The 56,123-nt window shown below is 43.9% G+C and carries 59 protein-coding genes and 4 pseudogenes (1 of these 63 running past the window's edge); 50 read left to right on the top strand and 13 right to left on the bottom strand.

Annotated features, from left to right (window positions below; all coding sequences use genetic code 11):
* The 5 genes from dnaJ to D8793_RS08910 form a co-directional block, all read left to right on the top strand.
* A protein-coding gene (dnaJ, locus tag D8793_RS08930) for a molecular chaperone DnaJ (protein ID WP_125371601.1) crosses the window boundary here: on the top strand, positions 1 to 791 show its 3' portion. The gene continues 340 nt to the left of window position 1, outside the view; only the last 791 of its 1,131 coding nucleotides appear in the window; its start codon lies off the left edge, out of view; it ends in the stop codon at positions 789 to 791.
* A gap of 49 nt (positions 792 to 840) precedes the next feature.
* Positions 841 to 1,245, top strand: coding sequence for a GNAT family N-acetyltransferase (locus tag D8793_RS08925; protein ID WP_125371600.1), 405 nt, complete (start codon positions 841 to 843; stop codon positions 1,243 to 1,245).
* A 102-nt stretch (positions 1,246 to 1,347) separates the two neighbouring features.
* Positions 1,348 to 1,767 carry a VOC family protein gene (locus D8793_RS08920; RefSeq protein WP_125371599.1) on the top strand — a complete coding sequence of 140 codons (420 nt, stop codon included), beginning with the start codon at positions 1,348 to 1,350 and terminating at the stop codon, positions 1,765 to 1,767.
* A complete protein-coding gene (locus D8793_RS08915) occupies positions 1,760 to 2,347 on the top strand; it encodes a TetR/AcrR family transcriptional regulator (protein WP_125371598.1) in 588 nt (195 codons plus the stop codon). Before D8793_RS08920 ends, D8793_RS08915 begins: the two co-directional genes overlap by 8 nt.
* Positions 2,331 to 3,077, top strand: coding sequence for a DNA alkylation repair protein (locus D8793_RS08910; protein ID WP_125371597.1), 747 nt, complete (start codon positions 2,331 to 2,333; stop codon positions 3,075 to 3,077). Before D8793_RS08915 ends, D8793_RS08910 begins: the two co-directional genes overlap by 17 nt.
* A 29-nt stretch (positions 3,078 to 3,106) precedes the next feature.
* Here D8793_RS08910 and rnjA read toward each other — a convergent pair whose 3' ends face one another.
* Both rnjA and rpoY read right to left on the bottom strand, forming a co-directional pair.
* Positions 3,107 to 4,789 carry a ribonuclease J1 gene (gene rnjA / locus D8793_RS08905; RefSeq protein ID WP_125371596.1) on the bottom strand — a complete coding sequence of 561 codons (1,683 nt, stop codon included), beginning with the start codon at positions 4,787 to 4,789 and terminating at the stop codon, positions 3,107 to 3,109.
* 3 nt (positions 4,790 to 4,792) lie between these two features.
* Positions 4,793 to 5,023 (bottom strand): DNA-directed RNA polymerase subunit epsilon, encoded by a 231-nt coding sequence (gene rpoY / locus D8793_RS08900; RefSeq protein WP_045497905.1) that lies wholly within the window; start codon positions 5,021 to 5,023, stop codon positions 4,793 to 4,795.
* Positions 5,024 to 5,310: 287 nt separating this feature from the next.
* Here rpoY and tsaB point away from each other — a divergent pair, with 287 nt between their 5' ends.
* From tsaB to D8793_RS12345, 13 genes and pseudogenes are all read left to right on the top strand, one after another.
* Positions 5,311 to 5,997: a tRNA (adenosine(37)-N6)-threonylcarbamoyltransferase complex dimerization subunit type 1 TsaB gene (tsaB, locus tag D8793_RS08895; RefSeq protein ID WP_125371630.1), complete on the top strand. Its 687-nt coding sequence runs from the start codon at positions 5,311 to 5,313 to the stop codon at positions 5,995 to 5,997.
* Positions 5,994 to 6,446, top strand: a complete 453-nt coding sequence (gene rimI, locus D8793_RS08890) for a ribosomal protein S18-alanine N-acetyltransferase (RefSeq protein ID WP_125371595.1) — start codon at positions 5,994 to 5,996, stop codon at positions 6,444 to 6,446. Before tsaB ends, rimI begins: the two co-directional genes overlap by 4 nt.
* Complete coding sequence (gene tsaD, locus D8793_RS08885; RefSeq protein WP_125371594.1) at positions 6,436 to 7,446, top strand: tRNA (adenosine(37)-N6)-threonylcarbamoyltransferase complex transferase subunit TsaD; 1,011 nt, start codon at positions 6,436 to 6,438, stop codon at positions 7,444 to 7,446. Before rimI ends, tsaD begins: the two co-directional genes overlap by 11 nt.
* Before the next feature lie 9 nt (positions 7,447 to 7,455).
* A complete protein-coding gene (locus tag D8793_RS08880) occupies positions 7,456 to 8,151 on the top strand; it encodes an AzlC family ABC transporter permease (RefSeq protein ID WP_125371593.1) in 696 nt (231 codons plus the stop codon).
* Positions 8,141 to 8,479: a branched-chain amino acid transport AzlD family protein gene (locus tag D8793_RS08875; protein ID WP_125371592.1), complete on the top strand. Its 339-nt coding sequence runs from the start codon at positions 8,141 to 8,143 to the stop codon at positions 8,477 to 8,479. The genes D8793_RS08880 and D8793_RS08875 overlap by 11 nt, the downstream gene beginning before the upstream one ends.
* A gap of 121 nt (positions 8,480 to 8,600) precedes the next feature.
* Complete coding sequence (locus tag D8793_RS08870; RefSeq protein WP_125371591.1) at positions 8,601 to 9,347, top strand: class I SAM-dependent methyltransferase; 747 nt, start codon at positions 8,601 to 8,603, stop codon at positions 9,345 to 9,347.
* Positions 9,348 to 9,451: 104 nt separating this feature from the next.
* Entirely contained in the window at positions 9,452 to 10,192 is a 741-nt protein-coding gene (locus D8793_RS08865) for a MerR family transcriptional regulator (protein WP_125371590.1), read from the top strand.
* A gap of 193 nt (positions 10,193 to 10,385) precedes the next feature.
* Positions 10,386 to 10,829: a hypothetical protein gene (locus D8793_RS08860; RefSeq protein WP_125371589.1), complete on the top strand. Its 444-nt coding sequence runs from the start codon at positions 10,386 to 10,388 to the stop codon at positions 10,827 to 10,829.
* Between the two features lie 396 nt (positions 10,830 to 11,225).
* Complete coding sequence (locus D8793_RS08855) at positions 11,226 to 12,539, top strand: hypothetical protein (protein ID WP_260471124.1); 1,314 nt, start codon at positions 11,226 to 11,228, stop codon at positions 12,537 to 12,539.
* Positions 12,540 to 12,577: 38 nt separating this feature from the next.
* A complete protein-coding gene (locus D8793_RS08850) occupies positions 12,578 to 12,859 on the top strand; it encodes a hypothetical protein (protein WP_125371588.1) in 282 nt (93 codons plus the stop codon).
* Positions 12,860 to 12,874: 15 nt separating this feature from the next.
* On the top strand, positions 12,875 to 13,204 hold the full coding sequence (locus tag D8793_RS08845) for a hypothetical protein (RefSeq protein WP_125371587.1): 330 nt from the start codon (positions 12,875 to 12,877) through the stop codon (positions 13,202 to 13,204).
* A gap of 20 nt (positions 13,205 to 13,224) precedes the next feature.
* Positions 13,225 to 13,484 (top strand): annotated as a pseudogene (locus tag D8793_RS12350) (helix-turn-helix domain-containing protein); the annotation flags it as partial.
* Positions 13,479 to 13,790: pseudogene (locus D8793_RS12345) on the top strand (TipAS antibiotic-recognition domain-containing protein); the annotation flags it as partial. The pseudogenes D8793_RS12350 and D8793_RS12345, both read left to right, overlap by 6 nt.
* 29 nt (positions 13,791 to 13,819) lie before the next feature.
* Here the strand turns inward: D8793_RS12345 and D8793_RS08835 are convergent.
* The 4 genes from D8793_RS08835 to D8793_RS08820 all read right to left on the bottom strand — a co-directional run bounded on the left by D8793_RS08835 (position 13,820) and on the right by D8793_RS08820 (position 17,092).
* Positions 13,820 to 14,275, bottom strand: coding sequence for an 8-oxo-dGTP diphosphatase (locus D8793_RS08835; RefSeq protein ID WP_125371586.1), 456 nt, complete (start codon positions 14,273 to 14,275; stop codon positions 13,820 to 13,822).
* Between the two features lie 9 nt (positions 14,276 to 14,284).
* The gene (locus D8793_RS08830) at positions 14,285 to 14,806 is read right to left on the bottom strand and encodes a DUF1697 domain-containing protein (RefSeq protein ID WP_125371585.1); all 522 of its coding nucleotides are present in this window, start codon (positions 14,804 to 14,806) and stop codon (positions 14,285 to 14,287) included.
* Positions 14,807 to 14,819: 13 nt separating this feature from the next.
* Positions 14,820 to 16,001, bottom strand: a complete 1,182-nt coding sequence (aao, locus tag D8793_RS08825) for an aminoacetone oxidase (protein WP_125371584.1) — start codon at positions 15,999 to 16,001, stop codon at positions 14,820 to 14,822.
* A gap of 164 nt (positions 16,002 to 16,165) precedes the next feature.
* Complete coding sequence (locus tag D8793_RS08820) at positions 16,166 to 17,092, bottom strand: aldo/keto reductase (RefSeq protein WP_125371583.1); 927 nt, start codon at positions 17,090 to 17,092, stop codon at positions 16,166 to 16,168.
* A gap of 274 nt (positions 17,093 to 17,366) precedes the next feature.
* On the opposite strand from D8793_RS08820, the gene rpsO reads away from it, so the two are divergent.
* From rpsO to D8793_RS08760, 10 genes are all read left to right on the top strand, one after another.
* The gene (rpsO, locus tag D8793_RS08810; RefSeq protein WP_004193424.1) at positions 17,367 to 17,636 is read left to right on the top strand and encodes a 30S ribosomal protein S15; all 270 of its coding nucleotides are present in this window, start codon (positions 17,367 to 17,369) and stop codon (positions 17,634 to 17,636) included.
* Between the two features lie 477 nt (positions 17,637 to 18,113).
* Positions 18,114 to 18,527, top strand: a complete 414-nt coding sequence (locus D8793_RS08805) for a YjdF family protein (protein WP_061910944.1) — start codon at positions 18,114 to 18,116, stop codon at positions 18,525 to 18,527.
* Positions 18,528 to 18,747: 220 nt separating this feature from the next.
* Positions 18,748 to 20,559 (top strand): glutamine--fructose-6-phosphate transaminase (isomerizing), encoded by a 1,812-nt coding sequence (glmS, locus tag D8793_RS08800; RefSeq protein ID WP_125371581.1) that lies wholly within the window; start codon positions 18,748 to 18,750, stop codon positions 20,557 to 20,559.
* Between the two features lie 214 nt (positions 20,560 to 20,773).
* Positions 20,774 to 21,823 (top strand): LLM class flavin-dependent oxidoreductase, encoded by a 1,050-nt coding sequence (locus D8793_RS08795; protein ID WP_125371580.1) that lies wholly within the window; start codon positions 20,774 to 20,776, stop codon positions 21,821 to 21,823.
* 251 nt (positions 21,824 to 22,074) lie between these two features.
* Positions 22,075 to 23,073 carry a uroporphyrinogen decarboxylase family protein gene (locus D8793_RS08785; protein ID WP_125371578.1) on the top strand — a complete coding sequence of 333 codons (999 nt, stop codon included), beginning with the start codon at positions 22,075 to 22,077 and terminating at the stop codon, positions 23,071 to 23,073.
* A 15-nt stretch (positions 23,074 to 23,088) separates the two neighbouring features.
* Entirely contained in the window at positions 23,089 to 23,973 is an 885-nt protein-coding gene (locus D8793_RS08780) for a transporter substrate-binding domain-containing protein (protein ID WP_125371577.1), read from the top strand.
* Positions 23,974 to 23,994: 21 nt separating this feature from the next.
* Positions 23,995 to 24,687, top strand: coding sequence for an amino acid ABC transporter permease (locus tag D8793_RS08775; RefSeq protein WP_048765337.1), 693 nt, complete (start codon positions 23,995 to 23,997; stop codon positions 24,685 to 24,687).
* A 3-nt stretch (positions 24,688 to 24,690) separates the two neighbouring features.
* Entirely contained in the window at positions 24,691 to 25,377 is a 687-nt protein-coding gene (locus D8793_RS08770) for an amino acid ABC transporter permease (RefSeq protein ID WP_005591155.1), read from the top strand.
* A gap of 12 nt (positions 25,378 to 25,389) precedes the next feature.
* Complete coding sequence (locus D8793_RS08765) at positions 25,390 to 26,154, top strand: amino acid ABC transporter ATP-binding protein (protein ID WP_005591154.1); 765 nt, start codon at positions 25,390 to 25,392, stop codon at positions 26,152 to 26,154.
* A gap of 429 nt (positions 26,155 to 26,583) precedes the next feature.
* Positions 26,584 to 28,695: an ATP-dependent Clp protease ATP-binding subunit gene (locus tag D8793_RS08760; RefSeq protein WP_125371576.1), complete on the top strand. Its 2,112-nt coding sequence runs from the start codon at positions 26,584 to 26,586 to the stop codon at positions 28,693 to 28,695.
* A gap of 109 nt (positions 28,696 to 28,804) precedes the next feature.
* Here the strand turns inward: D8793_RS08760 and D8793_RS08755 are convergent, their stop codons facing one another.
* Both D8793_RS08755 and D8793_RS08750 read right to left on the bottom strand, forming a co-directional pair.
* Positions 28,805 to 29,677 (bottom strand): helix-turn-helix transcriptional regulator, encoded by an 873-nt coding sequence (locus D8793_RS08755; protein ID WP_125371575.1) that lies wholly within the window; start codon positions 29,675 to 29,677, stop codon positions 28,805 to 28,807.
* Positions 29,678 to 29,943: 266 nt separating this feature from the next.
* On the bottom strand, positions 29,944 to 30,294 hold the full coding sequence (locus D8793_RS08750; protein WP_125371574.1) for a hypothetical protein: 351 nt from the start codon (positions 30,292 to 30,294) through the stop codon (positions 29,944 to 29,946).
* A gap of 285 nt (positions 30,295 to 30,579) precedes the next feature.
* Between D8793_RS08750 and D8793_RS08745 the strand changes: the two genes are divergently transcribed.
* The 9 genes and pseudogenes from D8793_RS08745 to D8793_RS08700 all read left to right on the top strand — a co-directional run bounded on the left by D8793_RS08745 (position 30,580) and on the right by D8793_RS08700 (position 38,955).
* Positions 30,580 to 31,038 carry a CtsR family transcriptional regulator gene (locus tag D8793_RS08745; RefSeq protein ID WP_125371573.1) on the top strand — a complete coding sequence of 153 codons (459 nt, stop codon included), beginning with the start codon at positions 30,580 to 30,582 and terminating at the stop codon, positions 31,036 to 31,038.
* A 4-nt stretch (positions 31,039 to 31,042) separates the two neighbouring features.
* Positions 31,043 to 33,472, top strand: coding sequence for an ATP-dependent Clp protease ATP-binding subunit (locus D8793_RS08740; protein WP_125371572.1), 2,430 nt, complete (start codon positions 31,043 to 31,045; stop codon positions 33,470 to 33,472).
* Between the two features lie 14 nt (positions 33,473 to 33,486).
* Positions 33,487 to 33,927, top strand: coding sequence for a GNAT family N-acetyltransferase (locus D8793_RS08735; RefSeq protein ID WP_005591148.1), 441 nt, complete (start codon positions 33,487 to 33,489; stop codon positions 33,925 to 33,927).
* 84 nt (positions 33,928 to 34,011) lie between these two features.
* On the top strand, positions 34,012 to 34,494 hold the full coding sequence (locus D8793_RS08730; protein ID WP_125371571.1) for an ECF transporter S component: 483 nt from the start codon (positions 34,012 to 34,014) through the stop codon (positions 34,492 to 34,494).
* Positions 34,478 to 34,879, top strand: a complete 402-nt coding sequence (locus D8793_RS08725) for a DUF4430 domain-containing protein (protein ID WP_125371570.1) — start codon at positions 34,478 to 34,480, stop codon at positions 34,877 to 34,879. Before D8793_RS08730 ends, D8793_RS08725 begins: the two co-directional genes overlap by 17 nt.
* A 185-nt stretch (positions 34,880 to 35,064) precedes the next feature.
* Positions 35,065 to 36,123: an AAA family ATPase gene (locus D8793_RS08720; protein WP_125371569.1), complete on the top strand. Its 1,059-nt coding sequence runs from the start codon at positions 35,065 to 35,067 to the stop codon at positions 36,121 to 36,123.
* A 21-nt stretch (positions 36,124 to 36,144) separates the two neighbouring features.
* A pseudogene (gene pnuC, locus D8793_RS08715) lies at positions 36,145 to 36,960 on the top strand (nicotinamide riboside transporter PnuC).
* A 54-nt stretch (positions 36,961 to 37,014) separates the two neighbouring features.
* Positions 37,015 to 37,803, top strand: a complete 789-nt coding sequence (locus D8793_RS08710; protein WP_125371568.1) for an NUDIX domain-containing protein — start codon at positions 37,015 to 37,017, stop codon at positions 37,801 to 37,803.
* Positions 37,804 to 38,193: 390 nt separating this feature from the next.
* Positions 38,194 to 38,955 carry a hypothetical protein gene (locus D8793_RS08700; RefSeq protein WP_125371567.1) on the top strand — a complete coding sequence of 254 codons (762 nt, stop codon included), beginning with the start codon at positions 38,194 to 38,196 and terminating at the stop codon, positions 38,953 to 38,955.
* A 49-nt stretch (positions 38,956 to 39,004) separates the two neighbouring features.
* Here the strand turns inward: D8793_RS08700 and dusB are convergent, their stop codons facing one another.
* The gene (dusB, locus tag D8793_RS08695) at positions 39,005 to 39,982 is read right to left on the bottom strand and encodes a tRNA dihydrouridine synthase DusB (protein ID WP_125371566.1); all 978 of its coding nucleotides are present in this window, start codon (positions 39,980 to 39,982) and stop codon (positions 39,005 to 39,007) included.
* Entirely contained in the window at positions 39,969 to 40,841 is an 873-nt protein-coding gene (gene hslO / locus D8793_RS08690) for an Hsp33 family molecular chaperone HslO (protein ID WP_125371565.1), read from the bottom strand. Before hslO ends, dusB begins: the two co-directional genes overlap by 14 nt.
* A 236-nt stretch (positions 40,842 to 41,077) precedes the next feature.
* Between hslO and D8793_RS08685 the strand changes: the two genes are divergently transcribed.
* Both D8793_RS08685 and trxA read left to right on the top strand, forming a co-directional pair.
* Positions 41,078 to 41,299, top strand: coding sequence for a DUF4649 family protein (locus D8793_RS08685; protein ID WP_125371564.1), 222 nt, complete (start codon positions 41,078 to 41,080; stop codon positions 41,297 to 41,299).
* 14 nt (positions 41,300 to 41,313) lie between these two features.
* Complete coding sequence (trxA, locus tag D8793_RS08680; protein WP_125371563.1) at positions 41,314 to 41,628, top strand: thioredoxin; 315 nt, start codon at positions 41,314 to 41,316, stop codon at positions 41,626 to 41,628.
* Positions 41,629 to 41,723: 95 nt separating this feature from the next.
* Here trxA and D8793_RS08675 read toward each other — a convergent pair whose 3' ends face one another.
* Complete coding sequence (locus D8793_RS08675; protein WP_125371562.1) at positions 41,724 to 42,392, bottom strand: MIP/aquaporin family protein; 669 nt, start codon at positions 42,390 to 42,392, stop codon at positions 41,724 to 41,726.
* 220 nt (positions 42,393 to 42,612) lie between these two features.
* Here D8793_RS08675 and D8793_RS12245 point away from each other — a divergent pair, with 220 nt between their 5' ends.
* A complete protein-coding gene (locus tag D8793_RS12245; protein ID WP_045497799.1) occupies positions 42,613 to 42,957 on the top strand; it encodes a hypothetical protein in 345 nt (114 codons plus the stop codon).
* A gap of 86 nt (positions 42,958 to 43,043) precedes the next feature.
* On the opposite strand, the gene pepF is transcribed toward D8793_RS12245, so the two are convergent.
* Complete coding sequence (pepF, locus tag D8793_RS08665; protein ID WP_125371561.1) at positions 43,044 to 44,840, bottom strand: oligoendopeptidase F; 1,797 nt, start codon at positions 44,838 to 44,840, stop codon at positions 43,044 to 43,046.
* Between the two features lie 367 nt (positions 44,841 to 45,207).
* Here pepF and pnp point away from each other — a divergent pair, with 367 nt between their 5' ends.
* The 8 genes from pnp (at position 45,208) to kimA (ending at position 53,937) form a co-directional block, all read left to right on the top strand.
* Positions 45,208 to 47,406, top strand: a complete 2,199-nt coding sequence (pnp, locus tag D8793_RS08660; RefSeq protein ID WP_125371560.1) for a polyribonucleotide nucleotidyltransferase — start codon at positions 45,208 to 45,210, stop codon at positions 47,404 to 47,406.
* 88 nt (positions 47,407 to 47,494) lie between these two features.
* A complete protein-coding gene (gene cysE, locus D8793_RS08655) occupies positions 47,495 to 48,112 on the top strand; it encodes a serine O-acetyltransferase (protein ID WP_005591130.1) in 618 nt (205 codons plus the stop codon).
* 174 nt (positions 48,113 to 48,286) lie between these two features.
* Positions 48,287 to 49,051 (top strand): nucleoside phosphorylase, encoded by a 765-nt coding sequence (locus D8793_RS08650; protein ID WP_125371559.1) that lies wholly within the window; start codon positions 48,287 to 48,289, stop codon positions 49,049 to 49,051.
* 8 nt (positions 49,052 to 49,059) lie between these two features.
* The gene (locus D8793_RS08645; RefSeq protein ID WP_125371558.1) at positions 49,060 to 49,581 is read left to right on the top strand and encodes a dihydrofolate reductase family protein; all 522 of its coding nucleotides are present in this window, start codon (positions 49,060 to 49,062) and stop codon (positions 49,579 to 49,581) included.
* 17 nt (positions 49,582 to 49,598) lie between these two features.
* Positions 49,599 to 50,942, top strand: a complete 1,344-nt coding sequence (gene cysS, locus D8793_RS08640; protein WP_125371557.1) for a cysteine--tRNA ligase — start codon at positions 49,599 to 49,601, stop codon at positions 50,940 to 50,942.
* Positions 50,935 to 51,327: a Mini-ribonuclease 3 gene (locus tag D8793_RS08635; RefSeq protein ID WP_125371556.1), complete on the top strand. Its 393-nt coding sequence runs from the start codon at positions 50,935 to 50,937 to the stop codon at positions 51,325 to 51,327. The genes cysS and D8793_RS08635 overlap by 8 nt, the downstream gene beginning before the upstream one ends.
* Before the next feature lie 19 nt (positions 51,328 to 51,346).
* Positions 51,347 to 51,778, top strand: coding sequence for a DUF6892 domain-containing protein (locus D8793_RS08630; protein WP_125371555.1), 432 nt, complete (start codon positions 51,347 to 51,349; stop codon positions 51,776 to 51,778).
* Positions 51,779 to 52,089: 311 nt separating this feature from the next.
* Complete coding sequence (gene kimA / locus D8793_RS08625) at positions 52,090 to 53,937, top strand: potassium transporter KimA (RefSeq protein WP_125371554.1); 1,848 nt, start codon at positions 52,090 to 52,092, stop codon at positions 53,935 to 53,937.
* Between the two features lie 79 nt (positions 53,938 to 54,016).
* Here kimA and D8793_RS08620 read toward each other — a convergent pair whose 3' ends face one another.
* On the bottom strand, positions 54,017 to 54,982 hold the full coding sequence (locus D8793_RS08620) for an aromatic acid exporter family protein (RefSeq protein WP_125383872.1): 966 nt from the start codon (positions 54,980 to 54,982) through the stop codon (positions 54,017 to 54,019).
* A 259-nt stretch (positions 54,983 to 55,241) separates the two neighbouring features.
* On the opposite strand from D8793_RS08620, the gene rpoE reads away from it, so the two are divergent.
* Positions 55,242 to 55,832, top strand: coding sequence for a DNA-directed RNA polymerase subunit delta (gene rpoE / locus D8793_RS08615; RefSeq protein ID WP_015604416.1), 591 nt, complete (start codon positions 55,242 to 55,244; stop codon positions 55,830 to 55,832).
* 187 nt (positions 55,833 to 56,019) lie between these two features.
* A pseudogene (locus tag D8793_RS12240) lies at positions 56,020 to 56,123 on the top strand (sigma-70 family RNA polymerase sigma factor); the annotation flags it as partial.

The raw sequence follows: 56,123 nt of genomic DNA, 5'->3' as shown, positions 1-56,123 counted from the left end.
GGCAAGGAGATGATCTCCAGTATCGGGTAAATCTCCGCTTTGAAGAGGCTATTTTCGGGGCCGAAAAAGAAGTGAAATACAATCGTGAGGCGAGTTGCCATACTTGTCACGGTTCAGGTGCTAAGCCAGGAACTAGCCCGGTAACTTGTGGTCGCTGTCACGGTTCTGGTGTCATCAATGTTGATACTCAGACACCGCTGGGCATGATGCGTCGACAAGTGACTTGTGATGTCTGTCATGGTCGCGGACAAGAAATCAAAAGTCCATGTGAAACCTGCCATGGAACAGGACATGAAAAGCAAGCGCATAGCGTTCATGTAAAAATCCCCGCTGGTGTGGAAACAGGTCAACGAGTTCGCTTGGCTGGTCAAGGTGAGGCAGGCTTTAACGGTGGTCCTTACGGAGACTTGTATGTAGTGGTGAACGTTGAGCCAAGCGATAAGTTTGAGCGAGACGGTTCTACCATTTACTACAAGCTCAACCTCAACTTTGTGCAAGCAGCATTAGGTGATAGCGTGGAAATTCCGACTGTCCATGGAAATGTTGAATTGACAATCCCAGAAGGAACCCAGACTGGCAAACGGTTCCGTCTGCGTGGTAAGGGAGCTCCGAGTCTGCGTGGTGGCAGTGTAGGCGATCAGTATGTCACGGTCAATGTCGTGACACCAACTGGCCTCAACGACCGTCAAAAAGCAGCTCTCAAGGACTTTGCGGCAGCTGGAAATATCACAGTAAACCCTAAGAAAAAAGGCTTTTTCGATAAAATGAAAGACGCCTTTGAAGGAGAATAAAGAAGGAAAAGGCAGAGTCAGTATTCTGCTTTTTCGCTAGGAGCAAGAAATGACAGAATTTCATGACTTTATCGAGCAAGTTTTCAAGGAGCAATATGAGGCTTCTTTTGGGGCAGCTAGGCTTGAAGAACTTGAGCCTCAGGATGATTATCTGACACGGGAAGAGGAAGGTCGCCTGATTGCCTTGCTCCATGCCCAGCAAGTACTGGAAAATATCCATATCAAGGCCTTAGTGGTAGATAAGGAACATCAGAAAAAGGGCTTGGGAGCTAGTCTGCTGGCAGAATTAGAAGAAAAGGCTGAGAAAGCGGGAGTCAGCAGCATCACCTTGTCCACCAAATCTTATCAGGCCAAGGATTTTTACATCAAGCAAGGCTATGAAATCTACGCCAGTCTGGAAGATGTACCTCAAAAAGGTGTGACCAAATATCATTTCATCAAGCGACTGGGCTGAATTGTTTTTAGAAATAGAAGTCAAGTTGGCTTCTGTTTTTTAATATTCATTTGCATACATTCGGTATGTATGTTAAAATAAAGTTTAAGAAAAGGAGAACAAATGATTACTAGTTTATATACAGTTTTAATGAGTGAAGATGTCCATCAATCAGCACAATTCTTTATTGATTTTTTCCAATTTCAGGAAACCTTTCGTTCAGATTGGTATATTAGTTTAAAGAACGTCGAGAGTAGTTTTGAGCTTGCTTTTATTGATAGCAAGCATGGGACAGTGCCACAAGCCTACCAGTCTAATGCGAGTGGCCTAATCATCAATATTGAAGTTGACAATGTAGATTGTCTTTATGAAAAATTGCATCAGCAAGAAGAAATGGAGTTCCTTCTTCCCATTAAGAGTGAAGATTTTGGTCAGCGCCATTTCATTGTGAAAGCGCCGGGTTCTGTTTTGGTTGATGTCATTCAAGTTATTCCACCTAGTGCTGAGTTTGCGGCAAATTATTTGGAGAGTGAAGATGAATAAAAAGCAGCAGGCTTCTCTAGAGACAAGCAAGAAAATATTAGCTATCGCTCGGAAACATTTTTCTTTAAAGGGTTATGCAGAAACTTCCTTGGAAGAAATTGTAGATGAGTTGGGAATGACAAGAGGCGCACTTTATCATCATTTCGGGAATAAGAAAACTTTATTTACCGCCGTACTAGCACAAATTCAGTCCGAACTGGGGTCTTATGTAGAAAAAAGTGCCTTGGAAGCACAGGATTCTTGGGAGCAGTTGGTGGAAGGCTGTGTTGCTTTTGTTCGTTTTGCGACCTTGACCGAAAATAAACGTATTCTCCTGCTTGATGGTCCCAATGTCGTTGAGTGGAAAGAGTGGCGTCGTCAGGACGAGGCTAATTCTTTCTTTCATTTGAGAGAACAATTAGACATTTTATCTAAAGAAGGAAGACTTATCTCTATTGATTTGGATATGGCAGCTCATATGATTTCAGGCGCCTTGAACGAGTTGTCTCTTTTTCTGGCTGAGAAAGAGGAAGAAGCAGAAATCAGAGGAGCAGTGAGAAGTCTGTTAAGGGGATTTAAAAATCATGGCGAAAAAGGTTAAAGATTATTATGATTTGGTTTATGCGGAGGATTTGAGTCGTCGCTTGCAAGAAGTAACAGATAAATTTGATGCTCAGCACTTTATGTCTCTAGTTGAAAGCGACTTAGAGTCTTTGGAATTTACTCAGCGTCAAGAGCTGCTGGCAAAGAGTATCAAAGAATGCTTGCCGCTTTCTTATGCTGCCTCTCTGAAGGTTTTTGAGCAGATACTTGGTCCGGAGTTAGAGGGCGGCTTGGGCATGTTCTCAGAGGGGTACTGGTTGTGGCCGATTGGCAAATACGTAGAACTTTACGGAGGTCAGGAATTCGAGCTGAGTGCAGCCTTCATTAAGGAATTAACCAAGCGATTTACTGGAGAATTTTCTATGCGGCCCTTACTGGCCAATTTTCCTAAAGCTACGATGGATTTACTGTTAGAGTGGAGTAAAGACGAGAATATGCGCGTCCGTAGATTAGCCAGCGAGTGTATGCGAATCCGTCTGCCTTGGGCTAAGAAGCAGACTGTGGTCTTAGATTATTTTGATGAATTTACCGCTATTTTAAGGAATCTAAAGGATGATACAGATAAATCAATCCAAAAAAGTGTCGCTAATAATCTGAATGATTTATATAAAGAAGATCCTGAAAAGTTTGAGAGGGTGATTGGATCTTGGCAAGAGGAAGAACTGAGTCTGAGCTGCGCTTGGATTATCAAGCATGCCTCTCGAACAAAAAATAAAGCAGAAAAATAAGCTTTGCTAAATCTAGCAAAGCTTATTTTTTAGTTGTCTTCATCTGGTGTAAGCACCATCGGAATAATAATAGGTTCGCGCTCAGTGCTTTCGTAGAGGAAAGGACGCAAGGCGTTGACGATAGCGCCGCTGACAGATTGGACGCTGGCATCTTTATTCTTAAGGGCAATGCGAATGGCATTGAAGAGGATGCGCTGGCTTTGGCGAATGAGATCGCCTGATTCGCGCATGTAGATAAAGCCGCGGCTGAGAATATCTGGGCCAGCCAAAATCATCTGGGACTCGAAGTCAACCGTTGCAACAGCCAGAACAACGCCGTCTTCTGACAAATCTTTACGGTCGCGCAGGACAGCGGCTCCGATTTCACCAATGCGGTTCCCATCAACATAAATATCTTGAGCGTTGAAGCTGCCGGCAATACGAGCTGAGTCAGCTGTCAGAGCCAGCACGTCACCATTGCTCATGATGAAGATATTGTCTTTTGGTACTCCAGTATCAACGGCTAGACCTGCATGGACTTTTTGCATACGGTATTCACCATGGACTGGCATGAAATATTTAGGCTTAATCAAGCGAAGCATGAGTTTCTGCTCTTGTTGGCCACCGTGTCCAGAGGTGTGGATGTTATTAATCTTACCGTGGATCACTTCTACACCAGCTTCGGAAATGATGTTGATCAGCTTGTTGACGCTAGTGGTGTTTCCAGGGATTGGGCTAGATGAGAAGATGACCGTATCTCCAGGTTGCAGTTGCACCTGACGGTGGGTACCATTAGCAATCCGAGACAGTGCTGCCATGGGCTCACCCTGACTTCCGGTACACATAATCAGCACTTCACCAGCTGGATAGTCCTTGAGTTCATTTGGTTCGATGAAGGTATCTTTGGGAACCTTGATGTAGCCTAGCTCAATCCCATTGACAATGGCTTTTTCCATAGAACGGCCAAAGACCGCAATTTTGCGCCCTGTCTTGACAGCAGCTTCTGCTGCCTGCTGGAGGCGGAAGATGTTTGAAGCAAAGGAAGCGAAAATAATCCGTCCATGAATGCCTTCGATAATCTTCATAATAGACTGTCCGACCACTTTTTCGGAATTGGTAAAGGTCGGAACTTCAGCATTGGTCGAGTCAGACAGGAGGCAGAGCACGCCTTCCTCGCCCAGAGCGGCCATGCGGTGCAAGTCTGCTGGCTCACCGACTGGTGTAAAGTCAAACTTGAAGTCACCTGTACAGACAATCTTGCCTTGTGGCGTATGAATGACAATCCCCAAAGGTTCTGGAATAGAGTGGGTTGTGCGGAAGAAGGTCGCCTTCAGATTTTTAAAGGTCAGTTCTGTATTTTGATTGATTTCATAGAGCTTAGCGTCACGCAAAAGTCCATGCTCTTCTAGCTTGCCGCGAATGAGGGCCAGGGCCAGAGGGCCAGCATAGATAGGAACATTGGCTTGCTTGAGCAGGAAAGGAATGCCGCCGATATGGTCCTCGTGCCCGTGGGTGATGAGGACAGCTTTTACGCGGTCGATATTTTCTACAATATAAGAGTAGTCAGGGATAACATAGTCGATACCCAAGAGGTCGTCTTCGGGAAATTTAATCCCAGCATCGACAATGATAATCTCATCTTGATACTCAATTCCGTAGGTGTTTTTACCGATTTCGCCCAGACCGCCGATGGCGAAAACACCAACTTCTTCTTTCTTTAAGTTATATGCCATAGGTTACAACTCCGTCAATTCGAAGGCGCCTGACTCTTTTTCGTATTCCAAATGTTTGTCAGACAAGAGTTCGATAAATTCGATATTGTAAGGAGTCTTTTCTTCAACCAATTTGCGGGCTTTGATGCGGCCTTCTAATTCATCAGTTGCTTCTATATCTAAGTAGAGGGCACGTGTTTGTTCGCGGCGTGGACTGCGTTCTTTTGTTTCTTGATAAAAAACTTTGTAAATCATTTTATTTCCTTCCATTTTTCACGATCAAGCTACAGAAAACGACAGCTAATCAGCTGTTTTCTTTTATTCAGTTTTATGAGTAGTAGATTGACCTTGATTCGATATAATTCTAACCAATTATATCATAAAACCAGCTTTTAGTAAAAGACATAGCCGAGAAAATCTTGTGGAGATTTTCAGAAAAGCTTTTGAGGACAATCTGGGTCATCAAATGACTGCCTCTCTCTATCCTTGTCGCTGCTTTTGTAGTATAATAAGAAGCAAACACTCGATTAAGGAAGAAAATGATGAACATTTTAGCGATGGATACGTCAAATAAGGCTCTATCTCTAGCGATTTTAGAGAATAAGGAGCTCTTGGGGCAGGTGACGCTCAATATCAAGAAAAATCATAGCATTACCCTTATGCCGGCTATTGATTTTCTGATGAATAGTCTGGATATGAAACCGACAGATTTGGATCGGATCGTGGTGGCGCAGGGGCCAGGCAGCTACACAGGTTTGAGAATTGCGGTGGCGACAGCCAAGACTCTGGCTCATACCCTCAAGATTGAGCTGGTCGGTGTATCTAGTCTGCTGGCTTTAGTACCAGAGCAGGTGGAAGGTTTGGTCATTCCCATCATGGATGCCCGCCGCAATAATGTCTATGCTGGCTTTTACCAGTCTGGTCAGGCTGTACGACCAGAAGCTCATCTGCCTTTGGCAGAGGTGTTGGAAATGGCTGGCGCCGCTAACCAATCAGTCACCTTTGTCGGAGAAACGACGGCTTTTGCGGAGCAGATTGAAGCGGCTCTTCCTCTGGCTGCCATTCAGCCGACCTTGCCAGACGCGGCAGCTATTGGTCGTATCGGTCTAGACTTGCCAGTCCAGTCTATTCATGACTTTGTTCCTAACTATCTCAAACGGGTAGAGGCCGAGGAAAATTGGCTCAAGCACCACCAAGAATCCAGCGATTCTTACATTCAGCGCCTATGATTGAGATGAGAAAATGGAGCGCCAACTCGGATGTGGACGCGGCACCTCTCGCAAAAGAGCTGGAACAGCTCTTACTTGCAGTCTATGAGGTTTGTCCTTGGACAGCGAGCCAAGTGGAAGAAGTTCTGCGCTCGGATGTGAATAGCTGTGCGCTAGCAGCAGATGGGAGTCAGCTTGTTGGTTTTTTAGTCTGGCAGGAGACCGATTTTGAAGCAGAAGTTCTGCAGATTGCTGTATTGCCTAGCTATCAGGGACAGAAAATCGGGACAGCCTTGTTTGACTTTTTGCCAGCTGACAAAGAAATTTTCCTTGAAGTGAGGGAGTCAAACATGCCAGCTCTGCTATTTTACAAAAAAGAAAAATTTAAAGAAATCGCGCGGCGGAAGGCCTACTACCATGCACCGGTGGAAGATGCGATTGTTATGAAAAGAGAGATTCATGAAAGATAGATATATTTTAGCTTTTGAGACGTCTTGTGACGAGACCAGTGTGGCGGTTCTGAAGAATGAGACGGAGCTTTTGAGCAATGTCATTGCCAGCCAGATTGAGAGCCACAAGCGTTTTGGCGGAGTGGTACCGGAAGTGGCCAGCCGTCACCATGTGGAGGTCATTACGGTTTGTATTGAGGAAGCCTTGGCAGAAGCAGGGATTAGCGAGGAGCAAGTCACAGCGGTGGCCGTTACCTACGGTCCTGGTCTGGTTGGGGCGCTTCTGGTCGGCTTGGCAGCGGCCAAGTCTTTTGCTTGGGCTCATGATATTCCCTTGATTCCGGTCAATCACATGGCTGGACACCTGATGGCAGCCCAGAGCGTGGGGCCCTTGGAATTTCCCTTGCTGGCTCTCTTAGTCAGCGGGGGTCATACTGAGCTGGTCTATGTCAGTCAAGCTGGTGATTATAAGATTGTGGGGGAAACCCGAGATGATGCGGTCGGTGAAGCCTATGATAAGGTCGGTCGCGTCATGGGCCTGACCTATCCAGCAGGTCGGGAGATTGATCAGCTGGCTCATAAGGGACAGGATATTTATGATTTTCCGCGGGCTATGATCAAGGAAGATAATCTGGAATTTTCTTTTTCCGGTCTCAAGTCGGCCTTTATCAACCTGCACCACAATGCCCAGCAAAAAGGAGAAGTCTTGTCTAATCAAGACCTGTCAGCAAGCTTTCAGGCGGCGGTCATGGATATTCTCATGGCCAAGACTAAGAAAGCGCTGGAAAAATATCCGGTCAAGGCTCTGGTCGTGGCGGGCGGTGTTGCGGCCAATCAAGGCTTGAGAGAGCGCTTGGCAGCTGAGATTCAGGATGTTAAGGTGATCATTCCGCCACTGCGTCTCTGCGGAGACAATGCTGGTATGATTGCCTATGCCAGTGTCAGTGAGTGGAATAAGGAAAATTTTGCCAGTTTGGACCTGAATGCTAAGCCAAGTCTGGCTTTTGAAACCATGGAGTAAAGGAGAAGAATGCGCGGACAGACATTTAAACAAGGGGCACAAGCGGCGGTGCCAACGGCTCTGGGCTATATTGGGATTGGTCTAGCCTGCGGCATCATGGCATCGCCTTATATGAATCCCTTGGAGATGGGGTTGATGAGTATTCTGGTTTATGCGGGCAGTGCTCAGTTTGCCATGATTGGTTTATTTGCCCAGCAGGCGCCAGTCTTGGCCATCGCACTGACTGTTTTTCTGATAAATATTCGGCATCTTTTGCTCTGTCTGCATGCCTCAACCCTTTTTCGTAAGTCTAGCTTGGCTCAGAATATTGTCATTGGCTCTTTTTTGACGGACGAATCTTATGGGGTCTTGATGGGGGAGCAGGTGCATACAGAAGAGATTGCGGCTAGCTGGATGATGGGTAACAATTTCATGAGTTATACTTCTTGGATTTTGGGTACTATTTTAGGAACTGCCCTCGGCGCCCTTCTGCCCAATCCTGAGAGCTTTGGCCTGGATTTTGCCCTAGTCGCCATGTTTATTGGCATTTTCTCCTCTCAATTTACAATCATGCTGCGACGGGTCAAGATAAAGAAGCTCTTTTTAGTCTTGGGCGTGGTGGGCCTTGCCTACTTAGTCCTAACTACGCTACTTCAAAATTCGCTGGCGGTGCTTTTTGCAACCTTACTAGGCTGTACGGTGGGGGTGATTCTAGATGATAAGTAAGTATATTTTGCTGGCCATTCTTTTGTCAGCCCTGGTCACTTGGATGCCGCGGGTTTTGCCCTTTATCCTAGTCAAGTACAAGGGGCTTCCGCCTATGGTAGAGCGTTTCCTCAAATATCTGCCAGTTTCCATAATCTTTGCCCTTATCCTATCCAGTGTCACCAATGCTAAAACAGGTCAGCTGCCGAGTTTTAAATGGCTGGATTTAATAGCCGTATTTCCGACTAGCTATGTGGCTTTTAAGTATAAAAACTTGATTGCAACTGTTGTGTTTGGTGTAGTCTTGGTGGCCTTGCTGCGCTATTTGGCCGGATCTCTTGGGCTGTAAAGAAGATACAAGACAGATTGAATCGGTCGATTCGGTCTGTTTTTTCTAAATTCTAAGAATTATCTGAAAATATAATATTTTGTGCTATAATGGAAGCAATCAAAATCATGGAGGTTCGGAAATGGCAGAAGCAGGTCATAAATTTTTAGCAAAATTAGGAAAGAAACGTCTTCGTCCCGGTGGCAAGCTGGCAACAGACTGGCTGATTGAGCAGGGGCAGTTTTCCAGCGATAAGAAAGTTCTAGAAGTCGCCTGCAATATGGGAACCACCACGATCGAGCTAGCTAAAAAATATGGTTGCCAAATTACTGCAGTTGATTTGGATAAGGCTGCGCTGGCTCAGGCTAAGCTTAATGGAGACAAGGCTGGTGTTGGTGAGCTCGTCACATTTGAGCAGGCTAATGCCATGAAGCTGCCTTATGATGACAATTCTTTTGATATCGTTATCAATGAAGCCATGCTGACCATGCAGACGGATAAGGGGAAGGCCAAATGTATGGATGAGTACTACCGGGTGCTGAAGCCGGGTGGAGTGCTCCTCACCCACGATGTCATGCTCAAACAAAAAGATGAGAATGTCCGGGAAGAGCTATCTCGTGCAATTAATGTCAATGTCGGTCCTCTGACAGAAGGCTCCTGGATTCAGCTGGCAAGTTCTCACGCTTTTAATCGTGTAGACACTTTTGTCGGCGAAATGACCTTGATGAGTCTTCGAGGTATGATATATGACGAAGGACTGGGTGGTACTCTGAAAATCTGCTTTAATGCCCTTAAAAAAGAGAACTATGGCCAATTTATGAAGATGTTTAAGATGTTCCAAAAGAATCAAGAAAAACTGGGCTTTATTGCTATGGTTTCTCATAAATAACTGCTAGCTACTTTTGAAAATTTAAAGTGATTAAAAAAATTTCATAAAAAGCTTGACTCTGCCCTAAGGTCAGGGCTTATACTATAAGGGCAAGGAGGTTTTTTATGTATCATATCAAAGAAGCTGCGCAGCTTTCGGGTGTCTCTGTCAAAACCCTGCACCATTATGATAAAATTGGTCTTTTGGTCCCTGCCAAATCAGAAAATGGCTACCGAACGTATAGTCAAGCTGATCTAGAGCGGCTACAGGTCATCCTTTACTATAAGTATCTGGGCTTTTCTTTGGAGAAAATAGCAGAGCTGCTGAGTCAGGACGATCAGGCCTTATTGCCGCATCTGGTGAGGCAGTTAGAGTATTTGCAGCAGGAAAGAGACCGCTTGGATACCTTGATTTCTACCTTGCGAAAAACCATCCAAGAAGAAAAAGGAGAAAGAAAGATGACAATGAAAGAAAAATTCGCAGGTTTTGCCTACGAAGACAATCAAAAATACCACCAAAAGGCTGTAGAAGAATATGGTCAAGAAGTCATGGCGGAAGCACTAGCTCGTCAAAATGGACGTGAAGAAGAGTCTGCCGCCGCCTTCAATCAAGTTTTTCAAAGTCTAGCAGAGAATATGCAGCAAGGCTTGCCAGTTGACGCAGCAGAAAATCAAGAGCAGGCAGCGCGTCTCTTACAAGCCATCCGTACTTATGGATTTGACTGCTCTATTGAAGTCTTCGGCCATATCGGTAAAGGCTATGTCTATAACCCAGAGTTTAAGGAAAATATTGACAAATTTGGGGCAGGGACAGCTCAGTACACAGCAGATGTGATTGTTCAGTATGTTAAAAGTCAGAGCAAATAAAATAATCGGCAGAGTTCTTTCTGCCGATTTTTACTAGTTCTAAGTATTAGGCTTGTTCGGCAAGTGAAAAATGTTATACTTAATTCATAGAAACAGCATACGAAAAAGCTTTAAAATTAAACTCAGAAAATTTCAAATTGTTGATTTGTGGCATTAGAAAGCAAGTAGGGGATCAAAAAATCAAGGAGGAGCTATGGGTAAACGAAAGAAAATCATAATTGTAACTTTTGCATCAATCCTAGCGCTAGTAAGCCTAGGAGGATGCGCTGTAACTCAAAAAGAAAACAATAAAGAAGATAAGAAAGTCACTTCTTCAAAAAAGGATATTGCAGATGACAAGGAAGCTATCAAGCAAAAACAGCTTGCTTATCTCAAACAGCATGAACAAGAAATTATAGATTTGGTAAAAGCCCAAAATTCAAAAGTTGAATCCGTTCAGATTGATTGGGATCAGACACAATGGAGCGATGGCGGACTTACCAATCCTGAATATTATATAAATGTTTTTGGACGTATAAATAATATTAAAGACTCTGGTTGGGGAGTAGATATACCGATTAATGATGATAATACAGTAAATATAGATGATATGTATATAGGATCCGATATTAGAATTGGAGGTAGATTATTTGCCTAATTGGAATTTGAAAAGTTTTGATAATCTATATGCTTCATTAGCAGAATCGGCCTACAGAGATAGGCCTACAAACTTTGCTTTTGGCCAATTGAATAGAGACCAGCAAAATAAGTTAAAAAAAATAAATCTGTATTATTTGACTTCTCTATAGATGGAAAAGATAACAAAGGTCAAGTTACCCAAGGTGGTGGCACTGATCTCCCCAACCAAGGGAAGGTTTATCTTCAACCTGACAATGAAGGACTGCTTGAAGACAAAAAGACAGGCTACAATGCTTACTATGTCACGGATACAGATACAATCAACCCAAATACGAAACAGACCTATTTTGCTGTTCGTGGGAGTGATGGTTTTGGAATTGATATAAATAAGGTACAAAAGGATGGGTTTAAGTACTTGAAGACTTATAACCCAAGTGATTTCAATTTTCAAGACTGGGTTTACAATGATGCAGCTTTTGCTCTGACAGACGCAATTATTCCTCAAGCCAAACACGCTACTGGAGGCATGAAGGCCAAAATTGCGGAACTAAATCAATATGCAGCACCAGATGCCAAGATGGATATAACAGCTCATTCATTGGGGACGATGACTTCGATACAAGGGGCCGCAGGTCTTAATGAGAAAGAGTTGAATAAGGTTGGTCAGATTGTTCTTTTTGATGGTCCAGATCCTACAAATAGTTTTAAAAAAGCAGGCTATAGTGATGATAAAATCAAGCAATTGAGCGATAAAACGATTTATTATGTTAATCCCTTTGATCCTGTTAGTATGCTTAACCGTGAGAAACCTTGGGAACAGCAACTTGGTGATGTCAGAGTGGTAGTTCCGATTGAATATACAAATATGATGGATAAACATTCCTCCCATGACTTTGGCGCTTATCAGATAGATAGTAAGGGAAATCTCTTGGTTGTTTCTGAGGACTACCATCCTGAGTTATGGAAAGCAGGTCATAAACTTGCGGAATTAGACAAAAAGAGCATTGAAAATTTAAAAAAATATGTTCCAGAAAAAGCGATTGAAAAACTAGTAACCATGAGTCCTGAGGAGTTTAGTAAATTAGCCAAATTGTTACTTGATGGAAAGGATCAGTCTACAATTATCAAAGCGTTCCTTACTGTAAAAGATAGATTAGGACTAAGTTATAAAGATCTTGTTGATCTTTATAACAATAAAGATGAACTCTCAAAAGTATTTCAGGATTATCAAAAAGAGTATGCGAAAATCATTAAGGATGCAAAGAAGGAGTCCTTGGCTTGGGATCGAAAGAATCTCGATCTTAATAATCCGAATAATTTACACGAGAGAATCAAGCGTGCAGGCAGTTACAACGAGCGCATTTTGCTAAGGACTCAGTTGCTGTATACAGCTGTAGAATTGGCGAGCTCAGATATTGAACAAAAGATATCTGAAGTGAAAACTGCCTTGGCTGATGCCGAATCGAATCTTAAGGAATTTATCGAATCTAAGAGAAGTGCTATTGAGACTCTAGGAAGTTTGCTGTCTGCTTCTGAGATAGAGGGACTAATGTCAGAACTGGCCTTTGAAAACTTGTGGGATTCAGGGATTAACGAATTAAATATCAGTCATTTAAAAGAATTTGAAACCAAGATAACTAATTTCTCCCAAACTATGATTCAGTGTGCACAAAATCTTGAGCAAGTAGATGCTCAAAGTGCTAGAGATATTTTGGCAGCCTTGTCTTGATTGTACTCAAGTTTAAATGATATAAGTAAAGGGTAATTATGGCAGAAAAAATAAGTGAAAATATTGTAATAGAAATATTGAAAAATCAACAAAGAGCAGCTATAAGAGCAGCTGTTACAGCCTCTGTAGTGGCTGCTAAGGCCAAAAGAGAGGCNCTTCAAAAAACGTTAAATACCAAAGCACAAGAACTGCAAGATTATGCTAAAAAAACTTATAACACGAATATCACGGATGGGCTAGAAGGTCAAGCTGCAAATGCAGCTAAAGACTATCTATCGCAAATGCCAAAACCAGAATTAACAAGTCCAATCAAAGGTTAGTTATAGGTGATACAGATGAATGCAGAAATTTATAGACTGGATGAACAGTTTGATAAAAAGATGAGGGAATTAAAGAAAAAAGAGGAATATTTAGAATATAATTTGTCTTATGTCCTTCATACGACAGAGCAATTAAAAGATGAAATATACCGAATAGCGGACGGAGATCTGCCTGTAGAGGTGTATACCGATATTTTTCAAATGGATACTAATGCAGAGTTGTTTCGAAAAGAGGTTCTTGAGCAAATCAATGATATCAGTGAGGAGCGCTCAAAACTTCGTTGGGATTATGAGGAGCAACTAGACGTTCTTTACAAGAAAAATGCTAGAAAGGAAAATAACTAAGTAAGTAGACTTGTTCGGTAATTAAAAAATCACCTTTTCAACGGATGCTTGATCGCCTCCACACCGCTTACCAAGAGCAACATCGAAAAGGTGGACGTCCGCGCCGTTTAAGTATGGAAGGCCAGCTTATAATGAACTTGTGCTACTTACCCTATTATCCCACTTAACGCTTGTTGGCATTTAATTTTGGTATAAGTCTGGCAACTGTTACTGAAACCATACATGGGTAGAGGATACCCTTCGTTCTTCTGGTCTCTTTGATTTAGATCACTTGGAAGCACTAGCTCGTCAAAATGGACGTGAAGAAGAGTCTGCCGCCGCCTTCAATCAAGTTTTTCAAAGTCTAGCAGAGAATATGCAGCAAGGCTTGCCAGTTGACGCAGCAGAAAATCAAGAGCAGGCAGCGCGTCTCTTACAAGCCATTCGCACTTACGGCTTTGACTGCTCTATTGAAGTCTTCGGTCATATCGGTAAAGGATATGTCTATAACCCAGAGTTTAAGAAGAATATCGACAAGTTTGGGGCAGGAACTGCCCAGTACACATCAGATGTCATTGCTGCTTACGTTCAGACAAATGCAGAATAAATAGGCTAGGAAATTCCTAGCCTATTTATTTACTTCAAGTCATAAAGCCAGTCGTCACCGTCTTTGTAGTAAAAGAATTCACTGAGATCTTCTTCTAGAAATACACGAAGCATATCTGACATATCCTTAGTTGCAAGTTTCAGATGAGACAGATTTTGCAAATCTTCCCACCAGACCTTCCCTTCGTCTGAGGATTGTAGCACACCAGAATAGTGCTTAGTCTTGTAGAGTAGGACGACATAGCGAAAATCTTTATCATCATACCAATCCTTGATGCCGCAAAGTTGTGGTTTGGAGATGGTTAGTCCAGTTTCTTCTTTGACTTCTCTGATAACTGCATCTGTAAAAGATTCCCCTCGCTCTACATGCCCACCGGGGAAAGTGATGCCGGGCCAGTCAGGACTAACTCGGTCTTGGACAAGAACTTTTTCTCCATCATAAATCATGCACATGTTGACGAATTCAACGGTTTCGCGTCTGTTCATTTTGTTCTCCTATTTTGTTAGTAATTTTTCTACTACGTTTAACTTTCTCATAGTTAGATCTACGCCAAAAAGTTTTTCAAGATAGTTGGTATTGAGCTTTTTTCGTTTTGCAGTTCTCGGGAGATAGAGGTAGAGACAGTGATCGCCTAGACAAATTTCTTCCTCGCCATAGTCAGCTTTCAATTTTTCTAGTGACAGACTTTGGATAAATCCCTGATAAAGAATCACATGTACACGATCATGAAGATAGCCTTCTCTAAACGGATTCTCATGAACAATCTTTTCAAAATCGTTCTTAGTCTTGATAACCATTTTTAAGTCGGCCCCAATTTTTTCCTTTATCAGAGTATGAACGTGTTCTCGTATTTCTTCTAAATCTAAGTCACTCTCAAGAATGATATTCCCACTTTGAATATAGGTTCGAACGTGTTGAAAACCAGCTTCTGTCAGAATATCTACCAAATAAGACATTTTCGGGATAGCATTTTTTCCATTAGGAGTAACGCCTCTTAGTAAAATAATATGTTCCAAAGGACTTCCTTTCTTATTTGGTACTTATTGGATTTGAGCCTGCCACCCAGCCAGTACAGAGGGCAGAGGTGATGTTGAAACCGCCCGTGTGGGCATTGATGTCTAAAACTTCACCAGCAAAGTGGAGTCCAGGTACTAGCTTACTTTCCAGAGTTTTGGGATTGATTTCTTTGAGACTGACACCACCTTTGGTAACAAAGGACTTGGCCAGGGACATTTTGCCAGTGACTGGGATGGGCAGTTCTTTGATTTGTTTGATGAGAGCCTCGTTTTCACTGAGCTTGAGTTGTTTGACTTTCTCGGGAAAGGGTTGGGCAAAAAAGTCTGCCATTCGCTCGGGCAGGAGAATTTTCAGGCAGTTCTTCAGGGATTTTTCCCGATGTTCTTCTAAAAAATCCGCCAGAGCCTGCTGACTCATCTGTGGCAAAAGGTCCAGATAGATGCTTTCACCGCCCTTGACAAAGCTAGACAAGCGCAGAGCTGCCGGACCTGATAGGCCAAAGTGGGTAAAGAGCAGGTCGTGGGTGATGACATGCTTGCCATAGCTCAGGGTCACATCGTCCAGCGAAATCCCCTGAAGCGCTTTGTGAGGAAAGTCAGTCAGAAGAGGACTTTCAGCAGCCTCCAGGTCAGTCACCGTGTGCTTGAAGTGTCGGGCAATATCGTGACCGAAGCCTGTCGAGCCAGTTGAAGGGTAGGACTTGCCACCAGTCGTCACAATCAATTTCTGGCAGGTCCAAGTCTGGTCGCTGGATCTGACAGTAAAAAGCTCGTCAGTTTTTTTGACGGAGACGATTTCAGTGTTTGTGATGACAGTGCCACCCAGCTCTGCAATTTTCTTTTCCAAAGCTTCGATAATGGTGCGGGACTTGTCCGTCGCTGGAAAAACACGGCCGTGGTCTTCCACCTTGAGTTTGACACCGTTCTCAGTAAAAAAGTTGATAATGTCATGGTTGTCAAACTGGGAAAAGACGCTGTAAAGAAAGCGCCCGTTGCCTGGTATGCCAGCCATGAGGTCATCTAGGTTTCCGTTGTTGGTCACATTGCAGCGTCCGCCGCCTGTACCGGCAAGCTTCTTGCCCAGTCGTTTATTTTTCTCAAGGAGCAGGGTCTTCTGTCCGTAGAAAGAACTGGAAATGGCAGCCATCATGCCCGCCGGTCCTCCGCCGATGATGATTGTGTCGAAATGGTTCATATATTTTTTCCTTTCGTGAAATAGGAATTTTATGTGCTAGTTCATCTTGTGCAAGATGATTTTGCCCTTTAACCTATAATATAGTGGATATGCTCTGGACAGCTTTTCTGCCAGTCCTTTAGCTAGCATTAGGTAGAAAATTGATCGGATTTTAGGATCATTTCTTAAGGAAGATCTTTTCCAGAGGCCCAATAGATTTCGTACCATTCTTTTCTAGTCAGTTCAATATCTGCTGCCATGGCTGATTCGATGATGCGGCTAGCCTTGGTCGTGCCGATGACCGCTTGCATGTGAGCTGGATAGCGTAGCACCCAAGCAATAGCCACTGCGGATGCTGATATTTGATATTTGTCGGCCAGTCGGTTTAGGACGGCATTGAGCTTGGGGTATTTATCCGAACCGACAAAAACGCCTTCAAAATAGCCATGTTGGAGGACGGACCAGGCCTGAATCACGACGTCGTTCAGGCGGCAGTATTCGAAAATACTACCATCGCGCATATTTGCGGCGGCTCCCTCCATGTTGACATGGAAGCTAGCTTCAAAAGCAGGTGAGAAAGCTGCGCTTAGTTGGAGCTGATTTGCTACCAAGGGCTGCTTGACCTCTGTTTTTAGTAGCTCCAACATCATAGGATTCTGGTTGGACACTCCAAAATCAAGAACCTTTCCTTGTGATTTAAGCAGATCAAAAGCTTCAGCGATTTCACTGGGCTCCATCAGGGCATCTGGTCGATGCAAGAGCAGAGAGTCCAGATGATCCACGTCTAAGCGCTGTAAAATACCGTTTGTTGCCTCTAGGATATAGTCTTTGGAAAAGTCGAAGTAGGTGAATTCTTCTATGCGGATCCCCACCTTGGACTGAATCCACATCTTAGCCCGCAAGTCAGGCCGATTTTTGAGCACTTGTCCCAGAATTTCTTCACACTTGCCTCCACCATAGATATCGGCGAGATCGAAAGCATTGATCCCGACTGACAAGGCTGTTTCGACCAGTTCTTCCACCTCTTTGGGAGTCATTTGGGCAATTCGCATCAGCCCTATGATAATCTGGGAAATTTCTCTCTTGCTTTCTCCAAACTCAAGATATTTCATAAGCTCTTCTCCTTGTGTCATTTTAATCTCAGTATAAGCTAAACCCGCTCCAAAGTCAAAAAGCGACTAGCTAGATTGATCCTTGGAGCAAATATGTAGAAAATCCTCGTTTGGGCCAATGAAATTCAGCTGACCTTGTCGGGAAATTAGAAGATTTGACAAAAACTTGCCTTCCTGATAAAATAAGAATGTCTTAAAGACAAATAACTTCTTCTTGGTTGCAGGAATTGCCAAGCCTGCCACTCGGATGAAGCGTAAAGAAAAGGAGCTTATCATGGCAATCTCAAAAGAGAAAAAAAATGAAATCATTGCACAATACGCACGTCACGAAGGTGACACTGGTTCAGTAGAGGTTCAAGTTGCTGTCCTTACTTGGGAAATCAACCACCTTAACGACCACATCAAACAACACAAAAAAGACCACGCTACTTACCGTGGTTTGATGAAGAAAATCGGTCGCCGTCGTAACTTGCTCGCATACTTGCGTAAAAACGACGTTAACCGTTACCGTGAGTTGATCAACTCTCTTGGACTTCGTCGTTAATCTGCTTTATTTTCCACTTACATTGCGTTGTCACCTTACCTCGATATACTCAAGTATAATCTTCGGTTACGTTTCCTAGCACTGTAAGGTAAAATAAACCAGATCATCTCCCTTCGGGGAGATTTTTTGTTTCACTAAAATTTTCGTACAATCTTCGGCTCGTCGCCTTGTCTAGAAACATTTTATCCAGCAAGAATAAAGCTCTCTGATCTCAGAGGGCTTTTTTGTTTTCACTAGAATTTTAGCCCGAGCTCAAATTAGCTCTCTGACTTTATAGGTTTTTCATTAGTCTTATTTTGTCTTCTATCGGTACAATTTTTAGCACTCCTTGAATTTTTTAGAAAATCTTGATAGACTTTAGCTACTAAGATAAAAACACAGTTCTGGTTGGTAGTCCAGACGCAAAAAATCCATTTTTTGTCAGTAACCTTCCTCCTTGGTTGTCCATTCTTAGGGATTTTTAAAGGAGGTGCTGTCATGGATAAGATTTCAATGACGCTGACAGTTTATTTTGAAGAGGGATTTTGGTACGGTCTTTTCGAGCAGGAACATGCTCAATCTTATAGAGTTTGCCGAGTCACCTTTGGTGCAGAGCCTAGTACGCAGGAATTGTTGGATTTTCTAAACCGTTATTATCATCGGTTGCAGTTTAGTCCTAGCATCAGGGTGAAGGAGAAGACTAAGTCGGTCAGTCCTAAACGCCTGCAGAGACAGGCTAAAAAAGAGCAGATGGCTTCACGTTCTTCAAAGTCTCAGGAAGCGCTGAAGCTGCAATTTGAAGAGCAAAAGCAAATCGCTCGCATCAAGCGCAAGCAACAGAAAGAACTGGCTAAGCAAAGGAAATTCGAACTCAAACAGCAAAAACGATTGGAAAAGCACAAGGGGCATTGAGCCTGGTTTTTCTGATTGCTATGAAAAGTCTTCTGTCGGGAGGCTTTTTTGTTTTTAAACAAATTTTTCTTGTCTCGAAACTATACCAATTTTATGTTGACAAATATCAAGTTGTTGTGTATAATGGTTTCGTCTCTCGATAAAAAGATAAATAAGACTATACCAATTTTCAATAAAGGAGGAACTAGCTTTTTGCCAGCAAAAGGCTAGAAATAAATCTATGTGTGGAATCGTCGGAGTTGTGGGAAACCGCAATGCAACAGATATTTTGATGCAAGGACTTGAAAAGTTAGAATACCGAGGCTATGATTCGGCTGGAATTTTTGTGACAACAGGAGAAAAATCTAGCCTAGTCAAGTCTGTTGGCCGAATTGCAGATCTTCGTGCTAAGATTGGTATGGATGTAGCAGGTTCAACAGGTATTGGGCATACGCGCTGGGCAACCCACGGAAAACCAAGTGAGAATAACGCCCATCCTCACACTTCTCAGACAGGCCGTTTTGTTTTGGTTCACAACGGTGTGATTGAAAATTACCTGGATATCAAAAATAACTATCTTTCTGGTCATGATTTTAAAGGGCAGACAGATACAGAAATTACAGTTCATTTGATTGGGAAATTCGCGGAAGAAGACGGTCTCTCTGTTCTTGACGCTTTCCGCAAGGCCCTTCACATTATCGAAGGTTCCTACGCTTTTGCTTTGGTAGATGCCCAAGATCCTTCTACAATCTACGTTGCCAAAAACAAATCTCCGCTTTTGATCGGCTTGGGCGACGGCTACAACATGGTCTGCTCCGATGCTATGGCTATGATTCGTGAGACCAGTGAATATATGGAAATTCATGATAAAGAGCTGGTTATCGTGACGGCTAATAGCGTAGAAGTGCAAGACTACGAAGGCAATGTTCTTGAACGCGGCAGCTATACTGCTGAGCTGGACTTGTCCGATATCGGCAAAGGCACTTATCCTTACTACATGCTGAAGGAAATTGACGAGCAGCCGACCGTGATGCGGAAGCTGATCAGCACCTATGCGGATGAAAATAATAAGATGCTGATTGATCCTGCCATTATCAAGACAGTCCAAGAAGCGGATCGCATTTATATCATTGCTGCTGGAACTTCTTATCATGCGGGTTATGCTTCTAAACGGATGTTGGAAGAACTGACGGATACGCCAGTTGAACTGGGTATTTCTTCTGAATGGGGCTATGCTATGCCGCTTCTGAGCAAGAAGCCACTTTTCATCTTTATCAGCCAATCTGGTGAGACAGCTGATAGCCGTCAGGTTTTAGTCAAGGCTAATGAACTGGGCATTCCTAGCTTGACAGTGACCAATGTTCCAGGTTCAACCTTGTCTCGTGAAGCCAAGCATACCCTGCTCCTCCATGCTGGACCAGAAATTGCTGTGGCTTCAACCAAAGCCTACACTGCACAAATCGCTGCCCTAGCTTTCTTGGCCAAGGCGGTCGGTGATGCCAATGGCAATGAAAAAGCCAAGAAGTTTGATTTGGTTCATGAGCTGTCTATCGTAGCTCAGTCTATCGAGTCTACCCTTTCTGAGAAAGAATTGATCGAAAGTAAGGTTCGTGACTTGTTGGCGGATACTCGCAGCGCCTTTTATATCGGTCGTGGTCAGGATTATTATGTGGCGATGGAAGCTAGTCTTAAGCTTAAGGAAATTTCCTACATTCAGTGTGAAGGCTTTGCGGCAGGAGAGCTTAAGCATGGTACTATTTCTCTGATTGAAGAGGGAACACCTGTTCTAGCCCTACTTTCAGACGAGGTCTTGGCTAGCCATACTCGCGGCAATGTTTCTGAAGTTGTGGCGCGTGGAGCTAAAGTTTTGACCATTGCGGAGGAAAATGTGGCTAAGGATGGAGATGATATTGTCCTGAGCCAAGTTCACCCTTATTTGTCACCAATCTCTATGGTGGTGCCAACTCAATTGATTGCATATTTTGCAACCTTGCATCGCGGATTGGATGTGGATAAACCACGCAATCTCGCTAAATCTGTAACGGTAGAATAACCGTCTTAATGAATCTCGATAAGAATATCAAGCCTCAGATTTTTCTGGGGCTTTTGGTATGGAGTTTTGGTGACGGTGCTCTTTGGAAGTCTCTTTCTATCATGACAAAACCATGTTATTCTATGCAGATGGACAATAGGTTGAGCATCATTTTTGCATATATCACTAATTAGTGATAAAATGCTTTTATCTTAAATATCAGGAGGACAAAAACATGGTGGAATTAGGTATTTCTACTTTTGGAGAGACAACTGCTCTGGAAGCGACTGGGCAGATTTACAGTCATGATGAACGGATTCGGCAGCTGGTAGCAGAGATTGAGCTGGCAGATAAGGTGGGGCTGGACGTGTATGGTATTGGAGAGCATCACCGAGAGGACTTTACCGTCTCTGCACCGGAGATTGTGCTGGCGGCTGGTGCGGTCAAGACAGAGAAGATTCGCTTGACTAGTGCTGTCAGTGTCTTGTCGAGCTTGGATCCTATCCGAGTCTACCAGCAGTATGCGACGATTGATGCTTTGTCAAATGGCAGAGCAGAGGTCATGGCTGGCCGCGGATCTTTTATCGAGTCCTTTCCGCTCTTTGGCTATAACTTGAAGGATTATGAAGAGCTTTTTGATGAAAAGCTGGATCTGCTCCTCTATGCCAGTGCCGAGACGCGGTTGAATTGGAAGGGAAAGCTGACGCAAACTATTGACAATCGGGAAGTCTACCCACGGGCGGTGCAAGAAACATTGCCAGTTTGGGTAGCGACAGGGGGAAATGTCGAGTCCACCATTAAGGTCGCCCAGAAAGGCCTGCCAATTGCGTATGCCATTATCGGTGGACAGCCTAAGCGCTTCAAGCCCCTGCTGGATGCGTATCGCCGGATTGGGCAGGAAAGTGGGCACTCAGATGAAAAGTTGAAAATCGCTGCCCACTCTTGGGGCTGGGTCATGGAGGACAACGAGGAGGCGGTCCGGACTTACTTCCATCCGACCAAGCAGGTAGTGGATGCTATCTCCAAGGACCGCCCTCACTGGCGGGAGATGACCTATGAGCAATACCTAGATCAGGTAGGACCAGAGGGAGCCATGTTTGTCGGCAGTCCTGAAAAGGTCGCTCAGAAATTGATCAAGATGATAGAGGAGCTGGGTTTGGACCGCTTCATGCTGCATCTACCGCTGGGATCGCTTCCGCATGAGCAGGTCCTCCAGTCTATCGAACTCTTTGGCACCAAGGTTGCACCGCTTGTGCGGGAGTATTTTGCAGCTAAGGGTAAGTAAGATCGAAGTAGAGGTCTTTTGATAAAGATTGCCTATCTCTCCCATAGAAAATATATATCTTGCCTTTCTAAAAATAGTAAGAAAAACAGTTTTTTCATCGAAAGCTGAAAAACCTTGGTAAGGCTAGTTCGAGCTAGCTTTTTTAATTTACTCTTATAAATATTTTTAATCGGGCTGATAGGAAATATATATTTGGAAAGCTTACTTTTCAGTGATATGATAATAGCAATCAAATTGAAAAGGAGCAAGATATGTCTAAAAGAGAGTTGGTTTTAAAAGCCTTTAAGGGGGAAAAAGTTGATCGAGTGCCAGTTGGTTTCTGGCATCACTTTACCAGCGAGGAGGAGTGGCTGGCTGGTTTTGGCAATCGGGCCATTATTGAGAAAAATCTGGCAGGCCATGAAGCGTTTCTAACAGAAGTCAAGCCAGACTTTGTCAAACTGATGAGTGATGGTTATTTTGCCTATCCTAACGAGAGCTTGAAGAAAGTCCAATCTATCAAGGACTTGGCAGATATCGAGCCTTTAGGCGCCGACCATCCTTGGATTAGTGAGCAGGTGGAGCTGGTTCAGAAGATTAGGGCTAGCTTCACAGAGGACTTGATCGCTATTTACAATATTTTTGCGCCGGTAACCTACTTTAAATGGCTGGTTGGCAAGGTTGCTGGAGGAGATGACATCATTGCAGATTTTCTAGTAGAGGATGCGGAAGTGACAAAGCGGGTGCTGGATGTGATTGCTCAAGATATCGCAGCTCTGACAGAGCGCATTATCAAGGAAGCTGATGCGGATGGAATTTACCTCAGCGTTCAGAGCATTCAGGATGCGCGGGTGTCGGCTGAAGACTATAAGGCTTTTATTGCTCCTAGTGAATTAGCGGTGCTGGAAGCAGCCAATGCCGCTGGCGGAGTGAATATCCTGCACATTTGTGGCTACGAAGGCGCACGAAATGACGTTCATCTTTTCACCGATTATCCAGCTCAGGTCATCAACTGGGCAGTTGGGCCAGAAGGTATCAGCCTAGCGGAGGGCCGGAAATTGTTTGGCGGCCGGACTGTCCTCGGTGGCTTTGAAAATGGCAAGGACGGCCTGCTTTACACGGGCAGCCAAGCGGCTATTCAAGATGAGACCAAGCGGTTGATAGCAGAGGCTGGCAAGGAAGCTTTGATTATCGGGGCTGACTGTACTATTCCAAGCGATATTGATCCAGAGCGGATTGAGTGGGTTCGCCAAGCGGCAAGTTTAGCATAAGAAGGAGACGAAAGAATGAGTAAGAAAAAATGGATTATCGGTGGAGTAGCTGTGATTGCTATTGTCGCTGCGACTTATTTGGGACGGACCTTGACGGGGGCTTCATCCAGCAAGGCGAGTAGTGCGACATCAGGCAGTGACAAGGTCACGACTTTAAAAGTAGCTCACACGCAAAACTACGTTCCTTACGACTTTTTGGACGAAAAAGGCCAGTCAGATGGGTATGAAGTAGCAGTACTCAAGGCCATTGATGAAAAATTGCCAGATTATCAGTTCGAATATACTGGCACCAGTGACGAAGATCTTCTGATTGGTTTGGAATCTGGGAAGTATGATATCGGAACCAAGGGAGCTTGGTACACTGAAGAGCGGGCGAAGAAGTTCATCATTCCAGAAAGTCCTATCGGAGCTAGTATCATCGGCTTCACCATTCGAAAAGCAGACGCAAATAAATTTAAAAATATTGATGATTTTGCCAAAGAAAAAGGAAAATTGGTGCCGATTTCGCCACAGAATGCTCAATGGACAGTGATTGAAGAGTACAACAAAAAGCACAGCGCTAGCCCAATTGAGTTGACCGCAGCAGAGTCTTTTCAGATAGCGGATGCCTATGCTTGGGTCTTGGAAGGACGCTATGATGCCTTCTTTGATATCAAATTGTCCTTTGAAAAAGCTGTCACAGACAAGGCAGGTTCCTATCATCAGTATGCGGACCAGTTGAGCTGGTTCCCTTATAAGGGTATCCCTACCTATCCACTCATTCATAAAGATAAAAAGAATGAAGAGTTTGCCAAAGCCTATGAAAAGGCTATTAAAGAGCTGGAAAAAGATGGGACACTCTCTAAATTATCGGAAAAATACTTTGGTGAAGATGTCTTTTCTTATGTAGATAAAGACTAAAAGCTGGAGAAAGGAGACCGTATGGTCGCTTATGATTTGTCCCGTGTTTTTGGCCTGCTGCCTGGTTTGTTACAGGCCTTGCCGACTACTTTATGGATTATGTTCGTGACGGTTTTAATTGGCTCCTTGCTAGGTGGTCTGTTGGCCTGGGCTCAGGTTGCGGAGGAGCAGGCTTTTGCTGGTCTGGCTAGAGGGTATATATTTATCCTTCGGTGTACACCGCCTATTGTCTTGCTCTTCTTGGTCTTCTATGGCATTCCAGAGTTTTTAAAATGGTGGTTGGGACTAGATATCAATAATTGGTCACGGACCGTATTTGTCATCATTACTATGATTCTGCTCTTTGCGGCAATGATTGCAGAAGTCTTTAAGGCGGCCTATCTGGCTGTTCCCAAGGGACAGACCGAGGCGGGTCTCAGTATTGGTTTGACACCCGTACAGACATTTCTGCGCATCATTCTGCCACAAGCTTTTCGTATTGCCCTGCCCAATTTGACTACCGCCTTTCTTAATCTCATGCGGGATGCTGCGCTGGCCTATACGATTGGGGCAGTGGATGTTATGGGAGCGGGGCAAAATCTCATCAGCCGGAATCTGGGCAATTATTCCCTCGAAACCTATACAGCGGTGGCCTTGATTTACTGGGGGATTGCCCTAGTGGTCTCGCTGGCTTCCCAGCTTCTGGAAAAAAGTCTGACAGTCAAGGAGAGGTAAAGCATGGATTTGAATTATATTGTAAATACCTTTCTGGTTACTTTGAAGGGCATACCGGTCACACTGATTATCATGATAGTGGCTATTCTGCTCAGCTTTATTCCAGCCCTTCTCTTAGCTCTAGGTCAGATTTATAAAGTTCGAGGTGTGCGAACCTTTTCGGTGGTTTATCTGGCCTTCATTCGGGCGACGCCGCCCATTTTACTTATCCTCTTTTTCTACAGTCTATTTCCTAGCTTGCTGAATCAATTTTTCAAAAGTCTAGGCAGTCAGGTAGACGTCTTTAAGTTCAATCCGCTTTACTATGCTTTCATCATCTATAGCTTGATGACAACAGGGAGTTTATCGGAAATCTTGCGCTCTGCTATTTTGACAGTGGATAAAGGGCAGTTGGAGGCGGCTCAAGCGATTGGTTTAACGAATTTTCAAGCTTATCGGAGAATTGTTTTTCCTCAGGCTCTGCGTTCTGCCCTGCCCAATCTCGCCAATCTGGTTATCAATTTGGTTAAGGGGACCTCACTGGTATTTGTCATGACGGTCAAGGATATTACAGCTTTGGCTAAGGTCGAAGCCTCTCATTCTTACCAGTATTCAGAGTCTTACTTAGTGATTTTTGTTATTTATCTCATTATCTGCGGCTTGATTCAGTGGATGTTTAGAAGCTTGGAAAAGCGCTACGCTCTTGCTTAGGAAGGAAAGATTATGTTAGAAGTAAAACATATCTCCAAACGATTTGGAGAGCACCAGGTGCTGGCAGATGTCAGTCTCAGGGTCAATCAAGGCGACGTTGTGGTAATTCTTGGTCCCTCAGGCTCTGGGAAAACAACATTTCTGCGCTGTCTGAATCACTTAGAAAAGGCGGATGGCGGCCAGCTGACTTTGGCTGGTAAGGACTATGATTTGGCTAAACTTAGTAAAAAGGAGATTTTGGAAATTCGTAGAAAGACGGCCTTTGTCTTCCAGCATTATAATCTCTTTGCCAATAAAACTGCCCTTGAAAATATCTTGGAGGGCTTAGTGATTGCTCGTAAGATACCAAGGGAAGAAGCACTTGAGATTGCGGAAGATGCCTTGAAGCGCGTGGGACTCTTAGCCTACAAGGACTACTATCCTTCTCAGCTATCAGGCGGCCAGCAGCAGCGGATCGGGATTGCCCGCGCCATTGCTGTTAAGCCAGACGTTATCCTGCTGGATGAGCCAACTTCGGCTCTAGATCCGGAACTGGTCGGCGAAGTGCTCAGTGTCATGAAACAGCTGGCTCAGGAGGGAGTGACCATGGTCGTTGTGACCCACGAGATGAGCTTTGCCCGCGATGTGGCCAACCATGTCATCTTTATGGACGGAGGTCACATCATCGAAGAAAATCCTCCACAGGAATTCTTCACCAGTCCCAAAGAAGAGCGAACTAAGCAGTTTCTATCTCGCATTCTGTCGGATGCCAGCTATAGTGTAGAGTATATGATTTAACTTGTATCAAAATAGAGAAGCTTTCTTCACATTTCTATGTGGGGAAGTTTTTTGACTTTTAAAAAATTATGTAAATTTTTTATTAAAACCTATTGACAAGGGATAAAAAAGGATGTATAATTACAACTGTAAACAAAAAGTTTACACAGAATTTATTCAGAAGATGAGGATATAGCCAGTAGGCGATTATTTTTGGGAGGATTAAAAATTATGTAACATCAATTCTTCTGAAATAGATCCAACTCATCCATAAAACAAGAGACTGAAGGAGTCTTAATTTTTGGAAACAGAATAAGTTATGTAAAATAATAGATAGGAGAAGCTCTCCGCTATGAACATAAACGTACAGTAGATAAGGAAGAAATTTCTTATCTGAAACTTTAGCAAATGAAAAAATGATATAAAACCTATAAAAAGTGAGGAAAAATGATGAATAACAATTACAACAATTTTAACAATATGGACGACCTTTTTAACCAACTCATGGGGCGCATGGGTGGCTACAACAGCGAACACCGTCGCTACTTGATTAATGGTAGAGAGGTCACACCGGAAGAGTTTGCTCAGTACCGTGCTACTGGCAAGCTCCCTGGTCAGGTGGTTGGCGAGCAGGATGTGCAAGCTGGAGCGCATGGACCTAAGCAAGATGGCATTCTGGCTAAGCTAGGTCGCAATTTGACTCAAGAAGCGCGTGATGGTAAGCTGGATCCAGTCATTGGACGCAATAAGGAAATCCAAGAAACAGCTGAAATCCTTTCACGCCGGACTAAGAATAATCCGGTTCTGGTCGGCGATGCCGGAGTTGGTAAGACAGCTGTCGTAGAAGGTTTGGCTCAGGCTATCGTTAATGGTGATGTGCCAGCGGCTATCAAGAACAAGGAAATTATTTCTGTTGATATTTCCGGTCTGGAAGCTGGTACCCAATATCGTGGTAGCTTTGAAGAAAATATCCAAAACTTAGTCAATGAAGTCAAGGAAGCCGGCAATGTTATCCTCTTCTTTGATGAAATCCATCAAATCTTAGGAGCAGGAAGCACAGGAGGAGATAGCGGTTCTAAGGGCTTGGCGGATATTCTTAAGCCAGCGCTTTCTCGCGGTGAGCTGACCGTTATCGGGGCTACCACTCAGGACGAGTATCGCAATACTATCCTTAAAAATGCTGCTTTGGCTCGTCGTTTCAATGAAGTCAAGGTCAACGCACCGTCTGCCGAAGATACCTATCAGATCCTTCGAGGTATTCGGGACTTGTACGAAAAGCACCACAATGTCATCCTGCCGGATGAAGTGCTGAAAGCGGCTGTGGACTACTCAGTTCAGTATATTCCACAACGAAGCCTGCCAGACAAGGCGATTGACCTAGTCGACGTGACTGCTGCCCACTTGGCAGCCCAGCATCCAGTGACTGATGTTCATGCAGTTGAAAATGAGATTGCTGAACAGAAAGACAAACAGGAAGCAGCTGTTGAAAAAGAAGACTATGAAGCAGCTTTGAATGCTAAGACCCGCATTGAAGAGCTGGAAAAGAAGATCCAAAATCACACTGAGGATATGAAGGTGACGGCGACAGTCAATGATGTGGCAGAGTCTGTTGAACGAATGACTGGTGTGCCGGTATCTCAAATGGGCGCTAGCGATATTGAGCGCCTTAAGGGCATGAATGATCGTCTTAAAGCCAAGGTGATTGGCCAAGACAAGGCTGTAGAAGCTGTGGCTCGTGCCATCCGCCGTAATCGTGCAGGCTTTGATGAAGGCAACCGTCCAATCGGAAGCTTCCTCTTTGTTGGTCCAACTGGTGTTGGTAAGACTGAGCTTGCTAAGCAACTGGCTTTGGATATGTTCGGTACCAAGGATGCTATCATCCGTCTGGATATGTCTGAATACAGTGACCGCACAGCGGTTTCCAAGCTGATTGGTACGACTGCTGGTTATGTCGGCTATGATGACAACAACAACACCCTGACCGAGCGCGTGCGCCGCAATCCTTACTCTATCATTCTCTTGGATGAGATTGAAAAGGCGGATCCACAAGTGATTACCCTTCTTCTTCAAGTTCTGGATGACGGTCGCTTGACGGATGGTCAAGGGAATACTGTTAACTTCAAAAACACGGTTATCATTGCGACTTCCAATGCTGGCTTTGGCTACGAAGCAGGCTTGGAAGAGGATGCAGAAAAGCCGGATCTGATGGAGCGACTCAAACATTATTTCCGTCCAGAGTTCCTCAATCGTTTCAATGCAGTGATCGAGTTCTCTCATCTCAAGAAAGAAGATTTGATGGAGATTGTTAATCTCATGCTGATCGAAGTAAATCAAACCTTGAGCAAGAAAGAAATTGATTTGGCTGTATCTGATGCAGCTAAGGAATTCCTGCGCGATGCTGGTTATGACCAAGTCATGGGTGTTCGTCCGCTCCGTCGTGTCATCGAGCAGCAAATTCGTGACAAGGTGACCGACTTCCACTTGGATAATCTAGATGCTAAGCACTTAACCGCAGATATGGAAGATGGAACCTTGGTGATTCGAGAAAAATCAGCAGAATAACTACCTATAACTTTCAAAATCCCGTAAAACGAACAGATATTTAGTCTGTTCGTTTTTTTATTAATCATATTCATATAAAAAATCTCCAATCAGTTGACTGGAGATTCTCTTATTTTTTTCGATATTGGCTTGGTGTTATTTGATAGTATTTTTTAAATTGTCGGTTGAAATTAGAAAGGTTATTAAAACCAGACTGGCTGGAGATTTCTAGAACTGACAGAGTGGAGTGCTGAAGGAGCTCGGCAGCCTTGCGCAGGCGGAATTGAATCAGATATTCAATGCAAGAAACGCCTAGATGTTTTTTGAAGAAATTCATGAAGTGCGTCGGACTGTAGCCGCAAATACCAGACAGCTGATCAATAGAGAGTTCTTCCTGATAATGCTCATTGATATAGTCGATGATGGAGCGGATTTTCTCTTCCTTGCGGTAGCCCTCGGCAGATAGCTCCTTGGAGACGATATAGCCGTTCTCAAAGAGTAAGTAGAATAGCTGATTGAGCTGGGCCTTGAGCTGAAATTCATAGTATTTCTTTTGGCAATAACCCGTTTCCATAGTAGCCAGCAGGCATTGACGAATTTCCTCATAGGCTTGATCAGTCGGCTTGATGACATGGACAAAGTCCAGTTGTCCGTTGTAGAGAGGCTGTAGGTAGTGGATACTAGCATGGTCCATGGCTGAATAGCCCATTAAATCCAAATGAAAGTTAATGGCATCCATGTAGTGGCGCTGCTGCTCAATCGGATGAATGGAGTGGAGGGCATTGGGACGAATCAGAACAATATCGCCTTTGTGACTGTTAAAATAATGATCGTCGATATGAAATTGGGCGCTTCCTTCGTGAACGTAAATGATTTCAACATCTGTGTGCCAGTGGAAAAGGATGTCAGGCTGGCCGTTTTCCGTAATGGTCCGCGTCAGAGAATAGGGGGTCCCTTGATTCTTATATTCAGTAGTTTTGTGCAATTGGCCCAAATCCATCATAACGCCCTCCTTCGTAGAATACTATCATTTTTTAAAGTAATTAGATTAGAAAATGTGTTTGCCAACTATTATAATATAATTAAAAAGAAAATGAAAGTAGGAAAATAAAGAGAAGAAAATTTTCTGAAAGTCTAGTTTAGGCTGGCAGCTTGAACGAACCATTTAAGAATTTGTGGCTACCATCCAGCTCCTTATAGAATAAGAAAAGTGTGGAATCCATGGCTCTTTCGAGCTCATGTTGCTTCCACACTTTTTATTGTGCTGGTTTATCTAGCGGCCTTTTGTTCTTTATTTTTGTGAAGGATAAAGGAGTTTGAAAAACTCAGGCTTGCTAGTACAAAAAGAAGAAGGGTCGTTGCTGGATAGCTAAGGGAGATATGATTGGTTTTGATGATAAAGAGAAGGGCAAAGGCAAGAATGGCAAAGAAGATGCTGAGGCTCCAAGTCATTCGGCGACTGAATAAATGCTGCTCAAAGAGCAGAGGAATGAGGAGACAGCCTAGAAGAAGGCTCGTTGGGAAAACGACATACTCGGCAGAAAAAATTGTCAAGATACTCAGAGTGATAAACAGGCAGCTAAGTACATGATGGGTATAGTTGAGCCAATTTATTTTCATTGGAAAACCTCCTTTTGATAATTATTTGGATACGGTTGATGGTGTAAACACCACACTTTTACACCTTTATTATAAGTCTTTAAAAGTAAAAAGCAAGCGTTTACAATCATATTTACTCAGTCTATCAATCTTTTTCATTACTCTGAATTATCAGATATTTTCAAGCCTTCTGGGACTTCTTTTTCTTTCAAAAAATAGATTTTTTCGGTATAATAGTCAAAGATAGTCAATGTTAGAGAAGACTTGAATGCTTATTTTTAGATATAACAGATAGAAAGGTATATCATGGGCATCAAAAACACCTCGGATAGTATAGAAGAATATATCAAAACAATTTTGGCGCAGGCGGGCATGGTCGAGCTGAAGCGCAGTGAGTTAGCCGATGTTTTTCAGGTGGTTCCGAGTCAGATCAATTATGTGATTAAGACACGCTTTACAGAGAGCCGGGGCTATATCGTCGAAAGTAAGCGCGGTGGCGGTGGCTATATCAGGATTGGTAAGATTGAATTTTCCGATCAGCACCAAATGCTGTCTGATTTGTTGACCAATGTCGGTGAGTCGCTCAGCCAGCCAGTTTTTTCAGATATTTTACAGCTGCTCTTTGATGAAAAAATTATTAGCCAGCGTGAGGGAGAACTACTCCTAGCGAGCGCCAGCGATGCTGTCTTGGGGGCAGAGGCTCCGAGGATTCGAGCTAGAATGTTACGGAAAATTTTGCAGCAATTAGATAGAAAAGGAAATTAAGAATATGAATTATTCAAAAGCTTTAGTAGAAAGCTTGGAAGCGGCTCAACTTTTAGCTGGTCATTTTGCTACTGATTATTTAGAATCGTGGCAGGTGCTGATGGCTCTGGCTAATAATCCCTACAGCGTGGCAGGCTCGGCTCTAAATGAATTCCCTATTGAAATGGATAAACTGGAAGAAGCAGCCTTTGACATTACTGGAAAAGAGTATCAAAAACAAGGCGGTTTTGACTTATTACCTTTCTCTCACCGTTTGGAGGAGCTCTTTACTCAAGCAGGGCAGATTGCGGAAGCCGTCCATGCTAAAAGCCTGGGCACAGAGCACCTGCTCCTAGCCATGCTATTTGATCGTGGGACCTTGGCAGTCCGTGTGTTAGAAGCTGCAGGTTTCGGCTATGATGATAAGAGTTCAGCCCCTCGATTCAGTGATTTACGAAAGGTTTTAGAGCAGCGTGCTGGCTGGGGCAGAGAGGAAATTAAGTCGATCCGCTCGCTAAATAAAAACACGGCCTCTGCTAAACAAACCATGGCGAATATGATGGGCATGCCTCCTTCAACTAGCGGCGGTCTGGAAGACTATACTCGGGATTTGACAGAGCTGGCTCGGGCCGGTCGTCTGGAACCAGTTATCGGTCGGGATGAGGAAATTTCTCGAATGCTTCAGATCCTCAGCCGCAAGACAAAGAATAATCCAGTACTTGTCGGTGATGCGGGGGTTGGTAAAACGGCTTTGGCACTAGGCTTGGCTCAACGCGTGGCAGCTGGTCAAGTTCCAGCTGAACTTGCCAAGATGCGCGTCTTGGAACTAGACTTGATGAATGTTGTCGCTGGGACTCGTTTCCGCGGAGACTTTGAAGAGCGGATGAACAATATCATCAATGATATTGAAGAAGACGGCCATGTCATCCTCTTTATCGATGAGCTGCATACCATCATGGGTTCTGGCAGCGGGATTGATTCGACCTTGGATGCGGCCAATATCCTGAAACCTGCTCTGGCCCGGGGAACCTTGCGGACAGTTGGTGCTACGACGCAGGAAGAGTATCAGAAACATATCGAAAAAGATGCTGCTCTGTCTCGGCGTTTTGCCAAGGTCACTATTGAAGAACCTACTGTAGCCGACAGCATTGCTATTCTGCAGGGTTTGAGAAAGAGCTATGAGGATCACCACAAGGTGCAGATTAGTGATCAGGCCATTGAAACAGCGGTCAAGTATGCACATCGCTATCTGACCAGCAAGCATCTGCCAGACTCTGCCATTGACCTTTTGGATGAAGCTAGTGCAACGGTGCAGAATAAAGGACCGCAGAATTATAAACAGTCGGATTTGACGCCTGTGGATCAGGCTTTGATGGCTGGAAAGTTGAAAAAAGTCGGCCAGCTACTGGCAAAAGAGCAGGAACCAACTGTTTACAAGCTGAAAGTGGAAGCAGAGGATATCTTAGAGACTCTCAGTCGCTTGTCTGGTATTCCTGTGCAGAAATTAACTCAGACAGATGCCAAAAAATACCTCAACTTGGAAAAAGAACTGCACAAGCGGGTTATCGGGCAGGATGCGGCAGTTTCGGCTGTTAGCCGAGCTATTCGTCGCAATCAATCGGGCATTCGCACTGGTAAACGCCCAATTGGTTCCTTTATGTTCTTAGGGCCAACGGGTGTCGGGAAGACAGAGTTGGCTAAGGCCTTGGCAGAAGTTCTCTTTGATGATGAATCAGCCCTGATTCGCTTCGACATGAGTGAATATATGGAGAAATTCGCAGCTAGTCGTCTCAATGGGGCGCCTCCGGGCTATGTAGGCTATGAAGAAGGCGGCGAGTTGACGGAGAAGGTTCGCAACCGTCCATATTCAGTTCTTCTCTTTGACGAGGTAGAAAAGGCTCATCCAGATATTTTCAATGTCCTCTTGCAGGTCTTGGATGACGGCCAGTTGACCGACAGCAAGGGTCGCAAGGTGGACTTCTCCAATACCATCATTATCATGACCAGCAATCTGGGGGCAACAGCCCTGCGGGATGATAAGACGGTTGGTTTTGGGGCGCGTGACATCCGCTTTGATCAGGCCAATATGGAAAAACGAATTCTGGAAGAATTGAAAAAGACCTACCGGCCTGAATTTATCAACCGGATTGATGAAAAGGTGGTCTTCCACAGTCTGTCTGCTGAGGATATGCAGGAAGTGGTCAAGATTATGGTGCAACCGTTGATTAGGAGTCTGGCAGAGCAAGGCATCGTGCTTAAATTCCAAGCTAGTGCCCTGAAATTGCTGGCTCAGGAAGGTTACGATCCAGAAATGGGAGCGCGGCCGCTGCGCCGTACCCTGCAGACGCAGGTGGAGGACAAGCTGTCTGAGTTGCTCCTGACCGGAGATTTAGCAGCTGGTCAAACGCTCAAAGTTGGTGTCAAAGGTGGCCAACTCAAATTTGAAATGGCTTAGGGAGGATGTGTGCAATGGAAATTCGTGTGATGACAGAAAAGGATTATGCCTCTGTTTACCAGCTGTGGCTCTCTTGCGCTGGTATGGGGCTCAATAACTTAGATGACTCTGAAGAAGGGATTGCCCGCTTTTTGAAGCGCAATCCTGAGACCTGTCTGGTTGCCTTGGAAGGGGAGAGCTTTATAGGTGCTATTCTAGTTGGCACAGATGGACGTAGAGCGTACATTTATCATACAGCTGTCCATCCATATTTTCGTAGAAAAGGAGTAGGCAGAGCTCTGGTCGAACAGGCCTTGTCAGCAGTGAAAAGACTTGGTATCCATAAAGTATCGCTGGTCGTTTTTGAAAGAAATGAACTGGGCAACCGTTTTTGGCAGGAGCTGGGATTTTCAGTTAGAAATGATCTGCTTTACCGAGATCAAGGACTAACGGAGATGATTCGACAGGATACATAAAAAGCTGATTCACTTGGCATTCTTGCTAGGCTAATCAGAACCGTGTTATCATACTGAAGAATATCGTTTAGAAAGGCAGAAACTGTGTCTCTTCGTTATCTTGCTCGAATAGCTCTTCTGGCGGCTGTCTGCGTCGTGCTTCGCTATGCCTTTGCTGGCCTGCCCAATATCAAACCGATTACAGCGCTGTATTTTCTCTTGGTGGATTTTGAGGACTTGAGGGGTTCACTTCTAGTCATGTCTATCAGTATCTTTGTATCTTCATTCCTCTTCGGAATGGGGCCGTGGGTACTTTTCCAGATCTTATCCTTTGCGGTGGTCATTTGCTTATGGTACCTGCTGTATCGGCGACTGGGCTTGTTTGGCCAGAGTATGTTGGCCTTGCTTTTAGCCTTTAGCTATGGTCTTGTGATTGATGGTATCACAGCCTTGCTTTATCAAATGCCTTGGTGGACTTATGTGGCGGCAGGAGCAGGCTTCAATCTAGCTCATGCCTGCTCAACCATGCTCTTTTATCCTATTTTGTATTTTATTTTAAGGAGACTTTATCATGAAAAAAATCTTTAGCTTACTTACGCTTGCCTTTGCTCTCTTCTTAGTGGGTTGTAGCAATAATCAAACAAAAAACGATACCAGCTCTAGTTCGGCTGCTTCTTCCGTCAAAAAGGAACTGAAAATCAGTATCAGTATTGCACCAGAAGGTCAGGAGAAGAGCGAGAAAACGGTGGCTGTTGAAGAAGGAAAAACAGCGATGGATGCTTTGAAGAAGGCCTATAAGGTCGAAGAAAAAGAAGGTTTTATCACTTCGATTGACGGTCATGCTCAGGATGAAGCAAAAGGTCTCTACTGGATGTTTAAGGTCAATGGAGAAATGGCTCCTAAGGGCGCCAATCAAATCACGCTCAAGGATGGAGACAAGCTGGAATTCTACCAAGAAGTCTATCAGCAATAAATCTTGTAGAAAAAGAATCTGATGCTAAGACATTAGATTCTTTTTTTGTGTCTTTGAAGCAGTTTTAAAGTGTCTGAAAAATATTTTTATAAATTTTTATAAAAAACTATTGACAAAAGAAAAATATAGTTTATAATAAAATCATAGAAAGAATAAATTATAAAAAACGATAAAAAGGTGAGGTCATGAAAAAGCAAATTGCAATCGTCTTTGGAACCTTTGCTCCCTTGCATCAGGGGCATATCGATTTGATTCAGAAGGCGAAGCGTTCTTACGACAAGGTGCGCGTGGTGGTTTCAGGCTATCAGGGAGACCGTGGCGAGGAAGTAGGCCTATCTTTGCAGAAGCGATTCCGCTATACGCGTGAGACTTTCGCAGATGATGAACTGACTCAGGTTTATAAACTAGACGAAACTTCTTTCCCTCGCTATCCTCTGGGTTGGGATCAATGGTTGCCCGCTTTATTGGACTTGGTGGGTTATGATTCAGAAGGTGAAGAGCTGATTTTCTTTGTTGGAGAGGCTGACTATCAGGAGGAGTTAGAAAAGCGTGGCTTCAAAACTTCTTTGCAGGAGCGGCAGTTTGGGATTTCAGCTACGATGATTCGGGAAAATCCTAGCCTTTATTGGAAATATATCGCCCAACCTTTCCGCCGTCACTTTACCAAGAAAGTGATGATTATGGGTAGCGCCAGTAATGGTAAAACGACCTTGGCTAAGGATTTGGCTCGCTACTATGATGCTCCAGTTAGTCTGGAATATGCTCGAGAATATCAGATTCAAAATAACGTGCGAGACGATGAGCTGACCCCTAAAGACTACTATTATCTGCTCTTGGGACAATATGCTCAGACTTCCCGCTTGATTGACAGCAGTGCCAATCGTGGTCTGGTCGTGGCTGATACAAATTCGCTGGTAACCAAGGCCTACTATGATTATTATCTGAAAGAAAGTCCCGTTCAAGACGAAGAGACAGATACCTTTGACAATCTCTTTGCCAGCATCTTATCCAAGGAAAAATGGGATTTGATTCTCTTTGCTGAGCCGGTCGGAGCCTATGTCAACGATGGCTTTCGCGATATGAGCATGGCAGACGAGGCTATCCGCAGTGATTTTTCAAGCTATTTGAAAAAGCTGAAAGAGCAGTGTTTAGCTCATATTCCGACGGTCTATCTGGCTAACAGTTATTTGGACAATTATCAGGCGGCTAAAGAAGCGATTAACAAGATTTATCAAGCAGATTAAAAAAGAAAGTGGTAAAATAGAATGGTAGTAAAAAATCAAAAACTCTCACCTGCAGCTCTCTCCGCAGGACTAAAACAAAAATCTCAAACCTTTGCTCGGAATTTTCAGAATGTCTGTGCAGCAGCTAAAGAACAGGGCTTTAGCGGTATTGCTAAATTGCTCTGGCAGGATTTATTTGGCGGGCGTAGCTTGTCTCAATGGCTCTACTTGATTGCTCTTTCCAGTCTGCCCTTCATTCTGGAGTTTACCAGTGGGCAGGAGCAGCATGACTGGTTGGGACTCTTTGCTTCCTGGACAGGCATCGTCTGCGTCATCTTAGTAGCTGAGGGGCGGGCCAGTAATTATCTCTTTGGAGCTGTTAATTCGGCGATTTATCTCATCTTGTCCTTTCAGGCTAGCTTTTATGGAGAAGTGCTGACTACGGTTTACTTCTTTATCATGTAGCCAATCGGTCTCTACACTTGGTTGTCCAACCGGGTCAATGAACAAGATAAGGAAGAACCCTCTCATTTTGAAGCTAAGAAGTTAGACTGGCGTGGCTGGCTTAAATATTTGGCCTTGACTGCCTTGATTTGGATTGGTATGGGCTTTGCCTATAAGAGCATTCACAGCCACCGGCCTTTCCGCGATAGTGTGACAGATGCGACCAATGGAATCGGCCAGCTTCTCATGACGGGGCTCTACCGCGAGCAGTGGATTTTCTGGATTGCGACCAATCTCTTCAGTATCTACCTCTGGTGGGGCAGCAACCTTCACATCCAGGCCATGTACTGGGTCTATACCCTCAATAGTATCGTCGGATGGTATCAGTGGACCAAGGCAGTGAAAAAAGCTTAGACTAAGATTTGAGATTTTTTGATAGAAAAAATAGCTTAGGAAAGGAAGAAAGTCATGACCAAACAGGATATCCCAGCGGGAATGTCGGAAAAAGAGTACTATGAAACTATGGCGGATGAGTCCGCCTTTTTGGCATGGTACAAGACACAGGATTTGCCCAAGTATGAGACACCTAGCGTAACAGCAGATATGGTGGCTTATTGTTTTGTGGAAGGCCAGATAAAACTCTTGGTTATTAAGCGCAAGGCCCATCCTTATCAGAATAAATATGCTCTGGTCGGAGGTTTTGTGGACAAAAATGAGGATGCCTATCAAGCCTGTATTCGGGAGGTCAAGGAAGAAGTAGACCTCGAGATACCGCTGGAAAAGGTGGAGCAGCTGATGACGGTTTCCACTCCAGGACGCGATCCGCGTGGTTGGGTTATCACCATTGCCCATCTGGTCTATCTGCCGGCAATCGCTATCAACCAAGTCAAGGCCGGTGATGATGCTAAGGAAGTCACCTTCCTTAATGTGGACTTTAAGACAAGGAGTTTTAGAGATGGCGAGCGACTTCTGACAGCAGAGGACTTTGCTTTTGACCACTACCAAATCCTGTTAGAATCTATCAAGCGGATTCAAGGGAGACTGGACTGGAATCCAACTTTTCTCCATTTACTGGAATCGCCCTTTACTGTCTATGAAGGGACAGAGCTGGTCAATCTCATCTCACCTAGACGACCTATTGTCAGCAATAATTTTCTCGTAAAATTTGGAGAATACTTGGAGGAGGCTGGTGTCAAGCGCGTGCCAAAGAAGAAACCGAGAAAGGTTTATCGGCTGAAGACAGAAAAATCGGAATAAAAGAAAATTGATGCTATATTTTACTTGAGAGTGGGACAGAAATCGGTAATTCGTTAGAATTCGATTTCGTCGTCCCACCTCCGCACAGTTGAGTAGGGCTGTAAAAGCTGATGAAATCAGCGTAGTAGAGCCCACTCAACCACTGCGCCTTGCTCGGCAATCCAAAGACAATTGAGAGGATAGGACTTTTGTCCCAGCCTCTTTTTTTATTTTCGTTACGAATATAAAAGTAGCGACATATCTGCTGAGGAAGAGAGGAGGCCTAAGTCCTGGATGTTATTTGTTTCAAAATTTTTTGAAAAATTCCATATATCTAGTTGACATACTTTATTACGAGTGTTACAATAATATTACAAAAAGATTTCCAGATGTTACAAAGGAGAAGAAAAAATGAAAACTAAGACTTATACAAAATTGATGGCTGCTACTGTTCTAGCTTCTAGCTTACTTTTAGGGGCTTGTGGTCACAAAGAAGAAACCAAGACTAGCACAAGTGCTAATAAGACAGTACAAACTTCTTCTAGCTCTAAAGTTACTTCATCTAGCAAAGCTAGCAGCGCTCCAAAAGCCAGCAGCAATGCTTCTTCAAATAAAACAGTAGGGCAAGCAGAACAAGTACAGAAAGCTGTGGAATCCGTTCAACCTTCACAAAACCAAACACAACAAGGGGTGGATCAGCAGGTTCAAGCTCAACAAGATACACAGGCTCAACCAAGCCAATCTCAACAAGCTCCTAGTCAACAAGCTACGCCGACTCAACCAACTAAACCAAATCAAGCGACTCAGCCAGCCCAACCGAGTCAACCAGCTCAAAATCCAGCCACTGATCGTCAGCTTCAAAACAAGCAGGCAGAAACAAATGCTCGCTATAAAGGCGTTTTGAATATGGTGGATGGAGATTTCTCTGCAGCGGCTGGTAGTTGGGTAGATGCAGGAGGTAGTACAGTGACTGTTTCAGCAGGCGGACAATTTAGCGTCAAGTCAGCAAATGGAACTGTCAATACTTACCATGTTGCTTCATATGCCTATACTTTGGATGATGGTCGCTATACAGCTCAGCTGGGTTCTGCTGAGCCATCTGCTCCTAGATTGGGCATCCAAATCACTACTGGCGCTGACGGTAAAGTAGCTAGTGTTCAATTGATCAAATAAATTTGCAAAAAAAGGAGGCACCTTTGTAGATGCTTCCTTTTTTATTTCTTTAATGTTGGAGTTGCAAGAGTTCTTCAATCTCTGCCAGGGTGCTAGCTTGTGAAATGGCACCGCGAAGTTTAGCTGCACCAGATGTTCCACGAAGGTAGTGGGGTGCTAGACCTCGAAACTCGCGAACAGCAATGTGTTCACCTTTGAGGTTAATCAAGCGTTTGAGGTGCTCATAAGCAATCTTCATCTTGTCTTCGAAGGTCAAGTCTGGCAGGATTTCACCCGTTTCAAAATAGTGGTTGATTTGGTTGAAGAGGTAGGGATTTCCCATGGCAGCTCGTCCAATCATAACAGCGTCAGCGCCGACTTCTTCGATGCGTTGTTTGGCTTCTTGCACGCTGCGGATATCACCGTTGGCGATGAAAGGAATCTTTGTCAAGGCTTGAGCTACGTCGTGCAAGGTCTTAAGGTCTGCGTGACCTGTGTACATTTGCTCGCGGGTGCGACCGTGCATGGCCAAGGCTGAAACGCCAGCTGCTTCGGCTGCCAGAGCATTTTCTACAGCTAGTGAGCTGTCGGACCAACCCGTCCGCATCTTGACTGTCAGAGGGATATCCAAAACGGACTGAACCTTGTTGATGATTTTATAGATTTTTTCAGGATCCTTGAGCCACATAGCGCCAGCTTCGTTTTTGACGATTTTGTTGACCGGGCAGCCCATGTTGATATCGACGATATCTGTCTTGGTGTTTTCTTGGATAAATTCCGCTGCGCGCGCCAAACTGTCCTCGTCGCTACCGAAAAGCTGGATAGAAACGGGATTTTCACCCTCATCGATATGGAGCATGTGGAGGGTTTTTTCGTTGTTGTATTGGATGCCCTTGTCAGAGACCATTTCCATCACAACGAGTCCTGCACCGAGCTCTTTTGCGATGGTCCGAAAGGCTGAGTTGGTGACACCAGCCATGGGTGCCAGAACCGTGCGGTTGGGAATTTCAACATTTCCAATCATAAAAGGGGTATTAAGATTTGTCACGAATCAGTTCCTCCAGGTCATTTTGGTCAAATTGATAGGCAGTCTGGCAGAATTGACAGATAATTTCAGCTCCGTGGTCTTGATCACGCATCTCTTCTAAGTCAGCCTTTGGCAAGGTAGCCAAGGCATTCATGAAGCGCTCTTTACTGCAATCACACTGGAAGCGAATTTCTTCTTCAGACAAGCGTTTATAAGGCTCATCACCATAGATGGCAGCCAGTAGTGCTTCGATATGGTCATCGGATTCTAACAGCTTAGAGATGGCCGGCATTTCTTGAATCCGCTTCTCAAAGCGGGCGATATCAGCTTCCTTAGCACCAGGCAGAGCTTGCACTAAGAAACCGCCAGCAACCTTGACTTTATCATGCTCATCCAAGAGAACATTGAGGCCAACGGCGGAAGGAGTTTGCTGACTTTCAGTCAGATAGAAGGCTAGGTCTTCGCCGATTTCACCAGAGATGAGTGGCGTCATAGAATTATAGGGATTGCCAGTGCCGTAGTCCGTGATAACTAAAAATTGACCAGAGCCGACAAAAGGACCAACCAGAACTTCGCCAGTGGCTGTCTTTTTAATATCGACACCGGGATTTTGCACATAGCCCTTGACATTGCCTTCGGTATCTGCCACGGTGATGATTGCGCCTAGCGAGCTAGTACCAAGAACCTTGACGGTAATCTTAGTCTGGCCTTTTTCATTTGCAGCCAGAATCTGGCTGGCAATCAGTGTGCGGCCGAGTGCCACGGTAGAACTTGCTTGAGTTTGATGTTTTTCTTGAGCGGTCCGAACCGTCTCTGTGCTATCCAGCACATAAGCTCGGAAAGAACCATTTTCTGAGATAGTTTTAATAATTTTGTCCATACCTTTTATTTTAACATAAAAATAAAAACAAACGTAGCCTTTGTGCTTGTTTTGTCAAAGATTTCTTCTTTACATTGTGCTAGAATCAAGTCAAACAAAAGGGAGAAGATGATCAATCAGGATTCAAAGGCATCCTTCTACGATCTAGCAGTGGCGGATGCGTCTGATTTGACAAATGTAACTTTTTTGGTTACAATTAAATCATGAATTACGAATGGAATCAAAAAGGAGAGCCTATGATTGAAATTACTTATCTAGATGCAGCTAAGTCAGAACGGAAGATAACTTTCGAGTCATATGAGGAGTTTGAACTATCCCAGCATGCCTGCCTGATCGGTGTCGCGGATTACTACACTGTCCAAAAATTAACTTACAATGGTCATGATTTGGACTACCATGGGACTTATGGAGATGTCTTCTTCTATCTCATGAAACAAGATTTAAGCCAATATAACTAAAAAGGAGAAATACAATGGCAAAAGCAATTACAGATGCAACATTTGAACAAGAAACAAAAGACGGTTTGGTCTTGGTAGACTTCTGGGCAACTTGGTGTGGTCCATGTCGTATGCAAGGTCCAATCTTGGATAAATTGTCTGAAGAACTTTCAGAAGATGTCCTGAAAATCGTTAAAATGGACGTAGATGAAAACCCAGATACAGCTCGTGCCTTTGGAATCATGTCCATCCCAACCCTTCTCTTCAAAAAAGACGGCCAAGTGGTGAAACAAGTTGCAGGTGTTCACACTGCAGAACAAATCAAGGCCATCGTTGCTGAATTGAGTTAAAAGAAAAGCACTCCCCATTCAAAAAGGGAGTGTTTCTTTGTTCTCATAGAAAAAGCCCTGTTCCTCAAACTGAGGACAGGACTCTTTTTCGTTTCTTATTCTTCTGTGCCAAGGCAGTTTTTCGCAACAAGAGCTGCAAGAACGCCACCTACGATTGGTGCAAGAATAAAAATCCATACTTGTTGAAGGGCTGCGCCACCTACCAAGACAGCTGGTGCCAAGCTACGAGCTGGGTTTACTGAAAGTCCAGTGATGTTCAATCCTACAAGAATCATTGCCATCAAAGACAAACCGATTACCAAACCAGCAATCGCGCCATTGCCTTTGCTTGCTGAAGTGACAGTCATGATAACCAAGACAAACAAGAAAGTTGCGATGACTTCAAACAGGAAACCACCAAAGACAGTTACACCGTTTGCCAAGGCATTTTCACCGAGACTAGCAGTTGACATGCCTGAGTTTGCCAAGAGGAAGAAGACTGCACCTGATGCAAGGAAAGCTCCAACCACTTGTCCAAGGATATAGTTGACAAGGTCTTTTGATGACAAGCGTTTGTTTACAAACATAGCGATTGAAACAGCTGGGTTCAAGTGAGCGCCTGAAACAGTTCCGATTGAGAAAGCTGCTACCACGATTGCCAAACCAAATGCCAAAGCAATTCCAAGGTGGCCAAGACCTTTAACACCATTTCCAAAAACAACAGCTCCTGTTCCAATGAACACAAGCATGAATGTACCGATTAATTCAGCGATAAATTTTTTCATTTTCTATCTCCTTTTTAAAAAATCTATGTATTAGTCTATCAAAACAGACAGGTGGATTCAAGAAAAGTGCTCTGAACATATATTTTGGCTGGAATATCCTTTGTTTATTACAGGAAAAATAGAGTAAATGGTCTATCTCCCAGTTTTTTTGTTGGAAAATATAGTTTTTAGGTTATAATAGGAAGAAGGTAAATTACAAGGTATAGAAAGGGCGCTGTTTATGCTTGAGTCATTATCGCAGTTTGGCTTTATTTTGATGGTTTTTACTCCGTTTATTGCGGTGCCGATTTTCTGTTTCTTTGTGGGCTGGATGATTCCTAGGTCGCAAATAACGGAAAAAAGCATCATGGCTGTATTAAGCTTTGTCCTTTTTTGCTTGGTTTTGATTTCATATTATGCCCCTCAACTATTGGGAATGTTTTTTTGGGGCCTTATCTGGTTCTTTATTGGCCTCCTACGAGCTAAAAATTATAGCAAGTCACAGTTCTGGATAAGGTGGCTTATATTTAGCGTCTGTTTTACAATCTATATTTTGGTTTATCTATATTTCTTCAAACTTTTTTAAAAATTTGGCTTCAAATTTCATTTTAGGAACAGATTTATTGAATCATGTAAAAACAGACTGAGACAAAAATGTCTCAGTCTTGTTTTTTATTCCCCCAACTCTTTACTGTAGGCAATAATCTGATCTACAGTATCAGATAGAAATTGAATCGTGTCGCGGAGTGGTTTGTCTGTCGAAATATCTGCTCCGATAATCATGGCTGACTCAAGCGGAGTCTTGCTGCCGCCAGATTTGAGTAGTTCAAGCCAGTCACGGGCACCATTTTCATCATTTTTTAGGTGTAGGTAGCCGGCGGTAGAGATGACCAGACCAGCTGAGTAAGTATAGCTGTAAAGTCCCATGTAGTAGTGGGCTTGGCGCATCCAAGTCAGGGCAGCGTCGTCGTCAATCTCAATGGCATCGCCCCAGAATTCTGTCAAGACTTCTTTCATGATAGCGTTGAGTTTGCTTGCACCGAAGGTTCCGCCTTCTTCAATCAAAGTATAGACCTTGCGTTGGAAGGCAGCTTCCAGCAAGTGGGTGATGAAGTTGTGGAAGTAGGTATCTGTCAGACGGTGAGCCAGGGCGAAGCGCTTCTGGCGTGGGTTATCAAATTGGCGTTCTAGATAGTCACTGAGCAAGAGCTCATTAAAGGTAGACGGTGCTTCCACATAGTAGGTGGACATGTGGGCGTTGAAGTAGCTTTGGTGATTGTCAGAGAAGATAAACTGACCAGAGTGGCCAATCTCGTGAATCAGAGTATAGACATCACTCATACGTCCAGTCCAGCTCATGAGGACATAAGGGTGAACCCGATAAGGATCCGCAGCATAGCCTCCAGAATCCTTTCCAGCATTGGCCGCAAAGTCGACCCAGCGTTCTTCCTTATAGCGGGCAACTTCTTGACAATACTCTTGTCCAAGTGGCTCGACTGACTTCATGACGAGGTCATAGGCATCGTCAATGCTGACTTCAGGATTGAGCTCGCTGTCCAAGTCCAGCTTCCAATCGGCAAAGGTCATTTTTTCAAGTCCGTTTACCTTAGCGACATGCTTGAGGTATTTCTGAGCTACTAGGGTAAATTCACTCATAATCAAGTCGATCTGCCGGTCAAACATAGAGCGATCAACTTCTTGCTCTGCCAGTAAGTAGTCAAAGACAGAGTCATAGCCTTTCATGTCAGCCAGCAGTTTTTCAGACTTAACCTGAGCCAGATAGGCAGCAGCAGCGGCGTTTTGGTGCTGACGAAGCCCTTCTGAGAAAGAGCGGAAAGCTTTTTCGCGGATTTCTGCATTTTCATGGTTTTGATAGAAATTCTCATAGGTGACAAAGGTATTTTTGTAAACTTTGCCGTCTACTTCAAAGTCAGCCATGGCAAAGTCGCCGGCCCGCATCTTGGTGTAAATATCCTGTGGACTGTAAAAGACTTCACCTAGGTTGGTCAAGGCTTTTTCGACATCCGCTCCCAGGTAGTGGGCTTTTTTGATTTTCGCTTGGCGAATGGCTGAAGTCAGATGGGGCTCTTGGCCTAGTCTTTCTAAGACAGCTTCATCTGCACTGATTAGGGCGTCGTCAAAGAAGCTGAGTGCGACATTGGCCTCAGTCTCAAACTCCATAGCTGCTTGGGCAATCTGCGCAAAGCTCTCGTCACCAAAGTCAGTGGTCTGTGGCATAAAACCGTAGTTCCCGATGTGGCTGATTTGGATATAAATCTGCTCTAACTCAGCAAATGCCCGCTCAAAATCTTCGAAAGTGTTAAGCTTGCCTTGGTAATCACGGACGAATTTTTGGATGTCCTCTCTGGCCTTTTCGATGGCCCGCAGGAAGTCCTCTTGATCTTGGTAAAGGGCCGTTAGGTCCCAGAGTTCATTTTCTGGAAATTCAGAACGATGTTTTTGTTCCATAGTGTACTCCTTTTGATTAAATAGCTATATTCAGTATAGCAAAAATTCCTTCAGAATGCCTTGCTCATAGGAAAAAATTAGGGAAATATGATTTCAGCTGTCTGCTTAGAAAAAAGAAAAATGGATTTTCAGTCATTTTATAGAAAAAAGCCATTTCCGACCTTTTTCTTTTGGCTGAAATTGTGGTAAAATAAGGTCTGTACGTGCTTGATACAAAGATGAGGATATAATAAGCTATTAAGACCATGAAATTAAATTCAAAGTGTTAACTGAACACGTCCTATGGGTTGCTTAAGGGCGTAGTATCTTGATCTTTGTAGCCAAGGCGTATGAAAAAATTTGAGCAAGTGCTCGGCAAGGAGTCTTTATGACAAAACAAGTTTTTAAAACCGTTTTTGCAGGTCGTGAGCTGGTAGTTGAAACCGGTCAGGTTGCAAAGCAGGCAAATGGCAGCGCCGTTGTTCGATATGGAGAAAGTACCGTTTTAACTGCGGCGACCATGTCCAAAAAGATGGCTACTGGTGACTTTTTCCCATTGCAGGTCAATTATGAGGAAAAAATGTATGCAGCTGGAAAATATCCTGGCGGCTTTAACAAGCGCGAAGGCCGTCCATCAACAGATGCGACTTTGACTGCCCGCTTGATTGACCGTCCGATTCGTCCTATGTTTGCAGAAGGTTTCCGCAATGAAGTTCAGGTTATCAATACTGTTCTTTCTTATGACGAAGATGCTTCGCCTCAAATGGCTGCTATGTTTGGTAGCTCTCTGGCTCTTTCTATCTCAGATATTCCTTTTAACGGCCCTATCGCAGGAGTTCAGGTCGGCTATGTAGATGGTGAATTTATCATCAACCCTAGCAAGGAACAAAAAGAAGTTTCACTTTTGGAACTGACAGTGGCTGGTACCAAAGAGGCTATCAACATGGTAGAATCTGGAGCTAAGGAACTGTCTGAAGATATCATGCTGGAAGCTCTTCTCAAAGGGCACGAAGCGGTCAAAGAATTAATTGCCTTCCAAGAAGAAATCGTTGCGGCAGTCGGCAAGGAAAAAGCAGAAGTAGAATTGCTGCATGTTGATGAAGAGCTGCAGGCAGAGATTATCGCAGCCTATAACAGCGACTTGCAAAAAGCTGTTCAGGTAGAAGAAAAGCTGGCGCGTGAAGCAGCAACTCAGGCTGTCAAAGACCAAGTCACAGCAGTCTACGAAGAAAAATATGCAGACCACGAAGAATTCGACCGTATCATGCGTGATGTGGCTGAAATCTTGGAACAAATGGAGCATGCAGAAGTGCGTCGTTTGATTACCGAAGATAAGGTCCGTCCTGATGGCCGTAAGGTCGATGAAATCCGTCCGCTAGATGCGGAAGTGGATTACCTGCCGCGCGTGCATGGATCTGGTCTCTTTACTCGCGGGCAAACCCAAGCCTTGTCTGTTCTGACTCTGGCACCAATGGGCGAAACGCAAATCGTGGACGGCTTGGATCCGGAATACAAGAAACGTTTCATGCACCACTATAATTTCCCGCAATACTCTGTCGGGGAGACAGGCCGTTATGGTGCTCCTGGTCGTCGTGAAATTGGACATGGTGCTCTTGGGGAACGTGCCTTGGAGCAAGTCTTGCCTAGCTTGGAAGAGTTTCCTTACGCAATCCGTCTGGTAGCAGAAGTCTTGGAATCAAATGGTTCTTCTTCTCAAGCCTCTATCTGTGCGGGTACGTTGGCTCTGATGGCAGGTGGTGTGCCGATTAAGGCACCGGTTGCCGGAATTGCCATGGGCTTGATTTCAGATGGCAGCAACTACACGGTTCTGACGGACATTCAAGGTTTGGAAGACCATTTTGGTGATATGGACTTTAAGGTAGCTGGTACTCGTGAAGGGATTACAGCCCTGCAGATGGATATCAAGATTGAAGGAATTACAGCAGAAATCCTGACAGAAGCTCTGGCTCAGGCTAAGAAAGCCCGCTTTGAAATTCTGGACTTGATTGAAGCGACCATTCCGGCTCCACGTCCAGAATTAGCTCCAACTGCTCCGAAAATCGATACCATCAAGATCGATGTGGACAAGATTAAAATTGTCATCGGAAAAGGCGGGGAAACCATCGATAAGATCATCGCTGAGACCGGTGTTAAGATTGACATTGACGAAGAAGGAAATGTATCCATCTACTCTAGCGATCAAGCGGCTATTAACCGTGCTAAGGAAATCATTGCTGGCTTGGTCCGTGAAGCAAAAGTGGACGAAGTTTACCATGCCAAGGTTGTTCGGATTGAGAAATTCGGTGCCTTTGTCAACCTCTTTGACAAGACCGATGCCCTCGTTCACATCTCTGAAATGGCTTGGACTCGAACCAACAATGTCGAAGACTTGGTACAAATTGGTGATTTTGTCGATGTTAAGGTCATTAAGATTGACGAAAAAGGCCGTGTAGATGCCTCTATGAAAGCTCTCTTGCCACGTCCGCCTAAGCCTGACAAGCCAAAGAGAGACCACGATAAACATCAGGAAAAAGGGCATTTTCATAAGAAACATGAAGACGCCCCTAAAACTAAATCGGAAGAATAATGAAAAGGGAGTGATCAGGCTCGATTACCTTACAAATTTCTTTGTGTAGGGCCTACTCCCTTATTTTACCTAATGAAAGGAGAAGAAGATGGGCTGGTGGAAAGAAGCCATTGAGATTGTAAAAGAAAATGATCCAGCTGCTCGTACTTCGCTGGAGGTCATCCTGACTTATCCAGGTGTCAAGGCCTTGGCAGCCCACCGTCTTTCTCATTTCCTCTGGAAGAGAGGCTTTAAGCTACTAGCACGCATGCACAGCCAATTTTGGCGCTTTTGGACTCAGATTGAGATTCATCCAGGTGCTCAGATTGAGTCAGGTGTTTTCATTGACCATGGTGGTGGATTGGTTATCGGTGAAACGGCCATCGTAGAAAAGGGTGCGCTTCTGTATCACGGCGTGACCTTAGGCGGTACTGGTAAAGATACAGGGAAACGACATCCGACTGTGCGTCGGGGTGCCTTGGTCTCTGCTCATGCTCAAGTCATTGGCCCAGTTGAAATTGGTGAAAATGCCAAAGTTGGAGCTGGAGCAGTTGTTGTGGCCGATGTGCCTAGTGATGTAACTGTAGTTGGAATCCCGGCTAAGATCGTGCGTGTTCATGGTCAGAAAGATGAGCCAACCATCCACGAGGTGGAAGAACAGCGAGAATATTATTTGGATAAGCTGGAGCATGCCCGCGAAGCCAGCCACCATTCGTCGGAGCTCTAAGAAAGGCCTATTTTGGACAGCTAACAAGATACCTTAGGAGGTCTTGCCAAGGAGTAATTTGGCAAACGGTAACCCAATGGGCTCACTATAAGTGAAGCCGAAAAGATGAGACCAAGCTGTGCCGCATAGAAAAGATGAAGCTGGATTTGCTGAAGTCTTAAAGAAAGTGAAGTTATGTTATTAGAGGAATTTGAAGATGTAGCTGGAGTTATTGAACCGACAGATAGGCAGATTATGGACAAGGGTGAGATTTGTGAAACTATCATCCTGTCCTTTAACGGAGAAATTCTGCAACGTTTGATTGAGTCAGAAAAAGTCTATCAAGGAGGCTATTTAAAAAATCTTAACGGACAATTCCCTTGGTATGTATATAATTATGATGGAAATCAAGTTGCGGTCATGACTGCGCTTATTGGAGCTCCATCAGTGATTGGCCAACTGGAGGAGTTGGCGGCCAGAGGCTTCAAGAATTTCATCATTCTAGGTTCTTGTGGCGTTTTGGATCGCTCAATTGAGGCGGACAAGATTATCCTGCCGGCTGCTGCTTTGCGAGATGAAGGCACTAGCTACCACTATGCCCCACCGGGTGATGAAGTCGCTTATGACGAGTCTCTGTTAGTTAAGCTAGAAGCCATCTTTGACAAGCACGATATTGAGCATATCCGCACCAAGACTTGGACGACTGATGCTTTTTACCGAGAAACTCCTGAGAAAGTCAAGCGTCGCTTAGCTGCTGGGGCTCAAGTGGTGGACATGGAAGCTTCGGCTATCATGGCTTGGAGTCAATTTCGCAAGACCAAGGTCTATCAGTTCTTCTACACAGCTGACTATGTGGATCATCATAACCGAACCTGGGATGCCCGCCATGAAGAGCGGACAGCTGATGCCATGACTTTTTTCACTATCGCTTTGACAATAGCAAAGGAACTAGAAAGGTAACTACAAGAATGGCAGTATATTTTTACGGCTGTATCACCATGGATGGCTACTTGGCAGACAGCCAGCATAGGATAGACTGGCTGTATCAGCTTGGTTCTGTAGAGGATACAGGCTATGATGACTTTTACAGGCAAATGGATATCACCATCATGGGCAAGCGGACCTTTGAGGAAATCCAAGATTTGCAAGATGTAGAAAGTTTTTATCAAGCTACGGAAAACTATGTCTTTACGCATGATAGGCACCTGCCTGTCAGCAATTACCAGCCAGTAGCTGGGGATGTGGTGGACTTTGTTCACCAGATTGACAAAGGCAAAAATGTCTTTGTGATTGGTGGTAATTCCTTGGTAGGACCGCTCTTGGATGCGGATCTTTTCGACCACCTCATTATTCAGATAGCGCCCCTTATCCTAGGAAAGGGGGTTCCCCTCTTTACCCAAGAGGAAGGGCAGCGCTTTTACCAACTGGATAATCTCAGACAATTTGGCCCTTTTGCAGAGCTGGTTTTCAGCCGAAAAAGTCAGAAATAGAGAAGGGAGTGGACCGCATGATTAAAATTTACGACACCATGACCCGCAGCCTACGTGAATTTGTGCCCATTGAAGAGGGCAAGGTTCGCATGTATGTCTGCGGTCCGACGGTTTATAACTATATCCATGTCGGCAATGCCCGCTCAACAGTAGCTTTTGACACGGTTCGTCGCTATTTTGAGTATCGGGGATTTGAGGTCAATTATATTTCCAATTTTACAGATGTAGATGATAAGATTATCCATCGCGCCAAGGAAGAAGGAATCACGCCTCAAGAGGTGGCTGACAAGTATATCGCTGCCTTTCGTGAGGATGTGACGGCTTTGGGTGTCAAGCCTGCGACCCGTCATCCGCGGGTGGTGGAGTTTATGGCTGACATCATCCGCTTTGTGCAGGACTTGATTGACAAGGGCTACGCTTATGAGTCAGAGGGCGACGTCTATTTCCGCGTCGAAAAGTCTAACAATTATGCCAAATTAGCCAACAAAACCTTGGCTGACTTGGAGTTAGGTGCTTCTGGTCGGACGGATGAGGAGACTGCTCGTAAGGAAAATCCGGTGGATTTTGCTCTCTGGAAGGCAGCTAAGCCGGGCGAGATTTCCTGGGACAGTCCTTGGGGAGCAGGTCGTCCAGGCTGGCACATCGAGTGTTCGGTCATGTCGACGGAGATCTTGGGTTATACTATTGATATCCACGGTGGTGGAGCAGACCTAGAGTTTCCTCACCATACCAATGAAATCGCCCAGTCAGAGGCCAAGACTGGTCAGACTTTTGCTAACTACTGGATGCATAATGGCTTTGTTAACATCGACGACGTCAAGATGTCCAAATCTCTAGGAAATTTTATCACTGTTCACGATGCTCTCAAGACCATTGATGGTCAGGTGTTGCGTTTCTTCTTTGCGACCCAGCATTACCGCAAGCCGATTAATTTCACAGAAAAAGCTGTTCATGATGCAGCGACTAATCTCAAATATTTGAAGAATACCTATGAGCAGCCATTCACTGGTCAGGCGGATTCTGCTCAGCTTCAGGCCTTTCTGGATAAGTTCACAGCTGTTATGGACGAAGATTTCAATGCGGCCAACGGTATCACAGTTGTCTTCGAGCTGGCCAAGTGGATCAATTCTGGCAACTACACTGCTGAGGTTAAGGAAGCCTTGTCCAAGCTCTTAGAAGTTTTCGGTATCGTCTTTGTAGAAGAAGTCTTGGATGCGGACATTGAGCGCTTGATTGAGGAACGCCAAGCAGCGCGGGCTAATCGGGATTTTGCGACTGCGGATCGTATTCGGGATGAATTGGCCGCTCAGGGCATCAAGCTTTTAGATACTAAGGACGGAGTGAGGTGGACCCGTGACTGATGTCAACCTGATTAACGGCATTGCCCTCGCTTTTGAGGGAGATGCTGTCTACTCCATGTATATCCGGAGGCACCTGATTTTTCAAGGTCTGACCAAGCCCAATCAGCTGCATAGGGAAGCGACCAAGTACGTTTCTGCCAAGGCTCAGGCCAATCTCATCTCTCTCATGCTAGAAGAAGGGATTCTGACGGAGAAGGAAGAGGATATCTACAAGCGTGGCCGCAATGCCAACAGCCATACCAAGGCTAAGAATACGGACATTGTCACCTACCGTATGTCGACCGGTTTTGAGGCAGTCATGGGCTACCTGCATATGACCGAATCCATTGAGCGACTGGAAGAGCTGATTGACTGGTGTATTCGGAAGATTGAGGCTTTGTTCTGATTTTGAAAGGAACTAATTTATGAGTGATTTCTTACAATTTGATAATTTTAATTTTAAATTGGCTATTATTCAGGAGTTGATGTATGAACAAAACGTGCTTGAACCACGATTTGACGTCTACAGTTTTTGTGAATCTGATAACTTATCTGTAGATCCAGAAGACTTCTATGAGGCACCAATTCCTGAAGTGCAGGCTTATTTCGAACAGTTGGAAATACCTAAAGAGTGTGCGCAGAATGTGGAAAGCCTCTTCTTTGATGGAGGAAATGAGATCTATGCACAATTGATTCCTTTGTGGGATGGGGAAGATGATCAATTTGATTTGGAATATGTGAGTGAAAAAGAACTATCGCAGTTTTCGAATTTGAAAACTATTGACGGAACAATTTTCCCATTTTCTAAAGAAGTACGTGATTTATTCGAATCCAAAGGAATTGAGATTGAAGAGTGACATAAACTAGTAATGCTTTGAAGGTTTCTATTGATTGTCATCTTGTTTATTCTGAGATAGAATTCTTTTACTAACAACCACTAGGATTTAAGAAATTTATATATCAAAGACGAGTTTTACATAAAGCTCGTTTTTTGACACTCCCATATAAACAAGCACCAGAAAAACAGGAAAATTTTATAGAAGATTGAGTTTAAAACTTTAAATATATAATTGGATGAAAAGTAGGAGATTGAAATTTATTTTCAGAAAAGTATTGACATGTTTTCTGAAAAAGAGTAGAATGGCTCATGTTTTTAAAGGAGGAACTTATGTTTTCCAAGTTAAAAGGCTTTTTTATTGGACGCCCATTAAAATCTGGAAAAGAGGGCGAAGATGGCCATTTATTGACTAAGATGCAAGCTTTAGCCATGCTCTCCAGTGACGCTTTATCTTCGATTGCTTATGGACCAGAGCAGGTTGTTTTGGTCTTGACTTCTGTTTCTGTTGGTGCCATTTGGTGGTCGCTTCCCATAGGAATAGTCGTATTGATTCTATTAGCGAGTTTAACGATTTCCTATCGTCAGGTCATTCATGCTTATCCTCAAGGAGGAGGAGCTTATATGGTGACGACAGAAAATCTATCTCCAACGGCAGGTTTGATTGCTGGCGGAAGCTTGCTGGTAGATTACATGTTGACAGTGGCTGTTTCGGTCGCTTCTGGAGCGGACGCAATTACCTCTGCAATTCCCGTCTTACATCCTTACAATTTACATATTTCCATTTTCTTAGTTCTCTTGCTGATGCTAATGAATCTCCGAGGACTAAAAGAATCGGCCACTTCCTTGATGATTCCTGTCTATCTTTTTATTGTCAGCACCTTATTGTTGATTGGTTTTGGTTTTGTGCAAATCCTGACAGGAAATTTAGACTATCACGCAACTGCGAGCATTGGTAGTCCGATTACTGGAGTCAGTTTAATCTTGCTGCTTCGTGCTTTCACCAGCGGCTCTGCTTCCTTGACAGGAGTGGAAGCTATTTCCAATTCAGTTCCCTTTTTCAAGAAGCCTAAAGCCCATAATGCCGCAGCCACCCTATCGATTATGGCCTTAATCCTAGGAATTATGTTTGCTGGTATTACCTTCTTGAATTATTGGATTGGCATCGTGCCTGTCAAAGGTGTAACGACTCTGGCTCAAATGGCGCAAGCGATTTTGGGAACTTCTGCTTTTGGTCGTATCTTGTTTTATGTTTTCCAATTGTCGACTGCTTTGATCTTAGCGGTGGCAGCCAATACAGGCTTCTCAGCCTTTCCGATGCTTTCCTACAATATGGCTAAGAATAAATACATGCCACATATGTACATGGAAAAAGGAGATCGTCTGAGCTATTCTAATGGCATTTTCACCCTGGCTTTTGGAGCTATTGCACTTTTGTTTATCTTTAAGGGAAATACAGAACGTTTGATTCCCCTGTACACGATTGGTGTATTCGTGCCCTTTGCTCTCTCCCAGACCGGTATGGTTGTCCATTGGAAGAAAAAATATGGAAATAATTTCTTGAAGCATTCGATTGCGAATATCCTTGGTGCGATCATTTGTTACGGGATTGTCCTTATTTTACTTTTATTCCGTCTCCAAGATATTTGGCCTTTCTTCCCTATTATCATCGTTTTGACTTGGCTGTTTTTGTCTATCAAGCAGCATTATAATAGAGTCGCTAAACAGTTGAGATTGCATGACCACATTGAGCGCCAGAACTACACTGGTAATACAGTAATTGTCCTGGTCGGGAATGTTACCCGAGTCAGTGTTGGTGCGATGAGCTATGCGCGCAGTATCGGAGATGAAGTCGTAGCAATGCATGTTTCTACAGCAGAGACAGCTGAAAAAGATGCTGAAGTCGCCGAGGAATTTGCTGACTACTTCCCAGATATTCGCTTTGAGACAGTCACAACTAGCTATCGCAATATCATCAGTCCGACAGTTCAGTATGTAATTAAGGTAGCCAAGCGAGCCAAAAAAGAAGGAAGAACAGTGACAGTCCTAGTACCTCAGTTTATACCTAAAAAGAGATGGCAAAATATCTTGCATAACCAGATGAGTTTAAAATTAAAATACTATTTGAAATGGTATGAGGATGTCGTGGTTGCAAGTTATTCTTATCACTTAAAAGAATGAGCGAATGCCTTTACTGAATGAGAAAAAGGAGTTGAAGATTTTTCAACTCCTTTTACTATTTATTGGAAATGGCACAGAGCTAATTTGCTTGCACCTTTTGGTAATTTTGATAAAATTCTACTTTAATCTTAATAAAAGTTTCCAAGTCTCGTAAAAGTTGCAGAAGTGTGGCACGAGTTTCAAATTCTTGCCGAGTCTTAGGAAGTGGGCGTTCGCGAAAAACATCCAAACAGGCTTCGATTTCTTCAACTAGTTCGTGAGCGGGATTTTCTTGACTAAGTTGCTGGGCTGTCTTGGAGAAAAGACGTGCTAAAATCAAGCTCTCGCTAGCTGCCAACTGACAGTTGTTGATATTTCCTGCCATGTCTTTTAGAATGCGATTCTGCGCCTGCCGCATTTCAAAATAATGAATATGGTAGTTGGTCTGATGAAAGAGATGGTTGGAATGGTCCAGATAGACCAGTGCTAAGGCTTCTTGAAGGGTAGTATCTAGTTCCTTGATTAGAGTCGCATCGTTTCGGCCGTCACCAGCTTTTAAGAAATATTCAAAACGCAGTAGAATTTTCTTCAGTTGCTCTTCAACTTGAATATGATAGTTGTCAATATCTTGCTGGTTTGAAGCCATATATAAATTAGCCAGAAGAGCGAATCCCGTTCCGATGAGGAAGACAGCCATTTCATTGGCTAAAAGAGACCAAGAAACAGAATGGGCTAGCAGCAGATGGGTAACCAAAACTGTACTAGGGGTGATGCCTATTTCCCAGCCAAAGAGATAAGCTAAGGGAACGTAGAACAGGATATAAATCCCTAAGCTCCAAAGGTTAAATCCTAGAAGGATAAAAGATAAGCTCCCGATGGCTAGTGCTAAAATAGTAGAAAAGAGGCGGTTGCGGGCCAGTTTGATCGTGCTTCTGCGGGTGTCGGAAACGCTGAGAATGGCAATGATACCGGCTGATATAGCATTGCTTAGACCTAAAAAAGCAGCTAGAGCCGCAGCAAGACATGTTGCAAGAGTTAGTTTGATGGTACGTTGGAGGAGAGGCATAAGCTTCTTTCTATTAAACAAAGTTTTTTCTATTATATCATGATTAGTCGAAGACTTGTGAGGACAAATATGCCAATGTTTATAAATTAGAGGAAGATGCTGTTCTATAGATGCTGAAAAAACATAGTAGGAAAGCTAGGCTTGAAAAGTCGGATGGCCTAGGTGAAATTTTTTTGACTAGACGGCAAATTTATCGTACAATAGAAAGTAGCGAAAAAATGCCTGGCTAAATGCCTGTGTAATCTTAAGGAGAATAACTTTGGAATTAGAAGTATTTGCAGGACAAGAAAAAAGTGAGCTTTCGATGATTGAGGTAGCACGTGCCATCTTAGAATTGCGCGGGCGTGACCATGAAATGTATTTCGATGAGCTTGTTAATGAAATTCAAAATTATCTGGAAAAATCAAATAGTGAGATCCGAGAAGCGCTGCCTCTATTTTATACAGAACTGAATGTAGATGGCAGTTTCATTCCACTTGGTGACAATAAATGGGGTCTTCGTTCTTGGTATGCGATTGACGAAGTCGATGAAGAAATCATCGCTTTGGAAGAAACGGACGAGGAAGACGAGCCTAAGAAACGCAAGAAAAAACGCGTTAATGCCTTTATGGATGGCGACGAAGATGCAATTGATTACAGCGATGATGATCCTGAAGATGAGGACTCATATGAAGAGGACCCGGCTCTTTCATACGATGAAGACAATCCAGATGATGAAAAGAGTGAGGTTGAAGCCTACGATGCTGAAATCAATGAAATAGCTCCAGATGATCTCGGCGAAGAAGTTGAGTTAAATGAAGAAGACGATGAATATTCTGACGATGATCAGGATGTTGAAGACGAAGAATAATATCCAAAAAACAACTGCTTTTGAAGCAGTTGTTTTTGCGTTCTAATATGTCTTAAAAAGTCCCTGAGATGTCATAGATATTTTTGTTAGGTACCAGTTGGGGTATAAAATAGACAGGATAGGGACAGGAGGCCTGAGGGAAGATTTTTTCTTGTAGAATCATATTATCAAAGAAAAAGGAGATAACATGAACTTCAAGGAACGCTATGAGAAAGTGCAGTGGATCGTCCGGCGCTGTGCACGAGATTATTATGTACATTTATGGGAGAGTAGTGACTGGGAACAAGAGGG

Origin of the sequence: Streptococcus cristatus, assembly GCF_003943465.1 — a bacterium.
Lineage (GTDB): Bacteria > Bacillota > Bacilli > Lactobacillales > Streptococcaceae > Streptococcus > Streptococcus cristatus_C.
Note: the sequence above shows the minus strand (reverse complement) of the source record. Positions and strands in the feature narration are given on the sequence as shown.

What these genes read in the sequence shown, in the direction of transcription:
- D8793_RS08725 (WP_125371570.1), top strand. Translation starts at nt 34,478, where the DNA reads ATGAAAAAAATCTTTAGCTTACTTACGCTTGCCTTTGCTCTCTTCTTA.
- D8793_RS08740 (WP_125371572.1), top strand. Translation starts at nt 31,043, where the DNA reads ATGAATTATTCAAAAGCTTTAGTAGAAAGCTTGGAAGCGGCTCAACTT.
- D8793_RS08835 (WP_125371586.1), bottom strand. Translation starts at nt 14,275, where the DNA reads ATGAACAGACGCGAAACCGTTGAATTCGTCAACATGTGCATGATTTAT.
- cysE (WP_005591130.1), top strand. Translation starts at nt 47,495, where the DNA reads ATGGGCTGGTGGAAAGAAGCCATTGAGATTGTAAAAGAAAATGATCCA.
- D8793_RS08750 (WP_125371574.1), bottom strand. Translation starts at nt 30,294, where the DNA reads ATGAAAATAAATTGGCTCAACTATACCCATCATGTACTTAGCTGCCTG.
- D8793_RS08920 (WP_125371599.1), top strand. Translation starts at nt 1,348, where the DNA reads ATGATTACTAGTTTATATACAGTTTTAATGAGTGAAGATGTCCATCAA.
- D8793_RS08720 (WP_125371569.1), top strand. Translation starts at nt 35,065, where the DNA reads ATGAAAAAGCAAATTGCAATCGTCTTTGGAACCTTTGCTCCCTTGCAT.
- D8793_RS08910 (WP_125371597.1), top strand. Translation starts at nt 2,331, where the DNA reads ATGGCGAAAAAGGTTAAAGATTATTATGATTTGGTTTATGCGGAGGAT.
- D8793_RS08865 (WP_125371590.1), top strand. Translation starts at nt 9,452, where the DNA reads ATGTATCATATCAAAGAAGCTGCGCAGCTTTCGGGTGTCTCTGTCAAA.
- D8793_RS08805 (WP_061910944.1), top strand. Translation starts at nt 18,114, where the DNA reads ATGGATAAGATTTCAATGACGCTGACAGTTTATTTTGAAGAGGGATTT.
- D8793_RS08880 (WP_125371593.1), top strand. Translation starts at nt 7,456, where the DNA reads ATGCGCGGACAGACATTTAAACAAGGGGCACAAGCGGCGGTGCCAACG.
- D8793_RS08650 (WP_125371559.1), top strand. Translation starts at nt 48,287, where the DNA reads ATGTTATTAGAGGAATTTGAAGATGTAGCTGGAGTTATTGAACCGACA.
- pepF (WP_125371561.1), bottom strand. Translation starts at nt 44,840, where the DNA reads ATGGAACAAAAACATCGTTCTGAATTTCCAGAAAATGAACTCTGGGAC.
- D8793_RS08780 (WP_125371577.1), top strand. Translation starts at nt 23,089, where the DNA reads ATGAGTAAGAAAAAATGGATTATCGGTGGAGTAGCTGTGATTGCTATT.
- D8793_RS08870 (WP_125371591.1), top strand. Translation starts at nt 8,601, where the DNA reads ATGGCAGAAGCAGGTCATAAATTTTTAGCAAAATTAGGAAAGAAACGT.
- trxA (WP_125371563.1), top strand. Translation starts at nt 41,314, where the DNA reads ATGGCAAAAGCAATTACAGATGCAACATTTGAACAAGAAACAAAAGAC.
- hslO (WP_125371565.1), bottom strand. Translation starts at nt 40,841, where the DNA reads ATGGACAAAATTATTAAAACTATCTCAGAAAATGGTTCTTTCCGAGCT.
- pnp (WP_125371560.1), top strand. Translation starts at nt 45,208, where the DNA reads ATGACAAAACAAGTTTTTAAAACCGTTTTTGCAGGTCGTGAGCTGGTA.
- cysS (WP_125371557.1), top strand. Translation starts at nt 49,599, where the DNA reads ATGATTAAAATTTACGACACCATGACCCGCAGCCTACGTGAATTTGTG.
- D8793_RS08735 (WP_005591148.1), top strand. Translation starts at nt 33,487, where the DNA reads ATGGAAATTCGTGTGATGACAGAAAAGGATTATGCCTCTGTTTACCAG.
- rimI (WP_125371595.1), top strand. Translation starts at nt 5,994, where the DNA reads ATGATTGAGATGAGAAAATGGAGCGCCAACTCGGATGTGGACGCGGCA.
- D8793_RS08685 (WP_125371564.1), top strand. Translation starts at nt 41,078, where the DNA reads ATGATTGAAATTACTTATCTAGATGCAGCTAAGTCAGAACGGAAGATA.
- kimA (WP_125371554.1), top strand. Translation starts at nt 52,090, where the DNA reads ATGTTTTCCAAGTTAAAAGGCTTTTTTATTGGACGCCCATTAAAATCT.
- D8793_RS08875 (WP_125371592.1), top strand. Translation starts at nt 8,141, where the DNA reads ATGATAAGTAAGTATATTTTGCTGGCCATTCTTTTGTCAGCCCTGGTC.
- D8793_RS08785 (WP_125371578.1), top strand. Translation starts at nt 22,075, where the DNA reads ATGTCTAAAAGAGAGTTGGTTTTAAAAGCCTTTAAGGGGGAAAAAGTT.
- tsaD (WP_125371594.1), top strand. Translation starts at nt 6,436, where the DNA reads ATGAAAGATAGATATATTTTAGCTTTTGAGACGTCTTGTGACGAGACC.
- D8793_RS08820 (WP_125371583.1), bottom strand. Translation starts at nt 17,092, where the DNA reads ATGAAATATCTTGAGTTTGGAGAAAGCAAGAGAGAAATTTCCCAGATT.
- D8793_RS08710 (WP_125371568.1), top strand. Translation starts at nt 37,015, where the DNA reads ATGACCAAACAGGATATCCCAGCGGGAATGTCGGAAAAAGAGTACTAT.
- glmS (WP_125371581.1), top strand. Translation starts at nt 18,748, where the DNA reads ATGTGTGGAATCGTCGGAGTTGTGGGAAACCGCAATGCAACAGATATT.
- D8793_RS08775 (WP_048765337.1), top strand. Translation starts at nt 23,995, where the DNA reads ATGGTCGCTTATGATTTGTCCCGTGTTTTTGGCCTGCTGCCTGGTTTG.
- D8793_RS08675 (WP_125371562.1), bottom strand. Translation starts at nt 42,392, where the DNA reads ATGAAAAAATTTATCGCTGAATTAATCGGTACATTCATGCTTGTGTTC.
- D8793_RS08795 (WP_125371580.1), top strand. Translation starts at nt 20,774, where the DNA reads ATGGTGGAATTAGGTATTTCTACTTTTGGAGAGACAACTGCTCTGGAA.
- rpoY (WP_045497905.1), bottom strand. Translation starts at nt 5,023, where the DNA reads ATGATTTACAAAGTTTTTTATCAAGAAACAAAAGAACGCAGTCCACGC.
- tsaB (WP_125371630.1), top strand. Translation starts at nt 5,311, where the DNA reads ATGAACATTTTAGCGATGGATACGTCAAATAAGGCTCTATCTCTAGCG.
- D8793_RS08915 (WP_125371598.1), top strand. Translation starts at nt 1,760, where the DNA reads ATGAATAAAAAGCAGCAGGCTTCTCTAGAGACAAGCAAGAAAATATTA.
- D8793_RS08770 (WP_005591155.1), top strand. Translation starts at nt 24,691, where the DNA reads ATGGATTTGAATTATATTGTAAATACCTTTCTGGTTACTTTGAAGGGC.
- D8793_RS08700 (WP_125371567.1), top strand. Translation starts at nt 38,194, where the DNA reads ATGAAAACTAAGACTTATACAAAATTGATGGCTGCTACTGTTCTAGCT.
- D8793_RS08765 (WP_005591154.1), top strand. Translation starts at nt 25,390, where the DNA reads ATGTTAGAAGTAAAACATATCTCCAAACGATTTGGAGAGCACCAGGTG.
- D8793_RS08845 (WP_125371587.1), top strand. Translation starts at nt 12,875, where the DNA reads ATGAATGCAGAAATTTATAGACTGGATGAACAGTTTGATAAAAAGATG.
- aao (WP_125371584.1), bottom strand. Translation starts at nt 16,001, where the DNA reads ATGAACCATTTCGACACAATCATCATCGGCGGAGGACCGGCGGGCATG.
- D8793_RS08760 (WP_125371576.1), top strand. Translation starts at nt 26,584, where the DNA reads ATGAATAACAATTACAACAATTTTAACAATATGGACGACCTTTTTAAC.
- D8793_RS08925 (WP_125371600.1), top strand. Translation starts at nt 841, where the DNA reads ATGACAGAATTTCATGACTTTATCGAGCAAGTTTTCAAGGAGCAATAT.
- D8793_RS08745 (WP_125371573.1), top strand. Translation starts at nt 30,580, where the DNA reads ATGGGCATCAAAAACACCTCGGATAGTATAGAAGAATATATCAAAACA.
- D8793_RS08860 (WP_125371589.1), top strand. Translation starts at nt 10,386, where the DNA reads ATGGGTAAACGAAAGAAAATCATAATTGTAACTTTTGCATCAATCCTA.
- rpsO (WP_004193424.1), top strand. Translation starts at nt 17,367, where the DNA reads ATGGCAATCTCAAAAGAGAAAAAAAATGAAATCATTGCACAATACGCA.
- D8793_RS08755 (WP_125371575.1), bottom strand. Translation starts at nt 29,677, where the DNA reads ATGATGGATTTGGGCCAATTGCACAAAACTACTGAATATAAGAATCAA.
- D8793_RS08620 (WP_125383872.1), bottom strand. Translation starts at nt 54,982, where the DNA reads ATGCCTCTCCTCCAACGTACCATCAAACTAACTCTTGCAACATGTCTT.
- D8793_RS08645 (WP_125371558.1), top strand. Translation starts at nt 49,060, where the DNA reads ATGGCAGTATATTTTTACGGCTGTATCACCATGGATGGCTACTTGGCA.
- rnjA (WP_125371596.1), bottom strand. Translation starts at nt 4,789, where the DNA reads ATGGCATATAACTTAAAGAAAGAAGAAGTTGGTGTTTTCGCCATCGGC.
- D8793_RS12245 (WP_045497799.1), top strand. Translation starts at nt 42,613, where the DNA reads ATGCTTGAGTCATTATCGCAGTTTGGCTTTATTTTGATGGTTTTTACT.
- D8793_RS08630 (WP_125371555.1), top strand. Translation starts at nt 51,347, where the DNA reads ATGAGTGATTTCTTACAATTTGATAATTTTAATTTTAAATTGGCTATT.